Raw genomic sequence first — 57,671 nt, forward strand, 5'->3', positions numbered from 1 at the left:
AGAAGGTCAACCACAAGACCATTCAAAGCCTGATGCGTAAGCTCGGCCTCAAGTCGCTGGTACGGCCCAAAAAGTATCGGTCGTACAAAGGAGAGGTTGGGCAAGCAGCGCCGCATACCAGTGGCCGTTCTTCCAGCATTCGAAGCAGTCCAGAATATCGGCGTGCTCGAGCACGGGCGTCGGGTCGCCGAAGGAAAACGCCTCGATGCCGGCGGCGGCCGGCGCCGTGGCCATGGCCGCTGTTGATGGTGCGCCCTGGGCCTGCTGGCCGCGCGCGCGCAAGTGTCGTGCTTTGCTCAAGAATAAATCTCCATGAAAGAATGGTGGTTGTCGGTGGTGCCTTCGAATGGCTCGTGATCGAGGGCGTGCATGCAGGCCCACGCCAGATCGGCGTGCCCGGTTTCATCGCTGCGGCCGGCGACATACGTGACGTGCCGCCCGCTGGGGGTCAGGGTCTTGTGGATGGCCATGAAGGACTGCGCGATGTCCGTCCAGCCGGCGTCAAACTCCAGCCGGCCCTTGCTGATGATGTTTTTGGCTTTCAGCACCATGCGGGTTTTGACTTCGGGCGAGTAGTTCAGGGCCGTGACGGCCGGGAAGAAGCCGCGCACGATCGGCAGCACGCCGATGCCCATGCCGGTCGTGTCGATGCCGATGTACTCGACGTTGTAACGGCCGGTCATCTGGCGGATCGCGTCGGCGTGGTCTTCGAAGCTTTGCCCGCGCCACTGGTGGCGCTCCAGGATGCGGAACTTGCCGCCGGCCGTCATGGGCGGCGCCAGCACCACGCAGCCGGCGCTGTCGCCGTTCAAGGCCGGGTCGTAGCCGATCCACACGGGCCGGTTGCCGAACGGGCGCAGGCCCAGCAACGGCTTGTAGTCGTCCCACTCGACCCAGGAATCGACCATGCAGCGCTGCAGCTCGGCCAGCGGGAAGACCGAGGCCGAGTCGTCGATAAAATTGCACATCAGCAGGTTGTCGAACTGGTCGGGGCTGTATTCGAAGTTGCGCAGCTCGTCGATGTCGAACAGATTGCAGCCGCCGCGCTCGGCGTCCAGGATGGTGACGATCTGGCGCCAGATCTTGTCCTCGCCCGTAAAACCCGACGACAGGCGGCCATGGCTCACGTCGATATTGACCTGGTCGGCCTTGGCGCGGCGCTTGTTGAACAGCTCGCCCGTCCAGAACGGATAGGCCTGGTGCGTGGTCGAGGATGGCGTCGAGAAATACGTCTTGCGCCATTTCTTGTGGATGGCCATGCCCGAGGCAACCTTGTTCAACTCCTGGAAGTTCTGCGTCCAGAAGAATTCATCGAAGTAGAAATTGCCGTGGTAGCCCTGCGCCGTGCGCGCGTTGGTGCCCAGGAAGTACAGGTGCGCGCCGTTCGGCAAGACGATGGGATCGCCCGTCAGCTCGATGCCGGCCGCCTCGCGCGCGAATTGCACGATGTATTGCTTGAAGACGTGCGCCTGGCTCTTGGAAGCCGACAGGAAGATTTGATTGCGCCCCGTCGGCGTGGTGAGAATGTCGGCGACGGACTGGCGCAGATGGTCCAGGCCCGTCAGGCTGCGACCGGTGGCGGCGTGCATGCCCATCATGCTTGCGGCCCGCCCGACTGGTCGCCGCCGGCTTTGACGCCGCCGTGCGGATGCTTGAGCAAGCTGATGGCGCCGGCCAGCACGTCGTCGCTGGCTTTGACCGTCCCTTGCACGGCCATGGCCACGCCGCCAGCGGCGCCGGCCTTGGCGTTCACGCCGCCGTTTAGGGTGGTGGCGCCCTGGACGGTGGTGTTTTGCATGACGATCAGGTTTTTCATGACGGTCAGGTCGCCCGTGCAAATGGTGCTGGGCGCGTTGGACGTCACCTTGTCGGCCGTGACGGTGGCGGTGCCGCCGGGCAGCGTGGCCGTCAGGGCGTGGGCCGCATGGTCGTACTGCACCACGGCGCCGTCGGGATAATGCGTGGTGTGGACGGTGGGATTGGTTTCGGGGGCGTCAAATTCCTGGGAGTACAGCGCCGGCAGGATGATGCCGCGCGTCAGGTCGCCGCCTGGGGAAAAGACGATCACCTGTTCGCCGACCGTGGGCGCTGACCAGGTGCGGGTGCTGCCGGCGCGCCGGGTGGCCCATTTCAGCCATTCGGTGGTGAGGTTAGGGCCGAGCTGGACGCGCGCCTTGGCCCCGTTGACCTCGGCGATGGTGCCCAGGCGGATCAGGTTTTGAAGCAAGCGAAGGAGGTCGGACAGGTCGGCGTTCATGCAATGCATGTTGCCGAAGTCCGCGTGCGGATGCACGCAGGGGCGGGTTGATAAGTGGTTTAGTGCCTAAGTTACGTTTTGTAGTTGTATTTTAGGTTGATGGTCGTATTCCATTGAAAATATTGGGCAACTCAAAAAAATTTATACATGACAGGGGAGCTTGCCCAACGTTACTGTTTTCGGTTTATATTGAAATGCTAAATTTGGATTCTATTTTTTAACTAAAAAATATTTTTCTCTTTTTCTTTTTTTGTTCATTTTTCTTATGACGGCAGTGGTTGAAAGAAATATAATTGTCGATATTATTGAGAATACGGAAAATTCAAGCCAGTTCCGTATTTCGATGGGCATTCCTTGCTGTAGTAAAATTTCGTTAAGCCATTTAAAAAATATTGCCCAGTCGAATATCTTGTTGGTTAGTATGGATAATATAAATCCAGGTAGGAATATGGGGAGAAATACGATCATGTAATAAATTTCAGAATCATTTCTATTCGAGTAGTCAGCATAAGAGTTTGATGCTAAAAGTAGTGACATGAGGTCAGCCATTAACCATAGATAAATTATTCTTTTTGTGAGTGTTTTTTCACTAATTGCTGCATAAAAAATCAACATGGACCACATAAGCGGTGCAGTAAATATGCACCATAAACTTGCTGTTTTAGGAATAAAAAAAAGGCAAATTATAAATAGCATGTATAGCGTGATATTTATTTTTATTATCTTATTAAATATTTTATCCATTTTATTTTATAAAATTCATCGAATGTTGGTGGGGCTGGCTATTTTAAGTTGCAAGATTTTCTGCAGTTTTCAACAATGGAACTATTCATTGCTTTGCACTGTGATGCGCCAGAATTGGTCCAGCTATATTTTGTTGCGCCATTTTTTTCAAGGCTTGAATACATGCTGCTAACGCAGAAATCCATGCATTGGTTTACCTCTTCTGGGTCACAGTTGTTATCTTGAAATTGTGAGCTTCCCGTCGAGAAATTCTCTGCCCCTGTTAAGATAACTCCAGGAACAGTACTAATGATCGCAGAAAGTGCACTGCTACCACTGGATCGTCCAAATCCTTTGCATTCGAGATTGCCATCCAAATTCGTAAAGCAAGAGAACTCATGTCGAAGTGGCCCTATTATTTTTCCTCTAAGTGCGCTCAGCCCACTTCTACATTGTGTTAACAACCCTTTAGGATCGATTTTATTTATTGGGTTTCCATCTACGTAACTGTAAGTATTTATTCCTCCTGCCAATCCAATTGGATCACTTTGCAAATACCGTCCTAGCATTGCATCGTAGTAACGATGCCAGTTGTACCACAGCCCTGACTCTGTGTCGTAATACTGACCCGGGAAGCCGACATGCATGCCGCCGATCATATCAATGTTGACAGTACGGTCAAAAGCATTATTGTTGGCGTGCCAGGCAACGGCACCAGTCGAGCCGGTCAGCACTTCCGGTCGCCCCAGCTTGTCGTTGTGGCTGGCGTAGAACTGGCCGTTGCGCAGCACGCCAAGCATCTCTCCACCTAACCAGACATAGCTGGTATTCAACATGCCTTCTTCCATCAGCAACGCGCCATCAGGGCCATAGATGGCTATTACGCCTCCATTTAGTGTATTTTTAAAGATGCGCTGATTGAATGCATTCATTAAATAAACGGCTGTTAACGTACCGTTAACGCTAAACCCCGTAAGGCGATTAAACGCATCATATGCATAGCTTCGCGTACCGTCATGCCGCGTTTCGCTCGCCACGTTGCCGACGGCATCGTAAGCAAATTGTCGAAACTGGCCGTTGCCACTCCATGACGCCAAGCGGTTGCTATGGGGATCCGACACGAAGCTATAGCTGCTTCCTTTTCGACTTTGCCCCGTACGATTACCCGCCTGATCCCATGAGAAGCTCTGCGGGTCACTACTGCGTGAAATCCCCGTTACCCGGCCGCTCCCATCGTAACTAATTGACTGCGACAATGTGGGATAGAAATAGTCGGTCATGCTGTCCAGCAATCCCAAATTTGAGTAGGCATACGAGGTGTTCTGGGCATTTCCGGCTACTTGGATCACCAACGCATCTGAATCGAGTTGGATGATGCGCGGGGAGTTATTGCCGAAGCGCCAGGCATAGCGAGCGCCACCAGCTGGCTGATACAGAAATGAGTCAGCGATGGTTGTCCATGTCCCGCCTAGATTACTCGTGATCTTGGACACGCGACCGATACCATCATAGCTGTAGTTGAGAACCAGACCACGCGGATAGGTCATGCTGGTGAGGCGCCCTGCCGCATCGTAATTCCAATTCGTCGTGAATACTTCGCCCCATACGCTGTTGATTTGAGAAAGCAGCTCGCCGTTGGCATTATAAGAATACTTGGTTTCGCTTATTGCATCCGTAAAACTGGTCAGACGTCCCTTGCCATAGGGCCCCTCGTCATAAGAAAAGGTTTCTGTGAGACCGCCGCTGACTCGGGATCGCTTGCGCCCCAAGCTGTCCCATGAATACAGGATGATTTTGCCATCTGCTTTTTCTTCCGCACTCAGGCGGCCGGAGTTGTCATAGATAAAGTTCGTGGTCCCCGTATCCGGGCTGACGATGCTCGTGACCTGGCCGAAACCGTTATAGGAATAACGCGTTTGCAGCGGACGAGGATCGGTCACCGACTCCAGGTTGCCACGAGAATCATAATCCATGACCGTCACACCGCCATCCGGTGCAGTGGTACGTTCCAGGCGGTTGGCTGCATCGTACTCATAAGAGGTAATGCGCCCCTGGGCATCTGTACTGCTCGTTACGTTGCCGTTCTTATCATATCGAGTCTCCAGCCGCTGGCCATTATTGCCCAGGCCCGTGTAAGGACGCCCCAACGAATCAAGTACGGTAGTGCTACTAAATTCGGTAGTGGCAACAGCGACGGGTACTGTGCCATTTAATGCAGCGGAATGCCTTGGGGAACTTGTGCGCACTTTATTGCCTGGCACATCGACAGCCAAGTGAGCAAATTCATTAAGTGCATTCCCGATATATTCCAACCGGCCTGCTGCATTGTATTGGTAACGAGCAACGCTCCCTTCAGGATAGCTAATCGAGCTCACCTGACGATCATGGTTGTACGCATAGCTCGTCACTCGGTTGGCGACGCGGAAGAATTGGGATTTAGGCATGGTGGGGATCAAGCGCAGCACCATCAATAGCTGGAAAGAGCGCGACGAGTGGGACAAGGCGCAAGCCATCGAGCACGTGGAAGCGTCGGCCGAGCTGCGCCTGGTGAAACTGATCGAAAAAGAGGTCAAGAGCGGCAGCGACTACAAGGAAATCGATTTGCTGGCGCGCACCATCGTGCAGATGGTGCGCGTGCGCCGCTATGAACAACCGGGCGGCAACGAGGTCGATCTCAACCCCAAGCTGGCGAACCGCAATGCTGGCCCGAAGAAGAAACCGACGCGTAACGATTTCAGCGAAGAACAGAAAATCCAGCTGCTCGACGCCTTCCAGGATTCGCTGTTCGATTACCAGAAAGTTTGGTATCGCAATGGCGACCAGCGCACGCGCGCCATTCTCAAAAGCCGCCAGATCGGCGCCACCTGGTACTTCGCGCGCGAGGCGCTGGCCGACGCGATGGCGAAAGCTGCAGCGGAACTGGCGCTAAAAGCTGGCGACGAGGAGCTGGCCAGCCGCATCAAAGCCTTCCAGTTCCGCGATATCCGGGCGCGCTCCGCCAGCGACATTGCCGACCTGGGCGCCGCCAGCTCTCTGCTGGGGCATAGTGAAAAAGTCATCACGGAAAAGGTCTATCGGCGCATTGGCCAGGCTGTCCGCCCTACCCGCTAGCGGCGAGTTGCGGAAACCATTTCCGCAAATTAGCGCTAAGTTGAAAATGAAGTTTTACATAAGGGATTTTTCAGGCGACGGCACAAAAAAAAATAAGCCCTTGATAATCAAGGGCTTATTTTCATATTTCTGGCGGAAGCGGTGAGATTCGAACTCACGAACAGTTTAACCCGTCGCTAGTTTTCAAGACTAGTGCCTTCAACCACTCGGCCACGCTTCCAGATGGCAGCATTATACATAAAGGTCGGGGGCTTACCAATGGCGAGTGGTCGGTGCCGCACATTAAAGTCCGAAAAGCAAGCTCTGGGGGCGTACGCGCCCGGTACGCCCCCTCCGGCGATTCGCCTGCGAGTTCTGCACACGCGCTGGCATGCCAACGTTAGACGCCCCAATTCGCCCGCAAGGCCCGTTCGAACTCTCCCGCCGGCAGCGGGCGCGAGAACAGGTAGCCTTGCACTTCGTCGCAGCCCGAGCTTTTCAGGAAGGCCAGCTGTTCGGCCGTTTCCACGCCTTCGGCGATCACTTTGTGGTGCAGCTGCTGGGCGATGCTGATGATGGTGCTGGCGATGGCGCAGTCGCTGGCGTCGGTGGGGATGCCGGTGGTAAATGATCGGTCGATCTTTAATGTATCGATGGGGAAGCGTTTCAGGTAGGACAGGCTGGAATAGCCGGTGCCGAAGTCGTCGAGCGACAGGGCTACGCCCAGGGCCGTGATGCGGTCCATGATACCGATCACGCGCTCGATGTTGTGCATCAGGGTGCTTTCCGTGATTTCCAGTTCCAGCCAGTCCGCTTCCAGGCCGTAGCGGGCCAGGGTTGCCGCCACCCTGGCGGGCAAGGCCGAGGTGAATTCGCGGGCGGAAACGTTCACGGCCAGGCGGATCGGCGGCAGGCCGGCCAGTTTCCACGCTTGCGCCTGGGCACAGGCCGCTTCCAGCACCCATTCGCCCACTTGCACCACCAGACCCGTCGATTCGGCCAGGGGAATGAATTCGGCGGGCGGGATCATGCCGTGCTGCGGATGGTGCCAGCGCACCAGCGCTTCGGCGCCGATGATGCGTCCGCTTGCCAGCGCGTATTTCGGCTGGTAGTGCAGCATCAGCTGCTGCTCGGACAGGGCCTGGCGCAAGCCCGTTTCCAGGCGCATGCGCGCCTGCATGCCCAGATTCATGTCCTGGCTGTAGAAAGCCACGCTTTCCGCTTCGCCACCACTGTCCTGCTTGGCACGGTACATGGCGATGTCGGCCAGGCGCAGCAGGGTTTCCGCGTCCTGCCCGTCTTGCGGATACACACTGATGCCGATGCTGGCGCCCACGCGCAGGTCGTGGCCTTCGATCAGGAACGGTTCCACCAGGGAGGCGAGCAGTTTCTGCGAAACCATGCTCGCCTCAAAATGCTGGCCGATGTCGAACAGGCCGACGGCGAACTCGTCGCCACCCAGGCGCGCCACCAGGTCCTGGTCGCGCAGTACCTGGCGGAAACGCAAGGAGACCTGCCGCAGCAGCTCGTCGCCGATGCGCCGGCCCAGGGTGTCGTTGATCAGTTTAAAACGGTTCAGGTCGATGAACAGCACGCAGCCGAGCATCTTGCTGCGCTGCGCCACGGAGAGGGCCTGGTCCACCAGCTTGGCCAGCAGGGTGCGGTTGGGCAGGCTGGTCAGCGGGTCATAATAGGCCAGGTGGTGCAAACGCTCTTCGGCCAGCTTGCGCTCGGTAATGTCCGTCAGATAGGCGATCAGTCCGATAGGCTTGTCGTCCATGTCCTGCAGCGGCGACAGGGACAGGCTGGCCCAGAAGATCTCGCCTGACTTCTTGCGGCGGCGCACCTCCATCAAACGCCCGCCCTGCTCCAGGAAGGCATCGTGGAAACCCGTGTCCTCGTCGTCGTACAGGAACAAAATGTTGCGGCCCACGGCTTCCACCGAGGTGTAGCCGAACAGCCGTTCGGCGCCCTTGTTCCAGCTGGTGATGTAACCGGTCAAGTCCATCGTCAGCACGGATTCGTGCAGCTGGTCGAGAATTTGCGTCTGCTGCGCCAGCAAGGCTTCGACTTGCGCGTAAGCATGGGTCGAGCGCTGCGCCAGCGCATGCACTTGCAGCACGCCCGCCGTCAACGATGCCAGGCTGGCCAGGTGGCGGCGGTCGGCGTCGTTGTAGGCAATGCGGCCGGCCACGGCGTAATGGCCGTAGCAATGCCCATCGAAACTGACTTCCTGCAGCAAGGCGGGCGTGTCGTTCGGAAACGGCGTGGGCGGCGTGATGGCGTCGGCGTTGCCGGACGGCAGGAACTGGCAATACGGGCTGGCCATGACGGCGCTGGCGATGCGGCCCAGCTCGGCCATCAGCGCGGGACCGCGCAAGCGCACGACGGCGTCGCACAGGGCGGCGCTATCACTGAGGAAATCCGACACCGGCAGCACGGCCATGCTACAGATTCCGGCTGACCTGGATGGCCCACTGGTACGCCTGTAGCAGGCTGCGCCAATAGGTTTCTCCATCGATGCCGGCGTGGCGCAAGCTGTCGGGCGGCGGCGCCGCGCTTTCGACCAGCGCCAGCAGGGTGCCCAGCTCGCCGCTGCGCTCCAGCAAGGCAGCGCTGACGGCGGGCGCCAGGTTCAGGGTGGCGATGATCTCTTCCATCGGCATGCCCAGCAGGAGGTCCAGCAGGGAAAACACGCCGGCCATGAAAGCCAGGTCCTGCGCGTCGCGGTCGCCGCCGCGCAGCTGGCACAGCGCTTCCATCTGTGCCGCGCGCACGGCCGCCAGCGGCAGCAGCGCGTGGATCTTGCCGTCGTCTTGCTGGCGCGCGTACAGCAGCAGTTGCAGCCAGCGCTGCAACTGGCGGCGGCCCAGCAGGGTGATGGCCTGGCTGAAGCCGGTAATCGGCGCCGTGAAGCCAAAGGCGGCCGAGTTGACCAATTTCAAGAGGTGGTAACTGAGGGCCGGGTCTCGCTTGAGCGGCACTTCCAGCTCATGCGCGTCGGCATCGCGGGCCAGCAAGCCCAGCAGCGCCAGCAGGCGCTTGCGCGAGGTGGCGTCTTCTGGCTCGCTTTGCTGGCGCGCATGCTGCAGCGCGTAGTCGCCGGCAAACCAGCTCACGCCCAGCTCCTGCAGCGAAGCCAGACGCTGGGCGTCGCCGATGTTGTAGGCCAGGTGGGGTCCGGGCAAGGGCAGCAATTGATGCAGGCCCGGCAGTTCTCCCGCCGCGTCGATGGCCAGTGCGCGCGCCTCGACCTGCGCCGCCGCCACGGGACCGGCGCCTGGCCCGTCGAGGAGGATGCGGTAGCCGGCGTCGCGCCATTGCTGGGATTTTTTCTGGATCTGCTTGTCGCTGGCAAAATGCGCCGGCAAACGGAAGATGGTGCGTCGCGGCGCCAGTTGCGCCAGTACGGCCTCGTCCACGCCATGCGGGTCGGCCAGGGGAATGATGCAGTCGAGCGGCGCCAGGAAGGCATACGCATCGGCAGCGGCCAGCGCCGTCAGCAACGGTGCCGTCGATGGCTGTGCTACATGCAAGGTGACAGCCACCCACTCGTTATGAGCATTGGCAACTGCTTGTAATCCCACCAAAGGAAACAGGTTTGATTCAGACGCTGACATCGGTATCTCAGTGTGGGTAGGGCGCCATAGTAAATAAACTGACCAGCATTGGCAACCCTGGCCCGGCAGGGATGCCATTTCGACAGCGAAGAATCATTCTATCTGAATCTCACCCACGAAACAGTTTAATTTTGGCAATAAATGTTCAAAAAAAACATTCCCCCGTGAGACCCGCCTGCCATGCGGGTTTGCGGAAAATACCGTGTCCTGCCAGCACCGTTCAGGTGCCGCCGCCATGGGCGTGCTCGACCGCGTACTTGATCAATTCGGCCTGCCCTTCGATGCCCAGCTTGCGCTTGATGTTCAGACGGTGCGTCTCCACGGTGCGCACGCTCAGGTCCAGGTCGCGGGCGATCTGCTTGTTCGACTGGCCCGCCGCGATGTGCTGCAGCACTTGCTGCTCGCGCGTGGTGAGGAAGGAATCGTGGACCTGCGGGCGCGACAATTGCCGCGCCAGCGCCGCGCTGTAATAGATGCCGCCCGACATCACGGTGTCGATGGCAAAGACGATATCTTTGCCCGGCGCATCCTTGAGCACATAGCCTCGCGCACCGGCCGCGATGGCTTGCGAAACATATTCGAGCTTGTCGTGCATGGACAGGATCAGCACGGCGATTTGCGGAAACGCCTGCTTGAACAGCGCGGTCGCTTCGATGCCGTTGGTGCCGCGCATGTTGATGTCCATCAGCACCAGGTCCACCTGGTGGTCGCGCGCCGCGGCCAGCGCTTCATCGGCGCCGCCCGCCTCGGCCACGACGTCGAAATGCGCCACCGCTTCCAGGCGCGCGCGCAAGCCGTCGCGCACGAGGGGGTGGTCGTCCACCAGCAAAATTCTGATCATGTCGCTCATGGTTCTGTGTGCTTCTCTGTCTGTGCATTAATGTGTGGAAGGAAGGCCGAGCCGTGCCAGCACCAGGGTGCCGGCCGGCGAGGACGTGATGTGCAGGCTGCCGCCGATGGCTTCCATGCGTTCCGTCATGTTGCGCAGGCCGATACCGCGCTGCGGATGCAGGGCGATGCCGTCGAAGTCAAAGCCGCCGCCGTTGTCCTGGATGCGCAATTCCACCGCCTTGCCCGCCTCGTGCAGGCTGACCTCGACGGCGCTGGCGTGCGCATGGCGTTCGCTGTTGGTCAGCGCTTCCTGGGCGATGCGGAACAGCACGGTATTCACCATGTCGGGCAAGCCTTCGCCCGCCGTGGCCGGACTGGCCGTGAAACTGGCTTGCGCGCTGCTGCTGTCGTTAAATTCATGCACCAGATGGTCGAGCGCGGCGGCCAGGCCCAGGTCGTCGAGGATGGCCGGGCGCAGGTTGTGCGAGATGCGCCGCACTTCGCCCAGCACCTTGTTGAGCTGCTCGGCGGCGCGCTCGAAGGTGGCCGGGGCTTTCTCTTTCTGCTCGGCGTTGCCGCCCAGGCGCGCGATTCCCGCCTCGATCTGCAATTTGATCGATACCAGCCACTGGCTGATGCCGTCATGCAAATCGCGCGACAGCCGCGCCCGCTCCTCCTCCTGCGACTCCACCACGCGCTGCGCCAGCACTTTCAGCTTGGCATCGGCCACCTTCAATTCGCGCAGGTTCAGCACCAGGCCGCAGGCGGCCACCAGCAGCGAGCCGAGGATGGCGATGCCGGCGATCAATTCCATGGTCGAGCGGATGTTGCGCGACTGCTGCGCATCGACCTGCGCCAGCGCCTGGTCGACGTCGTCCATATAGATGCCGGTGCCCATCATCCAGCCCCACTCCGGCATCAGGATCACATAGCCAAGTTTCGGTGCGGATTTATTCGTCGACGGCTTGATCCAGTTGTAGCGCTCGAAGCCGCCGCCGCTCCGCGCCCGCTGCATCAGGCGCTGGATGGTCAGATTGCCCTCGGCATCACGCAATTCCCACAGGTTCTGCCCCACCAGCTCAGGCTGGCGCGGATGCATCAGCGACCGGCCCTGCAAATCGTAGATGAAGAAATAGCCATCGTCGCCATAGCTGAGCGAGGCGAGGATGCGCTTGGCTTCTTCTTGCGTGGCGGCATCCTTGCGCCCCGACTGGTACAGGGACGCGATGGAATGGCTGGCCAGGGTCACGTAATGCTTGAGTTCGGCTTCCTTGCTGGCCAGGTACGCTTGCTGGATGGTGGCGCGCTGCTGCTCGGCCAGGGTATTCGCCTGGTGCCGCACGGCAAAGGCGATGGCGCACAGGGCCAGGATCAGCGGCGTGAGGGCCAGGAAGATGACTTTCTGTCTGAGTTTCATGGCCTGGCGCTCCGGCAGCGTCGATATGGTGGAAATGCGTGATTTTACGTCGCGGCGCATTGTTTGATCTGCGTAGTAATACTGAGCGTTACTGCGTAGTGCTGCGCTTGCCACGATTATACGGTTCCTGAATACTAGCCATAAGCTGCGGACACCCCCAAGAGTGGCACCCAAACTGGCGACGACCAGGCTCCGCGGCACACATCATCGCACGGCACAGCGCCCGTCAAATCTCTGGAGGAAGCATGAACCGCATTTTCAAACAGCTCGGCTGGGCAGCGCTTGCGCTGGCTGGCGCCGGGTCCCTGGGCGTTGTCGCCCTGCAACGTGGCGAACCGATCAGCGCTATCTGGATCGTCATCGCCGCCATCTGCGTCTACCTGATCGCTTACCGCTTCTACAGCCTGTTCATTGCCGACAAGGTGCTGAGCCTGGACCCGCGCCGCATGACGCCGGCCTTCAAGCACAACGATGGCCTGGACCACGTGCCGACGAATAAATACGTGCTGTTCGGCCACCATTTCGCGGCGATTGCCGGTGCCGGCCCCCTGGTCGGCCCCGTGCTGGCTGCACAGATGGGCTATCTGCCCGGCATGCTGTGGATTTTGGCGGGCGTGGTATTTGCCGGCGCCGTGCAGGATTTTATCGTGCTGTTCATTTCCATGCGCCGCGATGGCCGCTCGCTGGGCGACCTGATCAAGGCTGAGCTGGGCGAAATTCCCGGCATGATTGCCTTGCTCGGCTGCTTCATGATCATGGTCATCATCCTGGCCGTGCTGGCATTGATCGTCGTCAAGGCGCTGACCGGCTCCCCATGGGGCAGCTTCACCGTGATGGCGACGATCCCCATCGCCCTGTTCATGGGCGTGTATTCGCGCTTCATCCGCGTCGGGCGTATCGGCGAAATTTCCATCATCGGCTTTGTCCTGCTGATGCTGGCCATCATCGGCGGCCAGTACGTGCAGGAACACGCGGTGCTCGGCCCGATGTTCACATTTACGGGCACGGAACTGACGTGGATGCTGATCGGCTACGGCTTCATCGCGTCCGTGCTGCCCGTGTGGCTGCTGCTGGCGCCGCGCGACTACCTGTCGACGTTCCTGAAAATCGGCACGATTCTCGGCCTGGCCATCGGCATCATCGTCGTCGCGCCCTACCTGAAAATGCCGGCCATGACCAAGTTCATCGATGGCACGGGCCCCGTCTGGTCGGGCAATCTGTTCCCCTTCCTGTTCATCACGATTGCTTGCGGCGCCGTCTCCGGCTTCCACGCGCTGATTTCCTCGGGCACCACGCCGAAGATGATTGAAAACGAAAGCCATGCGCGCTTCATCGGCTACGGCGCCATGCTGATGGAATCGTTCGTCGCCATCATGGCCCTGGTGGCCGCCTCGACCATCGAGCCTGGCATCTATTTCGCCATGAACAGCCCGGCCGCCCTGATCGGCACGACGGCGGAATCGGCGGCGCAAGCCATCTCGCAGTGGGGCTTCTATGTCACGCCGGAAATGCTGACGCAGACGGCCAAGGACGTTGGCGAGCACAGCATCATCTCGCGCGCCGGCGGCGCACCGACCCTGGCCGTCGGCATGGCGCAGATCCTCTCCGGCGCCATCGGCGGCAAGGCCATGATGGCCTTCTGGTACCACTTCGCCATCCTGTTCGAAGCGCTGTTCATCCTGACGGCCGTCGATGCGGGCACGCGTGCGGGCCGCTTCATGCTGCAAGACTTGCTGGGCAGCTTCGTGCCAGCGCTGAAACAGACGGAAAACGTCATCGCCAACCTGCTGGCCACGGGCCTGTGCGTGGCGGCCTGGGGCTACTTCCTGTACCAGGGCGTGGTCGATCCGCTGGGCGGCATCAATACCCTGTGGCCGCTGTTCGGCATCGCCAACCAGATGCTGGCGGCCATCGCGCTGATCCTCGGCACCTGCGTGCTGTTCAAGATGAAGCGCGGCCAGTATGCGTGGGTGACGATCCTGCCAACGATCTGGCTGCTGCTGTGCACCCTGACGGCCGGCTGGCAAAAGATTTTCGACGCCAACCCGCGCGTCGGCTTCCTGGCGCACGCCAAGAAATACTCGGCGGCACTCGATGAAGGCACCTTGCTGGCACCGGCCAAGTCCGTGGCGCAGATGCAGCAGATCATCTTCAACGATTACCTGGACGCCGGCCTGGCAGGCTTCTTCGTGATCGTCGTCGTCAGCGTGCTGTTCTTCGGCATCCGCACCATCTTGAAGGCGCGCGCCGACAGCAAGCCAAGCACCAAGGAAACGCCGTTCCAGGCCTTGCCCACGGTGCAATGATGATCGACGAAATCATCAAGGCGGGACGGTATCTGGGGCAAAGCATGCGGCTGATGTGCGGCTTGCCCGAGTACGACACCTACGTGGCGCACCGGGAATTGACCCATCCCGGCGAGCCGATGATGACGTATGAAGAGTTCTTCCGCGAACGGCAGGAAGCCCGCTATGGCGGCGCCGGCAAGCGCGGAGGTTGTTGTTAGCGGACACCTGCCCCAGCCTACTGCGCGTCGGTATAGGTGGCCTGCGATGCTCACCGTACTTTAGTACGGTTGCGCTTCTCGGCCACCTCTCCCTTCCGCTCGCTACGGCTGGATCAGGTGTTGTAGCTCAGCAATAATTTGAGGGCGGTCTTGCGAGACCGCCTTATTTGTTTCATCTCGTATAAGTTTCCCTCCCCTTTCCTCCCTTAGACCCACATCAACATCGGGGTGTGTCTTCACGTCTATATTTTTCCAATAGGAATTAAAAAACCGCCAACGGGTCACCGGGGAAGCGCCGCAGCCATGTTCAATTTCCAACGCTCCAGCATCAGCCAGAAGTTGACCATGATCTCGGTGCTGTCGTCAGGCTGCGCACTGCTGCTGGTGTTCGTGGCATTCGCGCTGACGTCCGTACTCAGCCACAAGGATGATGAAGGCAAGCAACTGCTGTCGCTGGCGGGCGTGATCGGCGCGGCGGCGGCAACGCCATTGCTCATAGGCAAACCGGCGCAGGCGCAGGCGGAACAGGTGCTGGCCGCCCTGGGCGCACACGAGGAAGTGGCCCAGGCGGCCCTGTTCGACAGGGGCGGACGTCTGTTCGCCCTGTACCGCGCGCCGCGCCACGCCGAAGGACTGGCAATGCCGGAAGACATGGACCCGGCCCTGCTGGCCGACATGGCCGTGCAGCCCGTCACGCAAGGCTCGGGCACGGCGCTGGCGCCGGCCATGCGCCTGTACCGCCCCGTCTACGGGCAGGCGGCGCAGGCGCAGGAGGTCATCGGCGCCGTGCTGATCGAGGCCGACCTGAACCACATGTGGCGCGACATCGGTCGCCACGTGAGCGCCATCGGCGGCGCCACCGTGCTGTCCTTTCTCGTCGCCGTGTTCCTGGCGCGGCGCTTCAAGAGCGTGATCGCCGAGCCGATTACCAAACTCATCGATACGGCGCAAAAAGTCTCCAGCAGCCAGACCTACAGCCACCGCATCGCGCACCAGCGCAGCGACGAGCTGGGCGTGCTGATCGACAGTTTCAACGACATGCTGGCGCAGATCGACAGCCGCGACAGCACCCTGGCCAATTACCGCGACCAGCTGGAACGCCAGGTGGGCGTGCGCACGGCGCAGCTGGAAAAGGCCAAGGATGCGGCCGAGGCGGCCAGCCAGGCGAAGAGCGCGTTTCTTGCCACCATGAGCCATGAAATCCGCACGCCCATGAATGGCGTGCTGGGCATGACGGAGCTGCTGCTGGCCAGCCAGCTGACAACCCAGCAGCGCCACTACACAAGCATGGTGCAGCGTTCAGGACAGAATCTGCTGGTGATCATCAATGACATCCTCGACTTTTCCAAGATCGAGGCGGGCAAGCTCAGCGTGGAATACATCCGCTTCAATTTCCGCGAATTGCTCGACGACATAGAACATGTGTTCGCGCCGCAGGCGGAGGCGAAGAATATCTGCCTGGAATTCGATATCGCCAACGACATTCCCATCGCCATCTGCGGCGACCCGAACCGCTTGCGCCAGATCATCGTCAACCTGCTGGGCAACGCCATCAAATTCACGGAAACGGGCAAGGTCACCGTGAAAGTGACCGTGTGCTGCGAGGACGCGCCCAGCGTGGGCTTGCGCTTCGAGGTGCACGACACGGGCATCGGCGTATCGAACGAAGCGCAGAGCCGCATCTTCGAATCGTTCTCGCAGGCGGACGGCTCGACCACGCGCAAGCATGGCGGCACGGGCCTGGGCCTGACGATTTCCAAGCAGCTGGTGGAACTAATGGGCGGCACTATCGGCGTTGATAATGCTTTAACGCAAGGCTCCATCTTCTGGTTCGAAGTAAATTTCGATAAGCGGAGAGTCGACAGCGACGACCCGTCCTTCAACCTGAAAACCACGCGAGGGTTACGCGCCTTGATCGTCGACCACACACCCGCCACGCGCGCCGTGCTGGAGCGGCAACTGGCCAGCTGGCACATCGTCAGCGACAGCGCCGGCACGGCCAGCGAATGCCTGGCCAGGCTGCACGCGGCCGCGCAGGCGGGCACGCCATACGCCGTGGCCCTGCTGGACATGGCATTGCCGCGCACCAGCGGCCTGGCCCTGGCCGCCACCATCAAGAGCGATCCGCTGCTGGCCGACCTGAAACTCCTGCTGCTGAGCACGGACGAAGGCGCGGCCGACCCGGTGCAGCGGCGCGAGGCGGGCGTGGCCTTCCAGCTGATCAAACCGGCGCGCGAATGCGACCTGTTCGACTGCATCGTCACGCCGCCGCGCGCCAGCGAGGGCCTGCGCATCCATCCGCCGCATGCGGCGCGGCAAGTGGGCCGGCGCCAGCGCCGCCGCGTACTGCTGGCCGAGGACAATCCCGTCAACGTGGAAGTGGCGCTGGCCATGCTCGACAGCCTGGGCCTGGACGTGGAATGCGCGCACAACGGCGAAGAGGCGCTGCTGGCGGCGCAGGCCGAGGATTTCGACCTGATCCTGATGGATTGCCAGATGCCCGTGATGGATGGCTTTGCGGCCACGGCGGAAATCCGCCGCCACGAACAGCAGTGCGGCCATGCGCGCGTGCTGCCCATCGTCGCCATCACGGCCAATGCGCTGCAGGGCGACCGCGAAGCGTGTCTGGCGGCCGGCATGGACGATTACCTGAGCAAGCCTTTTACGCAGCAGGACCTGGGACACACGATTGCCCGCTGGATCACCCTGCCGCGCGCGGCCACCGTGCACCACAGCGAGCCGGCGGACGTGCCCGCCGGCACTGCGCCCGCCCTGCCCGCGCCGCCACCGCAGCAGCCGCCCGCACTGCCGCCCGCACTGCCACTAAACCGGCAGGCGCTGGAAAACATCCGCGCCCTGTCCGGCACGGATGGCGATGCGCTGCTCGAACGCGTGATCCTCGCCTTTGCCAGCGAGACGCCGCGCCAGCTGGCGGCCATGCGCGAGGCCATCGCCAGGACGGACGCGGAAGCGCTGCGCAAGGTGGCGCACAGCCTCAAGTCAGGCAGCGCCAACGTGGGCGCCGATGGCCTGGCGCAACTGTGCAAGGAGATGGAAAAACTCGGCCGCGCCGGCAGCACGGAAGGCGCGGCACCGCTGCTGCAGGAAATGCAGCAGGCATTCCTGGCGGTGCGCGAATCGCTGAGCGCCATCCTCGTGAAGGAACACTGACATGACAGCGCCCCTTTCCCCTCCGCGCGGCCTGGTGCTGGTGGCCGACGACGATCCCGTGATGCGCTTGCTGATGCGGCAGATGCTCACGCAGGTAGGCCTGGACGTGATCGAAGCCGAGGATGGCGTGCAGGCGCTGGCCAGCTACAAGCACAGCGGGCCGGATCTGGTCATGCTCGACGTCGACATGCCGGCCATGGACGGCTTTGCCGTGTGCCGCGAAATCCGCCACCAGGAAGTGGGCGGCACGGTGCCCATCATCATGGTCACGGGCGGCGACGAACTGGAAGCCGTCACGCGCGCCTACGAGGTGGGCGCCACCGATTTCATTTCCAAACCCATCAACTGGCCCATCCTCGGCCACCGCGTGCTGTACGTGCTGCGCGCCAGCGATGCCATCGCCCGCCTGCGCATCGCCGACGCGCATAACCGCGCCGTGCTGGCCGCCATCCCGGACACCTTCTTTCGCCTCAACCGCGACGGTTTTTATCTCGATTACGAACAGGGGCACGACGCCAGCGCGGGCTTTTCCATCAGCAATTGCGTGGGCAGCCACATCCGCGACGTGCTGCCCACCGAGATCGCCGCGCGCCTGCTCGACCAGGCCCACGCCGTGCTGGCCAAGCAGCACATCGGCTCGGTCGACTACACGCTCACGCACGCCGATGCCACGCGCCACTTCGAGGCGCGCCTGGTGGCGACGGGCGCCGACGAGGTGCTGGGACTGGTGCGCGATATCAGCGAGCGCAAGCGCACCGAGGAACAGATCCGCCGCCTCGCCTATTGCGACAGCCTGACGGGCATCCCCAACCGCCAGGCTTTCCTGGAAACCCTGGAGCGCGAGCTGGTGCGCTCGAAGGAGCACGACAAGAAATTCGCCGTGCTGTTCATGGACCTGGACGCCTTCAAGCGCATCAACGATACCCTGGGCCACGATGTGGGCGACCATCTGCTCAAGGTGGTATCCGAACGCCTGCGCGAAACCATCCGTCCCAGCGACCTGGTGCTGCGGGCGGAATACGAACTGGGCGGCATTTCCGGCGGCAGCAACCTGGCGCGCCTGGGCGGCGATGAATTCACGATTTTAATACCCGACCTGGAACGGGTGGAAGACGCGCTCAACGTGGCGCACCGGGTCAAGGAAGCCATGCGCCGGCCCTTCATGATCGAGGCGCACGAGATTTTCGTCACGGCCAGCATCGGCATCTCGCTGTATCCGGAAGATGGCGAGGACTGCAATTCGCTGCTGAAATATGCGGACACGGCCATGTACCACGCAAAGAACTGCGGCAAGAACAACGCCAAGCTGTACAGCTCATCCCTGACGATGGAAATCATGAGCCACGTCAAGATGGAAGTGGGTTTAAGAAAAGCCTTGCAGAACAACGAGCTGTATTTGCTGTACCAGCCGCAGATCGACGTGCCCAGCACGCAGATCGTCGGCGTGGAAGCGCTGGTGCGCTGGCGCCATCCCGAGCGTGGCATCATTTCGCCCACGGAATTCATTCCGCTGGCCGAAGAGACGGGACTCATCGTGCCGATCGGCGAATGGGTGTTGCGCACGGCATGCAACCAGGCCAAGGCGTGGCAAAGCGATGGCGGGCGCGCCATCCGCATGGCCGTGAACCTGTCGGCCAAGCAGTTCAAGGATGAAAACCTGATGCAGATCGTGCTCTCGGCGCTGGCCGACACGGGCCTGGACGCGCGCCTACTGGAGCTGGAATTGACGGAAGGCACCCTGATGGACGACGCGCGCGCCACCATGGTGACCCTGGAGCAATTGCGCGGCATCGGCGTCTACCTGTCGATCGACGACTTCGGCACGGGATACTCTTCCATGAATTATCTGAAGCGCTTCGACGTGCGGGCCTTGAAGATCGACAAGAGTTTTATCGCCGGCTTGCCGCAGGATGCGGAAAACGCGGCCATCACGCGCGCCATCATTGCCATGGCGCATGGCCTGAAGATGGTGGTGGTGGCCGAGGGCGTGGAAACGGACGAGCAGTTGCTGATGCTGGAGGAATACGGCTGCGACATGGCGCAAGGCTATTTCCTGGGCCACCCGTCGCCGCACGACACGATCACGGCCATGCTGGCGCGGCAGGCGAACCAGGTGATCAACGTGGATGCGCGAGTACTTCGAAGGCGAGGATTTGCGTGACTTGCTGCGCGTTGAAATTGTCGTCGGACACCAGCACCAGGCTGCGGCTGCCATTCGCCAGGCGCGGCCCCCAGGCCATGCCTTCGATATTGTCGACCCTGGCCAGGCCCAGCTTTTCCAGGTCCAGCAGCAGGCGCTTGCGCGCCGGCACGTAGCTGGCGCCCGCCAAGGCCGGGATGGCCTGGATATCCGTGGCGCCATCCGTCTCCATCAGATAGATGCGCACGTGGTTGGCGTACACGCCGGCCGCGTTTTCCACGCCGGCCCGCTCCACCACCAGCAACTGGTGATCGTTGACGGCGAGGATTTCCGACACGCCATTGTCCGCCTCGCGCCCAGGCGCCGGCCGCGACGCGACGGCTTCGATCGGGTACGCATACTGGCCCAGCACCTTGCCGCTGCGGTCCAGGCGCGTGATGCGCACCACGGAGCCGTGGTCCGGCGTGGCCAGCGGGCCATCCTGGTACAGGGCCGCTTCCATGCCCAGCCACAAGCTCTTGCCATCGGACGCAAAGGACAGGCCCTCAAAGCTCATGTTGTTGCGCGAGCCGACCTCGTCCTTCGAGACCTTGAACATGGCCGGTGTCGGCAAGGTCGCCAGGAATTTTCCATCGCGGTCCGCATGGCGCACGAACGGGTGCAGGCCCACCTTGCGGTTGCCTTCGCTGCCGTACCACAGGCTGCCATCGCGCGGATCGACGCGGAGGGTTTCGATGTCGGCCACCTGGTCGCCCTGATCCAATTTTGCATGCGCCAGGTTCGGGTAGCGGCTGCCGTCCGGCTGCGTGAAGAAATGCACGCTGTCCAGAGTCACGCCGGAAAATTTCTCGCTGTCGTAGGCAAGCGTGGCGCGGTAGAAGCGGGCCGGATTGATTTCCGAGCGGTCATCGCTTTCCATCACCCAGTTGTTGCTGGCCGCATCGTAATCGATGCCGGACAAGCCGCCCACCGTGGTGCCCTGGAAAGCCTGTTTCAAGGCAATGCGCTGCTCGCCGATCAGGCGCAGGCCGGTAATCGGCGCGTCATGCGTAAAGCTGGCGCAGGCGGACAGGACGATGGCGGCGGGCGCCAGGACAAGCGCGGTACGGAAAAATCGATGCATGACAAATATCAGTGAGTGCGTAGGTCGGCTTAGCGCAAAGCGCGTAAGCCGACGACATTGTTGGCGTAGCCGGTGGTTGCGTCGGATTACGCGGCGTACCGCCGCTAATCCGACCTACATCCCATCAGCCTTCTTCCGCGCGATGGCGGCCGTATAAAACCCCGCTTGCGTAGGTCGGCTTAGCGCGTAGCGCGTAAGCCGACGACATTGTTGGCCTGACTGGTGGTACTGTCGGATTACGCGGCGTATCGCCGCTAATCCGACCTACATCCCATCAGCCTACTTCCACGCGATGGCGGCCGTATAAAATCCCGGTCGCGTAGGTCGGCTTAGCGCAAAGCGCGTAAGCCGACGACATTGTTGGCCTGGCTGGTGGTGCTGTCGGATTACGCGGCGTACCGCCGCTAATCCGACCTACCCAAGCTACATCTACCGACACCAGCCTATACCACCCCATCAGCCTTCAGCCGCGCGATGGCGGCCGCATCATAGCCCAGCGACGCCAGCACTTCGTCGTTGTGCTGGCCCAGGGCTGGCCCAAGCCACTGCGTCTTGCCTGGCGTGGCCGACAGTTTCGGGCTGATGGCGGGCAGTTTCACGGGCGTGCCGTCGGGGAAGTGGTGTTGTTCAAACATATTGCGGGCGAGAAATTGCGGGTCGCTCAGCATGTCGCGCACCGAATAAATTTTACCGGCAGGCACGTCGGCCGCCTTCAGCACGGCCAATGCGCTGTCGATGGTGTGCGTGGCGCACCAGGCGCCGATGGCGTCGTCGATTTCCTGCGTGCGCGCCACCCTGCCATCGTTGCGCGCCAGCTGCGGGTCGCCCGCCATGTCGATGCGGCCCATGGCCAGCATCAATCGCTTGAAGATGGCGTCGCCGTTGCCGGCAATCACGATGTTTTCGCCATCGCCCGTGGTGTAGGTGTTCGACGGCACGATGCCGGGCAGCGAGCCGCCCGTGCGCTCGCGCACCACGCCCGCCTGGTCGTACTCGGGCACCAGCGACTCCATCAGGTTGAAGACGGATTCGTACAGCGCCACGTCGACCATCTGGCCTTCGCCGGCCACCGCACCGCCCGTCACGTCGCGGTGGCGCAGCGCCATCATGGCGCCGATCACGCCGTGCAGGGCCGCCACAGAGTCGCCGATCGACACGCCCACGCGCACAGGCGGACGATCCGCAAAGCCGGACACATAGCGCAAGCCGCCCATCGATTCGCCGATGGCGCCGAAACCGGGCAGGTCCTTCATCGGCCCCGTCTGGCCAAAGCCGGACAGGCGCACCATGATCAGGGATGGCTTGTCTTTCTTGAGCTGTTCGTAGCCGAGGTCCCACTTTTCCAGCACGCCGGGGCGGTAGTTCTCGATGATGATGTCCGCTTCCAGCGCCAGCTGACGCGCGATGGCCCGGCCCTCGGGCGACTTCAGGTTCAGGGTCAGGCTTTTCTTGTTGCGCGCCTGCACCGACCACCACAGCGAGGTGCCGTCTTTCAGCACGCGCCAGGTGCGGATGGGGTCGCCGCCATCGGGCGACTCGATCTTGATCACGTCGGCGCCGAATTCGGCCAGCATGCGGGCGCAGAACGGCCCCGCGATCAGGGTGCCCAATTCCAGCACTTTAATGCCTTGCAGTGGACCAGTGGTCGCGGAAGATTCTGTCATAGAGGTCAGTTCAGGTTGCCCTGCGGTCGAGCATCGCGCGGGCGATGGTGCCCGCGTCGACGTATTCCAGTTCGCCACCCACGGGCACGCCGCGGGCCAGGCGGCTCACGCGCAAGCCACGCGCCTTCAGCATTTCGCTGATGTAGTGGGCCGTCGCTTCGCCTTCATTGGTAAAGTTGGTGGCCAGCACCACTTCGCCGACCACGCCATCGTTGGCGCGGTTCAGCAATTTTTCGAGGTGGATATCTTTCGGGCCGATGCCGTCCAGCGGCGAGAGCCGCCCCATGAGGACGAAATACAGGCCCTTGTAGGTAAGCGTCTGCTCGATCATCAGCTGGTCGGCGGGCGTTTCCACCACGCACAGCAAGCGCTTGTCGCGCTCGTCGTCGAGACAGGTCTCGCACACTTCATGTTCGGTAAAGGTATTGCACAGGCCGCAGTGATGCACGGCATCGACGGCCTGGAACAGGGCGCGCGACAGCATGGCCGCGCCTTCCCTATCGTGCTGCAACAAATGAAATGCCATCCGCTGCGCCGACTTGGGGCCGACGCCGGGCAGGCGCCGCAGCGCCTCGGTCAAAAATTCAAGCGACTTGGACATGGATCAACCTTGTCCCGTGCCATCGATCGAGCGCATGCGGCAGTGCATCAGAATGGCATTTTGAAGCCGGCTGGCAAGTTCATGCCGCCAGTCAAACCTGCCATTTTTTCGGCGGAGGTCGCTTCAGCCTTGCGCACGGCGTCGTTGAAGGCGGCGGCCACCAGGTCTTCCAGCATGTCCTTGTCGTCGGCCAGCAGCGACGGGTCGATCGACACGCGCTTGACGTCGTTCTTGCACGTCATGACGATTTTCACGAGGCCGGCACCGGACTGGCCTTCCACTTCCACCAGCGCCAGTTGCTCCTGGGCCTTTTTCATGTTGTCTTGCATTGCTTGCGCCTGCTTCATCAGGCCAGCCAGTTGATTTTTCATCATAAGAATGCTCCGTTAATTCAGTTTGTGAGTGTGTTAATCATCAATGCAGGGTCGGCGCGGCGGAGCCGGCCGGTGCAGGGGTAATCGTGCCCGGCACAACAAAAGCGTCGAATGCGCGCTTCATGTCGAGCACAAAGGGGTCGCTGGCGATGGTTTCTTCCGCGGCAAGCTGGCACGCTTCGCGGTGGGCCTGCGCTTCCGCGCTGGCCGTGTACCAGACGGCGCCCAGTTCCGTGTCGACATTGACCTTGCGGCCGAAACGCTCGCTCAGCACGGCCGCCAGTTTTTCCACGTTGGCCGGACTGCGCCAGGTGTCGATGGGCACGCGCAGGCGGAACGTGGTGCTGTGGCCATCGTGCAGGCATTCGATCAGCTCGGCCTGCACGGCCAGTTGCTGGGCTATGCCACGCAGGGGCAGCACGGCGGCGACGGCGGGCCAGTTGCCGTCCCAGTCCAGGCCCGGCACGGGCGTGATCACATACGGTCCGCTGGGCGCGGCTTGCTTGGCGGCACGCTGCGGCATGACGACGGCCGGCTGCTCGTTGCTTTGCGCGGCCGGCGCGCCGGCTGGTGCGGCGACGGCGGCCGAGGCGCTGTCATCGGAAAATTCGGTAACCCAGGGCGGCAAGTCGTCGTCTGGCTGTGCCGGTGGTGGCGGCGCGGCAGCACGTGTCTGCTCGACAGGCTCGGGCGCTGGGGTGTTCGTCACGGCGGAAGGCGGCGCATCATCCCACGGCGCCGGCGCTTTCGCGGCGGCGGGTGGCGGCGGTGGCGCTGTCTGGACGGGCGCTGCGGCTACCGCCGGCGCCACGGCTGCGGCGGCAACAGGCTCGGCTGCAGGCGCAGGGGCGGCAGTCGGCTTCGGTGCGGAGGACGGCGCCGATGGCGCGCTGCCCGGACGGCCTTTCGAGGCGGCACGGGCCGCTTCCAGCGCCGCATTGATGGCGGCGCGGGCGGAACTGATGGGTGCGCCCGATGCCGCAGGAGCAGCCGCAGCCGGAGCGGCGGCGGGCGGCGGCGCGGCCGGTGCCGGTGCGGAAACCGGTGCCGCTGCTGGTGCAGGCGCAGCCACGCGCGGCGGCGGCGCTTCGCTGCGCGCCATGCTGGCGGCAGCGGCGGCCACCACGGCGGGCCGCGTCACGGCGGGCGGCGTCACGGCTGCATGGCTGGCCACGCTGTTGGTCGCGGCGCGGGCTGCCGGTGCGGATGCCCCTGCCGCGGCGCGCGCGGCGGCCACGGCGGCGGGACGATTGCCCGGGACGGAGGCTGGTGCCGCCGGCACGCCATCGGCGCCGCCTATGCCGGGCCGAAAGGCCAGCATGCGCAGCAAGGTCATGGTGAAGCCCGCGTATTCATCGGGCGCCAGGCCCAGTTCATTGCGGCCGTGCACGGCGATCTGGTAAAACAGCTGCACTTCTTCCGCGTCAAACGCGCCAGCCAGACGCACGATGTCCGCGTATTCCGGCAAGTCCTGCGGCAAGGCGGCGGGCACGGTTTGCGCCAGCGCAATGCGGTGCAGCAAGGTACCCAGGTCTTGCAGGGCGCCGTTATACGACAGGCTGCGCGACGCCATCTCGTCGGCCACGGCCAGCAAGTCGGCGCCATCCTGCTGCGCCAGCGCGTCGAGCAGGCGCACCAGGTACGACTGGTCGAGCGCACCGAGCATGCCTTGCACGGCATCTAAAGTGACTTCGCCGGCCGCATAGGCGATGGCCTGGTCCGTCAGCGACAAGGCATCGCGCATGGAACCGTGGGCACCCTGGGCCAGCAGGCGCAAGGCCGGCTGCTCGAAGGCGATGCCCTCCTGTCCCAGGATATTGTCCAGGTGGCTGATGATGTGGCCGGGCGGCATCTGCTTGAGGTTGAACTGCAGGCAGCGCGACAGCACGGTCACGGGAATCTTTTGCGGGTCCGTGGTGGCCAGGATGAACTTCACGTGTTCAGGCGGCTCTTCCAGGGTCTTCAGCATGGAGTTGAAGGCGTGGTTGGTCAGCATGTGCACCTCATCGATCATATAGACCTTGAAGCGCGCATTGCTTGGCGCATACACGGCTTGCTCGAGCAGCTGCGCCATTTCATCGACGCCGCGGTTCGACGCCGCATCCATCTCTATATAGTCGACAAAGCGCCCCGCATCGATCGCCGTGCATGCTTCGCACTGGCCGCAAGGCTGGGCCGTGATGCCGCCCGTGCCATCGGGACCGATGCAATTGAGCGATTTGGCCAGGATGCGCGAGAGGGTCGTCTTGCCGACGCCGCGCGTGCCCGTGAACAGGTAGGCATGATGCAATCGGCCACTGTGCAGCGCATGCGTGAGCGCGCGCACGACGTGCTCCTGGCCGACGAGCGTCTCGAAGTTCTTGGGGCGGTATTTACGGGCGAGGACTTGATAGGACATGCTGAGATTTTACCATGCGATTTTGCGGGTGATCCTGCGCCGCGGGCGCAAGCCTCATGGCCGGGCCAGACTACGCTGGCAGACGCGGCAAAGCAGCAATTGTATAACATGGCCCGGCAGAAACAGGGAAAACTCGGCAAGCCCGGCAATGCTGCGGGTCGGCAGGAAAATGGGGCCGTAAAAACAAAAAAGCTGCCCATGGCAGCTTGATTGATGATCCTGATGAAACATTCCCGAAGGAGGCGAGCCTGATCTGCGGCACTCATGGTTAATAGCCGTGGCTGCTTCGTTCCCGACCTGACCAGGTTAGCCATGCCACGATGCGCAGGGGCCCGCCGGGAACAATTATAACCGACCTGCGCAAGATTGGGGAAGTCACGCGAAACCAGAGCACCCCAACGGTAAAATCCTCGGGGTTACATGCATGGCAGACGCAATGGGGTGCAGATCGGCGTAGATCCGCGTAGGTCGGCGTAGGTCGGCTTAGGCCGCAGGCCGTAAGCCGACACTGCTGAGCATGCAGCCCCGAGCAAGCAAGCGCCGCAATGTCTGCTGAGCATGCAGACCCGAGCAAGCAAGCGCCGCAATGTCGGCTTACGCGCAAGCGCCAAGCCGACCTACGTCATTACCTACAAGCCCAGCTCTTGCCAGATCCCATCCACCCTGGCCTTCACTTCCGGCGTCATGGCAATCGTCGTGCCCCATTCGCGCGTCGTTTCGCCTGGCCATTTATTGGTCGCGTCGATGCCCATCTTGCTGCCCAGGCCGCTGATCGGCGAGGCAAAGTCCAGGTAATCGATCGGCGTGTTGTCGACCAGGGTGGTGTCGCGGATGGGGTCGACTCTGGTCGTGATGGCCCAGATGACCTCTTTCCAGTCGCGGATGTTGACATCTTCATCGACCACCACGATGAACTTGGTATACATGAACTGGCGCAAGAAGCTCCACACGCCGAACATCACGCGCTTGGCGTGGCCCGCGTACTGCTTCTTGATCTGCACCACGGCCATGCGGTAGCTGCAGCCTTCGGGCGGCAGATAGAAATCGGTGATTTCGCTGAACTGCTTTTGCAGCAGCGGCACGAACACTTCATTCAGCGCCAGTCCCAGCACGGCCGGCTCGTCCGGCGGCTTGCCTGTATATGTGGAATGATAGATCGGGTCGCGGCGCATGGTAATGCGGTCGATGGTAAACACGGGGAAACTGTCCTGCTCATTATAGTAGCCCGTATGGTCGCCATATGGCCCTTCCAGCGCGTGTTCGTAGCCGCTCGGATGGTTTTCGTCCGGATAGATATGACCTTCGAGCACGATCTCGGCGGACGCAGGCACGCGCAGCTCGCTGCCGATGGCTTTGACCAGCTCCGTGCGGCTGCCGCGCAGCAAGCCGGCGAACTGGTATTCGGACAGGCTGTCCGGCACCGGCGTCACGGCGCCTAATATAGTAGCGGGGTCGGCGCCCAGCGCGACGGCGATCGGATACGGCTTGCCCTTGCTTTGAATCGCGTGCTCGCGGAAGTCCAGCGCGCCGCCACGGTGGGCCAGCCAGCGCATGATGACCTTATTGCGTCCCAGCACCTGCTGGCGGTAGATACCGAGGTTTTGCCGCTTCTTGTTCGGCCCCTTGGTGATCACCAGGCCCCACGTAATCAAAGGAGCGACATCGCCGGGCCAGCAATGCTGGATCGGCAGGCGCGCCAGGTCGACGTCATTGCCTTCCCAGACGATTTCCTGGCACTTGGCGCCGCGCAGTTCCTTTGGCGACATGTCCCACACGGATTTCACCAGCGAACCCAGGCCCAGCAAATCCTTGAAATCCTTCGGCGGCTCCGGCTCCTTCAGGCGCGCCAGCACGTGACCGATCTTGCGCAGCTCGCTGACATCCTCGGCGCCCATGCCCAGCGCGACCCGCCGCGTGGTGCCGAACAGATTGCCCAGTACCGGCATGCTGTGTCCCGTCGGATGATTGAACAGCAAGGCCGGTCCGCCCGCGCGCAAGGTGCGGTCGCACACTTCCGTCATCTCCAAATACGGTGAAACAGGCGTCGAAATGGGCTTAAGTTCACCCATTTGTTGCAGTTGAGAAATAAAATCTCGCAAATCTGAATATTTCATGTGTTTTTAATTTTTTTGACGTCGGACGCCGTTGCTGAAGGATCTATGCCAAGTAATTGATTTTATTGGCTTTTGGCACAATGCAAGTCAAAAAGTAAGACATAAAAGTAATAAAGAATCGATTTGTTAGTATTGACTTGATATAAAACGGCTTCTACAATTCGCCCAACTTGAAAGAGGACGCCGGCCCAAGGCTTGATTTTAGCGTCTCTCTCTCATTCACGGAGTCGGGGCTCCACATGACATTTTAAGGAGTGTTTTCAAAAGGCGTCTGCCTTACCCCCGGTAAAAGTTGTATTGCGACTGATCCAATACCAATGTGGACCGATCAGCTCAAGCAAGCAATGACGGCGTTTCTCGCACGCATCCATACGCGGCGGAAACGATGATATTTCTGATGCACGGCATTGGCAGCACCCACAACACCGCGAGACCGCGGAGGGACTGCCTGTTGACGCGACATTTCGGGGAACTCTATGACTCATCGTAGCACTGAAGCAGCCTTGCCTGCTTCAACCGTGGCTGGCCAGCCAGCGTTGGCGCGTTTGCGCGCCCGCGCACAGGCCATTTCGGCACGTGGCGTTTTGACCACGGCACAACACACACTGACCGTCTTCGGCATTTCCGCCCTGGCGCTGATCGCCCTGCTGATGTTCCGCCCTGACCTGGGCAAGCAACTGACGCACAGCCTGTTCCCGCTGCCGATGGCAGAAGCACAAGCTGTTGAAGCACCAGCCCTGTCGGCACTGATGGAAGCGCCGGCGTCCGTGCAAACGGCCGCCGTCAAGGACGTGCCGCTGACCAAGGAAGAAAAAGCCTTGCTGGGTACGCAAAAGCAGCAGCAATGGGTCACCGACTGGCTCTCCAAGCGCTACCGCGTGGCCAACGACGCGACCAATATGCTGGTCTCGACGGCTTACCTGACGGCGCGTGAAATCAAGCTGGACCCGCTGCTGATCCTGGCCGTGATGGCCATCGAGTCGGGCCTGAATCCGTTCGCGGAAAGCCCGGTCGGCGCACAAGGCCTGATGCAGGTCATGTCGAAGATCCACCACGAGCGCTTCCAGGAAATGGGCGGCGTGCAGGCAGCCCTGAATCCGGTGGCCAACATCCGTGTCGGCTCGCTGATTCTGAAAGACTACGTCACGCGTGGCGGTTCCGTTGAAGCCGGCCTGAAAACCTACGTGGGCGCCGCCAACTTCGCCACCGACTCGGGCTACGGCTCGCGCGTGCTGGCCGAATACCGCCGCCTGAAACAAGTGTCCGCCGGCCAGCGCGTGCCGACCACGACCCCGGTGATGGCATCGAACACGCCAGCGCCTGCCAAGGCACCGGCACCTGCAGCGGAAAGCGGCAGCATTACCATCAAGATTGCACCGCATAACGAGATCGCCGGCCTGTGACCCTTTAAAAGCCCTCACAGGGGCATTCAAAAAGCAGCACCCAATGAAAAAGCCACCGCACGCACGTGCCGGTGGCTTTTTTACTGCCTGCGGCCATGGCCGCAGGAACTACTCTGTATATTACTTGCGCTTGTTGGCGTTGACTTCTTCCTCGCGGAATTTCACTGCCAGCTTGTCCAGCACGCCGTTCACATACTTGTGGCCATCGATACCGCCAAACGACTTGGCCAGCTCGACCGCTTCGTTGATGACGACGCGGTACGGAATTTCCATGTTGTTCTTCAGCTCGAAAGCGCCGATCAGCAGGATGCCGTGTTCGATCGGCGACAGTTCGGCGATGTTACGGTCGATCAAGGGTGCCATGCTGTCGCGCAGCGCCAGCGAATCCTTGATGGCGCCGTACAGCAGCACCGTGAAATGATCGCCATCGGCCTTGTCGAAACCATGGGCCGCGCGAATATTGTTCACGACGGTGGTCGCGTCTTCATTGTTCAGCAGCCACTGGTACAAGCCCTGCAGCGCGAACTCGCGCGCGCGGTGACGCGGCGTGCGGTTTTTGCTGGGGTTGGCGAGCAAATTTTTCTCAGTCATGATTGTTACCTGTTCTTAAATACGTATTTACTGCAGATAGTGACGAATACCGCTGCGCGCTGCCAGGCAGCACACTGCGGCGCAAGCACGATTAATCCTCGTCTGTGTCTTGCAACTCTTCCAGCGCTTGCGCCAGATTGGCCATTTCCACTGCCACGCGTGCCGCTTCGGCGCCCTTGACCAGCATGCGCACTTCCGCTTGCTCGTCGTTTTCCGTCGTCAACACTGCGTTGGCGATGGGGATGCCGTAATCGAGACCGACGCGCGTGATGCCCGCGCCCGATTCGTTCGATACCAGCTCGAAGTGGTAGGTTTCACCGCGAATCACGGCACCCAGTGCGATCAGGGCGTCGAATTGCTCGGTTTCCGCCATTTTTTGCAGAATCAGTGGTATTTCCAGGGCGCCCGGCACGGTCACGTGCAGGATATCTTCATCGGCCACGCCCAGCTTGCTCAACTCTTCCAGGCATGCCGACAGCAAGCCACCGCCGACGATTTCATTGAATCGTGCCTGGACGATACCGACGCGCAAACCTTCGCCGGCAAAATTGGTTTCATAGGTTCCTACGCTCATCATAAGCCTCTTTAATCTGGTGGTTCAGAGCGGCATGCACATGCCGCCATCGTTTACTCTCACATCGACGCCTGACAAAATCGTCGCGAGCGGCAGCGAGTTGTGGTCGAGAAGCGCAACTGTACGAAGGTACAGTGAGCATCACAGACCGCACATCGCGACGCGCAGTAGATTTAGTTAGGCGTCTGGCCAGGATGGCACTGAAAACCCGTTACTTCCAGGTCGAAACCTGCCATCGACGGCATCTTGCGGGGGCTGGCCAGCAATTGCATCTTGCTCACGCCCAGGTCGCGCAGGATTTGCGCGCCGATGCCATAGCTGCGCAGGTCCATGCTGGCGGCGCGGCCTTTCGGCTTGGCTTGCGGCGTGTCCAGCGCGGCGAACTGGGCAAACAGCTCGCTCGACGTCTCGCCGCAGTTCAGCAAGACCATTACGCCCCGCTCTGCCTGCTTGATGGCGGCCATCGAGGCGGCCACCGTCCACGAGTGGGTGGTCGCTTCGCTTTCCAGCACGTCCAGCAGGGAAACGGGCTGGTGCACGCGCACCAGGGCTTCCAGGCCAGGGGCCAGGTCGCCGTGCACGAGAGCCAGGTGGGCCGATGCGCTCGGCTTGTCGCGGAAGGCGATCAAGCGAAATTCGCCGTGCGCCGTGTGCAGGGTGCGCTCGGCAACGCGCTCGACCAGCGATTCCGTCTGGCTGCGGTAATGGATCAGGTCGGCAATCGTGCCGATTTTCAAGCCATGCTGCTCGGCAAACACCAGCAAGTCCGGCAGGCGCGCCATGGTGCCGTCGTCCTTCATGATTTCGCAAATCACGGACGCGGGCGTCAGGCCGGCCATGGCCGTCAAGTCGCAACCGGCTTCCGTGTGGCCTGCGCGCATCAGCACGCCGCCTTTTTGCGCTTTCAGCGGGAAGATATGGCCAGGCTGGACGATATCGCTGGGCTGCGTGCCCTTGGCCACGGCCACCTGGATGGTCTTGGCGCGGTCGGCGGCGGAAATGCCCGTGGTCACGCCTTCGGCCGCTTCGATGGACACGGTGAAGTTGGTGCCATACGCGGTACCGTTGCGCGAGGTCATCATCGACAGGTTCAGCTCGTCGCAACGCTCTTCCGTCAGGGTCAGGCAAACCAGGCCACGCGCATGCGTGATCATGAAATTGATGGCTTCAGGCGTCACGAAATCGGCGGCAAGCACCAGGTCGCCTTCATTTTCCCGGTCTTCTTCATCGACCAGTATCACCATGCGGCCGGCGCGCAATTCAGCGACGATCTCTTCGGTGCTGGATATAGACATTATTCATCCTCGTATGACGCCTGGCCAAACCTGCTGCATGTCGGCACAGGCGGCCTGCGATGCGCACTGTCGTTTCTGACGGTTGCGCTTCTCAGCCACCTCTCCGTGCCGCTCGCGACGGTTTTGCCGGACGTTGTTAATGAAACTAAAAACTGACACTGAACCTGCAACATCAAGTGCGAATATTCCTCAGATTTGCGGGAATTTTCTTATAACCTGCTATTTTAAAGGATTTAGCGCTTGCAGACCTGAAATAAGACAGCACAGCAACGCCATGCCGCAACAAGGCGCGGCACACGCGTCTGGCGCTCCCCTGCCCCACGAAGCGCGGATTCTTTGATCCAACGCCAAGACGCCGGCAAAACGCGCGCCGCCCACCTTGCAAAGCGCATAAGATCGTCTGGTCAGCACCAGGCAACACTGCTTGCGCCGTGTGCGGATTTCTCCCTTTGCGCCGCGCGGCTCCGCCACGGCAGGCGTTTCCCCATGTTCGCATTACCCCACACAGGAGCGGCAGCATGAAAACCAACGGTTCGGCCATCTGGTCAGGCGGCATCAAGGATGGCAAGGGCGCCATCAGCACCCGCAGCGGCGCCTTGCAGGAATATCCCTACGGCTTTGCCAGCCGCTTCGAAGGCAAGCCGGGCACCAATCCCGAAGAATTGATCGGCGCCGCCCACGCGGGCTGCTTCACCATGGCCCTGTCGCTGATCCTGGGCGAAGCGGGCCTGACGGCGGAAAAGATGGAAACGATGGCCGAAGTGACCCTGGACAAGGTCGACGACGGCTTTGCCATCACGGCCGTCCATCTGATCCTGAAAGCGAAGATTCCCGGCGCCGACCAGGCCAGGTTCGAGGAATTGACGGGCAAGGCCAAGGCTGGCTGTCCCGTGTCGAAGTTACTAAAAGCCAACATTACCCTGGATGCCACCCTGCTGCCTTGAGTCACGCCGGCTTGCGTTCCCTGCCTTGCATCACGCTGGCTTGCGTCCCGCAGCCCCGGGTCCGCTGCCTGAATCCCGCGACAGGGGATCAGGCAGCGCTAAATCTTGTTTACGGGCTTGACAGGCTCCACGGGAGCGACAGGCGCCACCAACGGCAGCCGCGAGTCGGCGGCAGGCAGCGACCGGTTCATCAGGCCGGGATTCAGGGCGGCATTATTCAAATTGTAGGCAGCGATGGCAGCCGCCACGGACGGGTCCTGCGACGACGGCGGCGGCACGGCCATGCCCGCATTCTGTGCGGCCAACTCTTGCGCCTGCGCATTTTGCTGCGCCAACTGGGCTTGCGCCGTTGCCGCCAGGCCCTGATCGGCTTGCAGCTGCTCCGTGCGCGCCAGCGACTGCGCCCGTTCACTCGCCGCCCGCGCCACCATTTGCGCATCGTCCGCGGCCAACTGGGCCCGTATGGCCTCGTCCGCCGCCACTTGTGCCTGCTCCTCCAGCCGTGACTGCAGTTGCTGCGCCTGCCGCAAGCCGCCCTGACGCAGATCCTCCACGCGCGCCGCATCTTGCAATCCGGCCTGGCGATCACCTTCGATGCGCTGGGCGTCACTGCGCTGGGCATCGCTACGCACGCCATCGGCGCGCTGCGCCTGCAGCCGCTCCTGGCCGCTCTCGGCCTGCAGTGCTTGCTGCCGCTGCAGGCTGGCGTTGCTTTGCTGGGCTTGCTGGGTTTGCTGGGCTTGTTGAGCTTGTTGAGCTTGTTGAGCTTGCTCGGTTTGTTGAGCTTGCTCGGTTTGCTGAGTTTGCTGAGTTTGCTGAGCTTGTTGCGCTTGCTGAGCTTGTTGCGCTTGCTGAGCTTGCTGAGCTTGTTGCGCTTGCTGAGCTTGCTGGGTTTGCTGAGTTTGCCCCTCGCCGGCCTGCGCCAGCTGGGCGCGGGCAGCCGTGGCAGAAGGAAGGCCGGCGGGATCCTGCCCCGCCTGCCGCACCTCTTGCAAATCCTGGCTCAGCTCTTCCCCTTCCATTTGCCGCCGCACTTCCAGCTGCCGCTGCCCCAAGGCATCGAGCGGCGCCTGGTCCGGCGCCGCCCCGGTTTCCAGGCCTGGCTGGTTCACGGGCGCCTGCGCCGTGGCCTGCGTTGCCGCCTGTCCCGCGGCACGGGCGCTGGCGGCCACCGCCTCGCCATTCAGGTCGGCGTCCACGGCGGAAGCGACCGGGGCGCCCTGCCGCTGGGCCAGTACGGCGCCCACCTGCGCCAGCACGTCCGTTCCCTGCTGCAAGGCATCCAGGGTGGCGGTGCTGTTGGCCGCGTAGGCCGCCTGCAAGGTGGCAGCATCGACGTCTTCGTTGCGCAAGTCGATGCCGATGCGGCCCAGGCCCGCTTGCGTGAGCAGATTGCCGTCCTGCGCCAGCGCGGCGGCCGCATCGGTCGTGCCGTCGCCCGCCAGCAAGTCGTAGCGCTGCGCCAGGCTGCCCGGCGTATCGCCAGCCGTCGCCAGCTGGCTGGCATCGATGCCGCTCGTTTGCAGCTGGGCAAACGACTCCGTCAGCTGCCGCGCAAGCGCCAGCAAGTCGTCGTTGACATTTACTGGCGTATTGGCCGCGCTGGCTTGCTCCGTGGCGCCCTGCAAGGCCAGCAATTGCCGACGCGACAAGGCCACGCCGGACAGGAACTGGCCCAGGGGCGAGATATCGACCTGGGTCGATGCCAGGATGGGAATGGGAATTGCCGCGCCGGCAGCGGGCACGGACGCCGTGCGGGCGACGGGTGCCGTATCGCCCACACGTGGGGTTGCCGGTATGACATTAGGCAGAGTGGCGCGCGAGATCGGATCCATGACATTCCTTCACTGCGGAAAGCTTCATAGTATGCGCGCCTGCCGGAAAAGCAACACACGCGAGGATATTTGCCGCGCCACCAGGCCGTCACAGGCCTGGAATTGCCGCCCCTGCACGCTGCATGCAGGAGCACATCGCTTAGGCTTTTTTATCCAGCGACAACATGCGCTCGACATAGCGGGCGATCAGGTCGATCTCCAGGTTCACCTTGCCATCGACTGTCAGGTGCTTCAGGGTCGTCATGGCGATGGTGTGTGGGATCAGGTTGATCGAGAAACGGCAGCCATTCACGGCACCGGCCCCCAGGTCTTCCACGCGATTGACGGTGAGGGAGACGCCATTGACGACGACGGAACCCTTGAAGGCCAGGTACTTCGCCAGCTCGTGCGGCGCCTCGATGACCAGCTCCCACGATTCGCCGACGGCTTCGAACTTGCGCACGATGCCCAGGCCGTCAACATGGCCCGACACCAGGTGGCCGCCCAGGCGCTCGGCCAGGGTCAGGGCTTTTTCCAGGTTCACTTCCGTGGTCGTGTCCAGGCCCACGGTGCAATTGAGGCTTTCACGCGAAACGTCGACGGCAAAGCCCGTCTCCGACTTTTCCACCACCGTCATGCAGGCGCCATTGATGGCGATCGAATCGCCCAGGGCCACGTCGGCCAGCGGCAAGCCGCCCGCGTGGATAGTCAGGCGCACGCCTGCGTCGAGGCCGCCTTCGAGTGCTTGCACGGTTTCAATCTTGCCAATGGCGGCAACAATTCCTGTAAACATGGAGCTAACCCTATCAAATTGTAAAAGTATTAATTTCGCTGGGCGAATCTTGCAAGGATACGCACATCTTCGCCCACTTGCTGAACCTGGTGAAATTGCAAAGTGCGCTGCTGCTTGATATCCGTCAATGCGGGCAAGTCAAACATGCCTTGCGCGTCGCCCAGCAAAGTGGGCGCCAGATATACCAGCAGCTCGTCGACGCAGCCTTCGCGGATCAGCGAACCGTTCAGCTTGGCACCCGCCTCGACGTGGACTTCATTGATTTGCCGGCGGCCCAGTTCCAGCATCAGGGCGGCCAGGTCGACCTTGCCGGCCGCGTTCGGCAACACGATGACTTCCGCGCCCAGCGCCAGCAGCTGCGCTTCCTTTTCCGGGTTGGCGACGGCCGCCACGATCCACGTGCCGCCGCCTTGCAAGATACGCGCGTCAAGGCTGATGTCGAGCCGGCTGTCGATGACGATGCGGCGCGGCTGGCGCGGCGTCTCGACGGCGCGCACATTTAATTGCGGATCATCGGCCTTGACCGTGCCGATACCCGTCAGGATGGCACAGGCGCGCGCGCGCCAGGCGTGGCCATCGGCACGCGCTTGCGGCCCCGTGATCCACTGGCTCTGGCCATTGTGCAAGGCCGTCATGCCGTCGAGGCTGGCCGCCGTTTTCATGCGCACCCAGGGCTTGCCGCGCTGCATGCGCGAAAAAAAGCCGATATTCATTTCATGGGCTTCGTCCGCCAGCACGCCCGTGGTGACGGCAATGCCGGCCGCTTCCAGCTTGGCCAGCCCCTGCCCCGCCACCAGCGGATTCGGGTCCGTCATGGCGGCCACGACACGGCCCAAGCCGGCGCGCACCAGCGCGTCCGAGCACGGCGGCGTACGGCCATGGTGGTTGCATGGTTCCAGGGTCACGTAGGCCGTGGCGCCGCGCACATCGTTGCCGCGCGCCGCCGCATTGGCCAGCGCTTGCACCTCGGCATGATCCTGCCCCGCCGCCTGCGTCACGCCGGCGCCGATGACCTGGCCATCCCTGACGATAACGCAGCCGATGCGGGGATTGGGCGAGGTCGTGTATAAACCGCGCGCCGCCCATTCCAGCGCCAGGCGCATGCCATCTATATCGTTGAGTATGTCCACAGGCTTCTTTGCTCTTGGTTATTACGCATCCATTGACGAAATGCCGCTTCCGCATCGACGGAGCGGCTGCGCCACGCTGGCCACCCAGCCCTGCCCTGCCCTGCCCTGCACGGGCGTCGCACACAGCATGGGCACATGCATAGGCACATGCATGGGCACTACAGGAGGGGCACGGCATGCCGCGCGCCTGCCATTATAGGCAATATCGGGCAAATCGCGGGAGCGACGATCGCCGCCCAGCCGCCTTGACGCTTGGCGCTTGCCTTGCCTTGCCTTGCCTTGCCTTGCCTTGCCTTGCCGCTTGACGGTTGACGGTTGACGGTTGACGGTTGACGCTTGCCTTGCCTTGCCTTGCCTTGCCTTGCCTTGCCTTGCCTTGGCATGGCATGGTTTGGTTTGGTTTGGTTTGGTTTGGCTTGGCTTGGCTTGGCTTGGCTTGGCTTGGCTTGGCTTGGCTTGGCTTGGCTTGGCTTGGCTTGGCTTGGCTTGGCTTGGCTTGGCTTGGCTTGGCAGGCATCGTCTTGCCAGCGCCGGCAAAGTTGGAAGGGAACCATGGCAGACGGACTGTAGCGCCAGGTTTCAGGAACAGGGCGCGGAAGATTCCTGCCCATTTATATCCAGCAGTAGAGCTTTTCCCACATTCACACCTGCTCACAGGCTGGCGGCTGGCGGCTGGCGCCACATTTCCCTGGCCCGTGACCGATGGCTAGCCGTTGCGGGCATGGCCGGCCCTGGCAGCACAAGCCGCCCGGACCGTCTTCAGCTGTCGGCCACGCCGCTGCAATTGAGCGGCTGCTGCTGTGGATCGCAGACGCGCACCCTGCCCAGCATATTGATCTTGACATGGCGCACCTGGCTGCCCAGCCGCAGGGACAGCGTGCCCCAGCGCGCCGCCAGGCTATTGGTGGCACTGCAACCGCGTCCCGCGCCATTGTAGGCAATATAAAACGGCGTCGCGCCGGAAGAAAAGGCAAACTGGACGTTGATGCCCGCCGCCAGCGGCCCCTGGCGAAACAACAGTTCATCGCCGCCATCGAGAGCCAGGTTGGCATTGCGGTCGATGAATACCAGCCAGCCCGTGCGCCAGTCCACGCCACCGGCACCGGCCGGCATCAGCAGCACGCGCTGGCCGCGCGCCATCGCCAGCGCCCGCGTCAATTCAATCGCGGAATACAAGTCCATGGCCGCCACGCGCACTTGCTGGCGCGCCAGCAAATGCTGCAAACTGGGCAGGGTGGCGGCCGCCAGCATGGCGGCGATCGACAGCACGGCCAGCAATTCCAGCAAGGTATGCCCCGCGCGCCATGGCCGCAGGCCCTTCGGTGGCCCGCAGCAAGCGACGCGCAGGCGCCAGCCGCTGGCAAGTTTGGCATCGCGACAGCGCAGGGCGGCCATGGCTAGGGCCAGCAACGGCTGGCCGGGCCGCTGCTGCCCCGCTGGCCCGTGCTGCTCAAGGACAAGACGCCGCACTCGGCATCGTGAAAGTGCGCATCCACCTTTGGCGTCCCCGGCATGGCCCGCAACAGCACGCAGAGCCCGATGCTCATGCCGGGACAGGCGACGGCTTCGATTTCATAGGCACTGACGGAGGCGCCCGACTCGGGGCCATCACCTGACCACCAGGGAAATTGCTGGACCTGCGGCGCTGGCGATGCCGAGGAAAAGGCCAGGTAGCGATTATTTTGCGTGTAGTAACGCTCCTGCTGCTGCATCAGCCGCAACAGCGCCGCCTGCCCTTGCACCCGCTTAGCGCGCACGATATGGCCGTGATAGGCGGGCACGGCCAGCGCCAGCAGCACGCTGATGATCGCCAGCACGGCCAGCAGTTCGATCAGGCTGAACCCCGGTGCGACGGCGTGTGGCCGCCACGCCAGCCATCGCCCGGCCGGCAGGACTTGCGCCGGCCGCCTGACTCCCGCGCCGCCATCCCGCCACGCCAGTTCATCTCGCCGCAGCGCCGTCACGTGTCGCCCTTTCCATCATTTTAATCAGATCGCCGCACCACGACGTGCCAATGCGGGGCGTTGCGGCTGCCGCTGCCGCTGCGGCAGCCAAGCCAGTTGCCAAGCCAGTTGCCAAGCCAGTTGCTGTCTGGCCTGCCGCGCGCCGCGAACCTGCATGGAAGCTCTTTGCCATGAATTTCATGGCATCTTTTTCTTGGCCGCTTCGTGCAATTCACGCCAGTTCGCCACTTCGCGCCAGCTGAGGCGGCGGGCGGGCAGCGGCGCACCGAATACCTTGAGCGGCTGCAGCACCGCACCGGACAAGCCCGGTTGCAGCACGGCCAACTCCTTGCGTAGCTCGGCGCGTCCCGTCGCCGTGGCGGCGCCCACCGTACTGTTCAGTTCCAGCACCATCGGCGGTGCCCGTGCCACGCCGTCGAGCAGGCGGCCCGTCACCGCCCCCGCCTGCACCAGGCCGGCGCCGTCGGCGGCAAAACCGCTCAGCACGTCCAGCGCATACAGGCGCGTGGCAGGCCGGGCGCACGGCTCGCGTCCCGGTAAAACGGTATTGAAGATCACCTTGCCCGCCGCCAGCGCGGGGCTGTGGATGCTGCGTTCCCCCGTCTGCGCGGCCTCCATGAAATCCAGGTACCAGCCATGCATGGCGGCGCTGCCCGTGTAGCGCAGGTCGGCGCCCTCAAGGGCCAGTCCATCGGGCACCACGGCCAGCGAGCGCGGCTCCAGGTCGGCACGGCCGAGCGTCGCCGATTGCTGGCGCAAATCGTCATGGACGGCATAGAACGCTTGCGGCAGGAAGGCGCCAGGCCAGGTATCTGCCGCCTCGACCAGCTTGCCCGTGCCAAACAGCAGCAGATAGCCGCCGCCCGGCGCATACGCCACCTTGATCTGCTGCGTCACAGGCTGGCGCAGGCCTTGCGCATCGCGCGCGACAAAGACCAGCTTGCGTCCCGCCCCGTCTTTCCACGGCGGCCCGCCTGACAGGTCGAAGCGCCAGACATTGCCCTGCAAATCGCCCGCATACAGATAGGCCAGTGCACCGTTGCTGCCCGGCAGCAGTACGGGCGGCCCCAGCGCATGCGCAGTGGCGCCCCCGTCCTGGCCAGCATCGGGGCCGCCGTCGCCGCCACTGGCCACCGGCACTTTCAGCCGGTAGTAATTGCTGCCCAAGAGCCACGGCGCGCCCACGGCCTTGTCCAGTGCCAGCAGGAAGATGGCGGCAGCGTCGGCAGGCGCCGTCGTTTCCTTGCCATCGGCACTGTAATTGTTGTAGCCGCTCGCCACCACGGCAAAGTCGCGGTAGGCCGGCACGCCCTCCTTGCCACCCATATTGAGCCGGGCAAACGCCGGCGGCGCCCGCACATTGCCGATCAGTTTGTCATCGAGGTCGGTAAATTCCCACACGGCACCGTCTTGCGCAAAGCGGGCCGGATCGGTGATATCGAGCGCAAACACGCCCTGGGCGCCACCACCCATGCCCGACACCAGCAGCGTTTTCCAGTGTCCCAGCGCCAGCACTTCCGCTACAGCCGCGCTGCCGTCGAGCAAGGGTGCGGGACTGTAGTGAGTACTCGCAGCGCCCGCCGCGCCACGCAGCAGTGCCTGGGGCAAATATGCAAACAGTTCGCTGCCCGTGCGCGCATCGAAGGCATGCAGCAAGCCATCGTTTGTCCCCAGGTAAAGCATCTTGCGCCGCTGCTGCAGCAGCTTGCGGTGCAACTGGTAACCGGCGCCCGGCATGCCCGGCGCCGGCGTGCCCACGTACACGAGACTGCCGAAGGGTGCAGCGCCCAGGCCGCCGGCGCGGCGGCGCAAGAAGCCACCCGGCAACCCCACTTCATCCGTGCGTTTGCCCAGCAGATACTCAAGCCGCGCCTCGCCGCGAGCGTCGCCCTGCCCGTCGCCGCTGTCATCGCCAGCACTGAAGGCACTGCGCTGCGCCGGATTCAAGCGCTTCCAGAGCAGCGGCATCAACGCGCCCTGCGCATCGAGCGTGTAGACGGGACGCAAGGTGGCCGGTGTGTCTGCAGGCGTGGCTGGCGTCAGCTCGCCCGCGCGCCACACCGGCTTGCCGGCGCTTACGCCGCCATCGGCAGCCACCGCGAAGGCGAAGCGCGATACGCTCATGCTGCCGTCCGCCGATCGCATCTGCGTCTGGAACCAGTACGCCTCTTCCCCGCCGCTGGCAGGCGCCATCAGCATGGGGCCTGCCAGCGTGGACACCCGCGTTGCCTTGTCCGCGGCGACAAAGGCGGCACGCAAGCCGGCGATCAGGGCGACAGGATCGCTGCCGGGCAAATAGTGTCTGGGCCAGCGACCATCCAGGCTCCATTCGGCAAGGGCGCTGCCGCTGGCGCTCTTGAACGGGTTCGCATCGCCATTCGTATCGGCAAAGCCGCCATACTTGGCCGCCAGCAGCAGCGGCGTGACAGTTGGCGTGGCAGCGGGCATGGTCGCCGGCTCGCTACGGCGCAAGTCGCCCGCATGGTGCTCCAGCGTCGCCGCGTTGGCGCTATCGGCCTTGCCGCCGGGGCGCAGCGCCTGCACATGCGACCAGTACGCCAGGCCCGCCACATGGTAGCTGACCCCATCCGCCCCGCCGGCCAGCATTTCCAGCCCGGCCAGTTCGGGCCGTGGCGCCGGATTGCCCTGCGCGCCACCGCTTTCCAGCATCCCCACGGCGCTGGTCCAGGCCATGGTATCGAGCGGGGGCAGCGCAAAGGCATCCGTGGGACGCGCGCGGTCGCTGGCATGGACGGCGCCGCCTGGGACGGAAAGATTGCCTGGCACGTAGCGGTCAGCGGCCATGCCCGCATCGCCAAGGCTGACGACAATATGGCGCTGGCAGCTGGCCGTCTGCGGATCGCTCCACTGGTCTACAACCGGCAAGCCATCGTCGACGGCTGGCGGCGCCGTGGCGGGCGGCACCACGGGACTGGCCTGCCGCCCCTGCAGGTAGCGCAACGATTCGTACAGCAATTCGGCCAGCGGCGCCGCGCCCGCGTAGGCGCCCTGGCGCGCCGGGTTACTGTGGCCCAGGCCGTTGATGTAAGCGGTCACCCCGCCGTCATGGCCGCCACCGTGGCCATGCTCGAGGAACACGCCCGTCAGCGGATGCCATTCGGCATCGGGATTGTCCTGCGCCACGAAGCTGGGCGCCAGCCAGCGCTGCCGGCCTACGTGGGCCAGCGGCGCGCGCAGCACGCCGCCATACATATGGTTGACCGAAGGGCTGACTGAAGGGCTGACGACAGGGGGGACGTCGGGCGGGACGCCGTTCAGATGGCCAAAGACGCCCACGCGCACCCTGCCGCCCAGACGCTGCAGGGCGCCGACCGGCTTGTATTGCTTGCCGTACGCCAGGCACAAGTCGCCGCGCAGCGGTCCCTCGCTGGCATCGCACACGCGCACCCTTGCCAAAAACACCCCATGCGTGCCCGCTGCGCCGGGCGCGTCGCAACTGCCACTGCCACTGCCAGGCAGGCTGGCGTCGCCAAACAGCAGGCGGTTGCGGCAAGAAACGATGGCCACTTGCGCCAGCGCAAATGGCGTCGCGGCGGCCACGCCCTGGCGCAAGACCTTGCGCGGAAAATAATCGGCATGGGCGAAAAAATCCGGGCCGCTGGCGCCATCGGGCAGATAGGCCCGCTGCAGGACCGTCTTGCGCACTTCATCGATGACGCGCGCGCCGCCCGTCAATGCATAGCGGACGATGTCGAGCATGCTGGCACTGGCCCAGTTCAGGAAATTGCCACTGAAACTATCGCCGCCACAGCCATGCAGCGCATCGGCCGGCTTCAGCACGGAGAAGTAAGCGGTCGCTACGCGCAAATCCGGCAGCATGGCGCCATCCTTGCTGCGATACGGATACACATAGCACATGCGCGCGTCGAAATAGCCGGCGTACTCGCGCTGTGGCAGATACTCGCCGCCATGCGCGGCAGCGGCCGCCGCATGCGTAAGCGACAGATTGAGCAGCAGGTTCGGCGGCACTCTGGCGCCCTGCAAGCCCGCATCGGCCCGTTCCAGCGCCACCGCCGGGGTTGCCGCCTGCACGGGCTGAAAAAACAGGCACAGCAGGCAAAGCAGGCAGCATCGGCAGCACAGGCAGGCCGCCAGCCGGACCCGCGCCGCGCGCAAGCATGAAGACCAGTGCACAGCCCGACGCGGCTGTCCACGTGGATCAGCGCATCCAAGCTGCGGCGCCATCACGGCCCCGCTCCCGCCGCCGCTTTGCGGTAATAGCTTTGCAGCACCACCTGCGTGCTTTCCTGCGCGCCGAAGCCGATGGCCGTGATGCGGTACAGATAACTGGGATTGAGCAGCTTGCCCTCAGGCGTGCCCGCCTCCTCGCCCGGCGCATGGAAGGGCAACAGTTCGATCAGATAGCGGGGACGCCGGAACGGCAGATAGCCTTGTCCCGTCTGCATGGCCGCACCCGTATAGTGCCCGTGCGGCACGAAGCGGTTGCCACTGGCGCCGTCCGGCGCATCGAGCGCCATGGCCAGCCATAGCGGCGGCATGCCCTTGGCAGCCGCCAGGCACAAGCCCAGCTGGCCACTGCCCGCCTCGCCGCAGCCATCGAGGAAGCCGGCGGCGCTGTCCGGCGCAAACAGGCTGCTGCGCCCGGGCGCGCCGGGCAAGCCTTCGATATCGTTCTGCGCATCGAGCAACGCTTCCTCCGCGGCCTGGAACGCGATATGCCGGTCGCGTTCGCCGCGTGCCGCCTTTTCGCCCTGCAAGGCCATCTGCGCCGCCGACACGCCCAGCAGCAGGACCACGACCAGCAAGCACAGCACGTAGACGAGGGTGGCGCCCCGCTGGCGCAAGGGCTCGGGTCCGGCTCGGCAACTGGCAATGGCCATGGCGATGACAGTCATGGCTAACTCCCGCCGTTGCGCAGCATGATGCTCATCTGCACCATCTGCCGTGGCCGGCCCTGCGCCGCGGCGGGCAGCGCCGCCCGCACAATGCGCACGCCCGGATCGCCTGCGCCGTGCGCCTCGGCATACGCTTGGCCGAACAGGTCGAACTGCGCCGGCCCCATGTCATCGGCTTTGCCTACGGCGCCAGAGTCGCCATGCAGCAGCAACGCCACGCGCACGCCGACAATGCGCTTCCAGTGCGTGCGGCGGAACAAGTCGCGCTGGCGCTCCGCGGCGCTGGCCCCGACCAGCACCAGCGCGGCGTCGTAGGCATCCAGCGCGCTGGCATGGACATAGCGGTTGGCCACGCCATCGGCAGGCGTATCTGTATCGACGCCGTACAGAACTTGAAAACCGTCGACGCCGCGAATGATGGCATCGGCGCCCCAGCCATTGGCGCCACGGTATTTGCAGCGCAATTCGGCCTCGCCATCGGCACCCTCGGCAACATAGAAAATGCTCCAGCCCCGCTGGGCTTCCGTTTGCGCGGCACCCACGCCGAAGCCGGCGCAATTGAGCACGGAGCCATCGCCGCCGGCGTCGTCGCCCGCGCCGTAATAGCGCAAGGCCAGCACATCGCTGCCATGCACGGCGTCGGGCAGCGACTGGCTGATGCCGTCGCTGTTCTTGCCCAGGCTGCGCGCGTCAAGTCCGGCGATATTGGCGCTGTCATGCGTGGCGTGGGCGACGGGCGCGGCGCTGCTGTCCCAGTTGACATAGGCTGTCTGCCGCACGGCGCGGGCGATGGTGTCGAGCGCATAGCGGCCGTTATCGTCGAGACGCGCGCTGGCGGACTGGCCAGCGTAGCTGCCGCCAGCCGCCAGCAGCACGGCACTGGCGGCAAGCATCAGCAAGGCACCCAGCGCCATGCCCACCAGCATTTCTACCAAGCTCAGGCCGCCATGCCGGCGCCAGTGTCCACGGTGGCCGCGCCTGCTGCCGCCGGCTTGGCTGGCCGCCTCGCCGTTCATGCCCCGCCCCCACCCACTTGCAAGGCCAGCTTGGGCAGTGCGACGCCATCGCCATTCTGGACCGGCTGGCCATTGGCATGCCGGCCACGCCAGCCCAGCTTGATGACGACGGGCGCGCCCTTGCCGCCGCTGCACGTCCAGTGCAAACCTTGCGCGGACGCATCCCACGCTTGAACGTCGCGGCAGATATGCAGGCGCGCGCCCGGCAGGCTTGCGTGCAGTTGCTGGCGCCATTCGGCGATATCGAACTGCGCCAGCTGCACGGCGCTGCAGGCGGCGGCGCCAAAACAGGCGGGGCCACCGGCCGGGGCAGGCGCGGCGCCGTCAGGCGGCTCTTCATAGGAGACGCCGAGATAGGCATTGCCGGCATCGGGGCCATGCATCAGCACGCTATTCGCACGCATGCGCTCGGCCATGCCGGCGGCCAGCTGCACCGCGCTCGACAGCAATGCCGATTCATGGCGCGCGCGCAGGGAAGTCAGATGCAGGATGCTGGCGCCAAGCAGGCCCAGCGCCAGCAAGAGCAGCGACACCAGCACCTCGACCAGGGTGCTGCCGCCCATCATCACCATGCCGCGGCCGCCGTTGCGCATCGAGTACTCCTTTTTCGCAGAAAGAGTCGCAGGAACAGGCGGCCCAGCTACACGATAGGCGTGCGCGCACATCTGGACATGAGCTAGCGCAAACGGCGGTGGAATGGCGATAAAAAGACAGCAAAAACGGGACTTGTATTGATCAGCCGGCTTGCCAGCAGAAAAAATAGCTGGATGGAACGACCATGGCACGCGCCGATGATGCTGGCAGAAATGCATGGTGGAGACGTGCCGCGACGGGTACCTGCCGCGGCCGCTGGCGCCTCAGGAGAGGCGGCAATCGCGCAGCGACACAGAGGGCCGGTGTCCGGCACGCGCAAGACACAAGCAAAGCCCGGACACGGCGCCGCGCCGCGATGACTGCAAACGCCGGGCGCCCGGCGCGGCGGGCATGGCGCATCCATTTGATACACCGCAAGGTTCAATCAGATAGGGTCAAGCGTGCTGCAGGCACGTGAAGAAAACGCAGAAGCGGCAGCCGCAGCAGAAGCAGACGCAGCAGCAGAAGCAGACGCAGCAGCAGCAGCAGCAGCGCGGGGCATCCAGGAGACTGCCAGCAGGAACCGGCGGCTTCCGCGAAACCGGCGAAAAAAACCCGCAAAACCCGCAAAACCGGCACGGAACCGGCAAGCACCCTGCACGAGACCGGCACAAGACCGATAAGAAACCGGGGCAAGAGCACGGGGCAAGAGCATCCCGGCGCAAAACGCGCCGCCTACGGCTTGCGCGCCTGCCCCACTTCGGCAATCGCATCCTGGAACTCGGCCAGGTCTTCGAAGTTCTTGTACACGGAAGCGAAGCGGATATACGCAATCTTGTCGAGGCGCTTCAATTCCTGCATGACGAGTTCGCCGATATAACCGGAATCGACTTCACGCAAGCCGCTGGTCAGCAGTTTTTCCTGGATGGAGGCGATGGCCGTATCCACGGAGGCGGCCGCGACGGGGCGCTTGCGCAAGGCCAGCATCAAACTGCCGCGCAACTTATCCGCAGCGAACTCCGTCCGGCTGCCATTCTTTTTGACGACGGCCGGCATGATAAGTTCAATGCGCTCGTAGGTGGTAAAACGCTTGTCGCACTTGCTGCAGCGGCGGCGGCGCCGGATGGCATCCCCTTCCTCCGATACGCGCGTATCGAGAACCTGGGTATCGCCGTGCTGGCAAAATGGACATTTCATGGGCTGGCTACAACTTTATAGTAATAATTACGGGAAATCGCCGCCCTTAAATCAACGGGCGCCCGAATCACTCCGGGCGCCCGTGGGCACGACTGGAATGTGTCATACACAATCTTACTCTGTATGACACATTCTGGACAAACAATTAGAGACTATTCCGGTAAGGAGCGTCTGCAGCAGATTGCTCATCGGTCGCGCGGACAAGGCGCGAGGAGGACGCATGGCGAGCCATGCTACGACGGGCAACGCAGTACCCGCTTCCGCGGGGTGTCTGCTGCGGATGTATTCTTTACCGGAACAGGCTCTTAAGCTGCGTATACCGGATGGGCATCGGCCAGCACTTTCACGGCCGCTTTCACGCGTTCGATGGTGGCGGCGTCATGCGGATTGTCCAGCACGTCGGCGATCAGGTTGCCCACTTCTTCCGCTTGCGCTTCCTTGAAACCGCGCGTCGTCATCGCCGGGCTGCCCAGGCGGATACCCGAGGTGACGAAGGGTTTTTGCGGGTCGTTCGGAATACCGTTCTTGTTGCAGGTGATGTGCGCGGAACCGAGGATGGCTTCGGCTTCCTTGCCCGTCAGGTTCTTGGCGCGCAGGTCGACCAGCATGACGTGCGATTCGGTGCCGCCGGAAACGATACGCAGGCCGCGCTTGATCAGGGTCTTCGCCAGCACGTCGGCGTTCTTGACCACTTGCTTCTGGTATTCGACGAACTCGGGGCTCAGCGCTTCCTTGAAGGCAACAGCCTTGCCGGCGATCACGTGCATCAGCGGGCCGCCCTGGATGCCAGGGAAGATGGCCGAGTTGATGGCTTTTTCGTGTTCGGCCTTCATCAGGATGATGCCGCCGCGCGGGCCGCGCAGCGATTTGTGCGTGGTCGAGGTGACGAAGTCGGCGAACGGCACCGGGTTCGGGTACAGGCCGGCGGCGATCAGGCCCGCGTAGTGGGCCATGTCCACCATGAAGTAGGCGCCAACTTCCTTGGCGATCTTGCCGAAGCGCTCGAAGTCGATCTTTTTCGAGAAGGCGGACGCACCGGCGATGATCAGCTTTGGCTTGCGTTCGCGGGCCAGGCGTTCCATGGCTTCGTAGTCGATGTCTTCTTCGGCCGTCAAGCCATAGGACACAACATCGAACCACTTGCCGGACATGTTCAGCGGCATGCCGTGGGTCAGGTGGCCGCCTTCGGCCAGCGACATACCCATGATCAGGTCGCCTGGTTTCAACATGGCGAAGAACACGCCCTGGTTCGCCTGCGAGCCCGAGTTCGGCTGCACGTTCGCGCATTCGGCGCCGAACAGCTGCTTCACACGGTCGATGGCCAGTTGCTCGGCGACATCGACGTACTCGCAGCCGCCGTAGTAGCGCTTGCCCGGGTAGCCTTCGGCGTACTTGTTTGTCAATTGCGAACCTTGCGCTTCCATCACGGCTGGCGAGGTGTAGTTCTCCGACGCGATCAGTTCGATGTGATCGTGCTGGCGCGTGTTTTCTTTTTGAATGACGGCGAACAATTCAGGATCGACGTTGGCGAGGGTATGATCTTTTGCAAACATGTAAAAACTCCAAGTATGAGGGTGCTTGTACTGGCAGGTTGGATCGAATGAGGGGAGCCGGCGTTAAGTGAATAACAACATTGGACGGGCAGCCTCTTCGTGCTTTTCCATAGTGGCTACCCAGGCGAACGGCTGATGAAAAATCTCACGTTTCCCGGTGGGTGCCCACCTTTCGCCGGTTTGCCGACCGCCGATGAGGAAGATCGCCCGACTTTTCGCCAGTCACGTGAGACGTAATGGAATGCAAATTGTAAGTTAAGTGCCCAAATTGAGCAAGGAATGCAACGGTGCGGCTATAATCGCCGCGCGCCACCGCAGCCCGGGCGCGCCGCGGGCCACGCCCGGGGACTAGGCGCCGGTTCTTAAGCTGAACTTAAACCTGGCCAGGGCATGTAAGCGTATGTTACGAGGCTTGCCATTGCGCCCCCCGGATTTACAATGCTGCGGTGCAACTTGCATGCCGCTTTTGCATGGCATTCCGGCAAACGCTTTCAGTCACTACAAGAAAAATCGCGTAAAATGTTGCTCAATCTCACTACTGGCGCAATAAACATGCCTTCAGTCTTTACCTGGAACGTACGTGTCTACTATGAAGACACCGACGCCGGCGGCATCGTCTATTACGCAAACTACCTGAAATTCTTTGAGCGCGCGCGCACCGAATGGCTGCGCGCCATCGACGTGGGCCAGCAGGAATTGCTGCAACAGCACGACGCGATGTTCGTTGTCAAAAGCGTCAACGCCGACTATCATGCGCCAGCCAGGCTCGATGACACGTTAAGATTAACGTTAAGCATAGAAAAAATGGGGCGCGCCTCCATCGTTTTCCTGCAACAAGCCTGGTGCGGCGACAGCCTGCTCAACACGGCCCGCGTCAAGATCGGCTGCGTCGATTCGGCATTGCGCCCGCGCGCCGTGCCCGATGCAGTGGCGGCCCGCATGCGCGCCGCCTGAGCCCTACCCGCCCCCCCCGGACAATTCACCCAACAGACTGCCAGCCAATGAACGTTACACAAGATCTTTCTTTCCTCGCGCTCATCTCCAATGCCCACCTGATCGTGCAACTGATCATGGCCCTGCTGCTGCTGATTTCCCTGACCAGCTGGACCTATATTTTCCGCAAGATGTTCGCCGTGCGCCAGGCGCGCAAGCAAACCATCGAGTTTGAACGCAGCTTCTGGGCCGGCGGCAACCTGCACGCGCTGCACCAGAACGCCAGCGGCAACCGCGACCAGAGCGGCGCGCTGGCCCGCATCTTCGACGCCGGCATGGGCGAATTCATCAAGGGCAAGGCCTCGTACACGACGCGCGAAGCGCTGGACGTCGGCGCCGTGCTCGACGGCGCCCGCCGCGCCATGCGCGCCGCCTTCCAGCGCGAGATGGATGCACTCGAATCGCACCTGGCCTTCCTCGCCTCCGTCGGTTCCGTCTCGCCCTACATCGGCTTGCTGGGCACCGTGTGGGGCATCATGAACGCCTTCCGCGGCCTGGCCAACGTGCAGCAAGCCACGCTGGCCGCCGTCGCGCCCGGCATTGCCGAAGCGCTGATCGCCACCGCCATCGGCCTGTTCGCCGCGATTCCCGCCGTCGTCGCCTACAACCGCTTTTCGCATGACATCGACCGCCTGGCGATCCGCTTCGAGAGCTTCGTCGAGGAATTCTCGAACATCTTGCAGCGCCAGTCGCGCTAAGAGGGAGCAGCAGCCATGGGTTCCTCATTCAATAGCGGCGGCATGCGCGGCGGCCGTGGCCGCAAGTTCAAGTCGGAAATCAACGTCGTGCCGTATATCGACGTGATGCTGGTGCTGCTGATCATCTTCATGGTGATGCCGTCGTCGAACAATCCCAGCGTGGTGAACTTGCCCAACGCGGAAAAATCGGCGAAACCGCCTGATGACTATATTCAGATCGTGCTCAAGCCAAATGGTTCGCTGTCGATAGGCGTCATCGGCAAGGAGCAGTTGTCGCCGGAAACGGAACCGAACCGCGACGCCCTGCTGCGCAAGCTGCGCGGCTTGCACGAAACCAATCCCGAGTATCCGGTGATGATCGCGGGCGACAAGGAAAGCAAGTACGACGACGTGATCCAGCTCATTTCGGAAGCGAAGAAGATGGGCATCACCCGCGTTGGCCTGGCCACCAAGTAAGCGCAGCACCCTGTTTCCAGACTTGACCGTTTTTAGATAGACTAGACTTTGCAGACCAAACAAATCGACCATGTACTCGGCAAGCCCTACAGCGTGCCGCGCGAACGCAGCCGCTGGCCCTCGCTGGGCCTGGCGCTGGCGATGCACCTTGGGCTGCTGTTTTTCCTGTGGGTAGGCGTACACTGGCAAAATACGGAGCCGGTCGCCGTGGAAGCGGAAGTATGGGACATGCAGGTGCAGACGGCCGCGCCGCCACCCGACGTGGCGACGGAACCGGAGCCAACGCCTGCGCCGCCGCCGGAACCGGAAGTGGAGCAGCCAGCGCCACCGCCGCCGGTGGCCGCGCCCGAGCCGAAGGTCGACCTGCGCGAGGCGGAAATCGCCCTCGAACGCAAGAAGGCCAAGCTGAAGGAAGAGAAAGAAAAAGCGGCGGCCGAAGAGCGCCGCAAGCAGGAATTGAAGGAACGCGAGGAAGAGAAGCGCGAACTGGAAAAACAGAAGCAGAAAGAAAAAGACAAGGCTGAAAAGCTGGAAAAAGAAAAGGCCGACAAGCTGGAGAAAGCCAAGCAGGCCAAAGAGAAAGAAAAGGCGGCGGAAGAAAAAGCCGAGAAAGAACTGGCCGACAAAAAAGCGGCGGCGGAAAAAGCCGCCAAGGCGAAGAAAGCGGCCGACGAGAAAAAAGCCGCCGACAAGGCACGCGCCGCCGAGATGAGCCGCATCACGGGCGCGGTCGGTACGGGAACAACAGGCACGGCCGCGAAAGCGACTGCGCCACGCAAGGACAGCGGCTATGTCGCTGCCCTGACGAGCAAGATCAAGAGCAATATCGCGTACAGCGGTAGCACGGACGTGCCGGGCAACCCGCGCGCCGTGTTCAAGATCGAGCAATTGCCAACTGGGGAAATTATTTCGGTCCGAAAGATTAAAAGTAGCGGCCTGCCGGCGTATGACAGCTCGGTGGAAAACGCCATTAATAAATCGTCGCCACTGCCGAAGAAAAAAGACGGCACCGTGGAACGCGAGATTGAACTCATATTCGAGATGAAGGATTTGCCTAAATGATGACCATGAAAAAAATGAGCTATGTCGTGCTCTGCGCCGGCCTGATGCTGGGAGCATCGGGTGCCCAGGCGCAGCTGCGCGTGGAGATTACCGGGATCGGCAGCAACCAGATCCCCGTGGCTGTCGCCAGCTTTGTCAATGAATCGGCGGCGCCGCAATCGCTGTCGGGCATCATCAAGGCCGACCTGGCGCGCAGCGGCGTGTTCAAGCTGATCGACGCCGATGCGCCCGTGTCGGAAACGGCGCCCGTCAGCTACGAGCAATGGAAGTCGCGCGGCGCCGATGCGCTGGCGGCCGGCACCGTGCAAACCATGGCCGATGGCCGCCTGGATGTGCGCTACAAGCTGTTCGATACCATCAAGGGCGCGCAGCTGTCGAGCATGAACAATGCGGCCGCGCCGCAGTTCAACCGCTTGCTGGCGCACAAGATCGCCGATGACATCTATGAAAAACTGACGGGCGTGAAAGGCGCGTTCGCCACGCGCATCGCCTACGTCACGCAATCGGGCCGCGAATACCGCCTGGAAGTGGCTGACGCCGACGGCGAAGGCATCCAGGTCGCCCTGCGCTCGAACGAGCCGATCATTTCGCCTGCCTGGTCGCCGGACGGCACCAAGGTCGCGTATGTGTCGTTTGAAAAGAAAAAGCCCATCGTCTACGTGCAAAACCTGGTAACGCGCCAGCGCACCATCGTCTCGAACGAAAAAGGCAGCAATTCGGCACCGAGCTGGAGCCCAGACGGTTCGCGCCTGGCCGTGGCCCTGTCGCGCGACGGCCATACCCAGGTCTACACCGTCAACGCCGATGGCAGCGGCTTGCGCCGCCTGACCACCAGCAGCGGCATCGATACGGAACCTCAATTCTCGGCCGATGGCCAAAGCATTTACTTCACCAGCGATCGCAGCGGCGGACCACAAATCTACCGCATGTCGACCAGCGGCGGCGAAGCCAAGCGCGTGACGTTTGGCGGCTCCTACAACATCAGCCCGCGGATCTCGTCCGACGGGAAGACTCTCGCTTATATTTCCCGTCGCGACGGCAATTTCCAGCTCTACGCGCTCGACCTGGCTAGTGGCCAGGAACTGCGCCTGTCGGACACCGCCAACGACGAATCACCGAGCTTTTCGCCCAACGGGAAATATATCATGTACGCGACCGAATCCGGACGACGCAAGTCGCTGGCAGTGGTATCGGTGGATGGCCGCGTCAAACAGCGTTTGACTACGCAAGCTGGCAATATCAAGGAGCCCACCTGGGGTCCTTTTATGAAGTAATGCAGTACGTTTTACCTTAACCACGACCCGGAGAATAAAAATGAGTAACTTTAAAAGTTTGGCTTTCATCGCCGCTACCGCCGCCCTGCTGTCCGCATGCAGCACCCCAGTCAAAGTAGCTGAAACCCCAGTGGTTGAGCGCGCTCCTGAAAAAGTCGCTGAACCAGTTGACACCCGTCAAGTTCAGCCAGTAACGACCGCATCGGTCGATCCACTGGACGATCCAAAAGGCGTGCTGGCCAACCGCAGCATCTACTTCGATTTCGACAAATACGTCGTGCGTGAATCGGAAACGCCAGTGGTACAAAACCACGCTGCTTACCTGGTCAAAACGCCAGCACGCAAGATCCTGATCCAAGGTAACACCGATGAACGCGGCGGCGCCGAGTACAACCTGGCCCTGGGCCAGAAACGTGCTGAAGCAGTGCGCAAGTCGATGGCCGCCCTGGGCGTGCCAGAAGGCCAAATGGAAGCCGTGTCGCTGGGCAAAGAAAAGCCTAAAGCTCAAGGCAGCAACGAAGCAGCATGGGCAGAAAACCGCCGCGCTGACATCGTTTATTGATGTTCAGCGGTAGGCGCAGCAAGATTCGCGCTTACCTAACTGGCCAGTCATAGGCATAATAATGGGGCGCTGCGCGGAGTATTACCGCCTGGCGCCCCGTTTGCATGTATGCGTAACTTTTGAAAGCCCGACCCATGATGACATTCTCGAAAGCCGGCGTCGCCGCCGCCCTGCTGGCCGCCTTTGCCGCCCTGCCCCTGCACGCCAACGCAGCCCTGTTCGACGACGACGAAGCACGCAAGGCCATCCTGGAGCTGCGCTCGAAAGTCGACGCACTGGCACGCGACATCAACAGCCGCATCGATACCAAGGCGGACAAGACCAGCACCCTCGCCATGCTCAACCAGCACGACCAGACCATGCAAGAGATCGCCCGCCTGCGGGGACAGATCGAAGTGCTGGGCAATGACCTGGCGACCGCGCAAAAGCGCCAGAAAGATTTCTACGCCGACCTCGACGCGCGCCTGCGCAAGCTCGAACCGCGCCAGGTCACCATCGACGGCCAGGAAGCGGCCGTCGGCGTCTCCGAGCAAAGCTCCTACGAAGCGGCGCTGGCGCAGTTCAAGTCGGGTGACTACAAGGGTGCCGCCACGGCGCTGGACGCCTTTGTGAAGCGCTACCCGGAGTCGGCCTACGCGGCCAACGCGCAATACTGGCTGGGCAACGCGTATTACGCCCAGCGCGACTGCAAGAACGCCATCAGCGCCCAGCAAGCCGTCGTGAAGAACTACCCGGACAGCCCGAAGGCGGCCGATGCCATGCTCAACATCGCCAGCTGCTACACGGAACTGAAAGACAAGGCCAACACCACCAAGACCCTGAACGCGCTGATCGCGCGCTATCCGGACTCCAGCGCCGCGCAAACGGCCAAGGAACGGGCCGGCAAAAAGTAAAACAGGGGAAAAAGTTGCCCGTTAGGTTTGACAGAATCCCGGGCACCCCCTATAATCTTTCTTCTTCGGGTCGTTAGCTCAGCTGGTAGAGCAGCGGACTTTTAATCCGTTGGTCGCAGGTTCGAATCCCGCACGGCCTACCACGAATACGCAGTACTGATCTGCTTGCGAGTTGTTATAGCAAGCATTTTTTTACGGCACAGTGTTACCGAAGTTGTTGTAAAAAGTTTTTGGGTCGTTAGCTCAGCTGGTAGAGCAGCGGACTTTTAATCCGTTGGTCGCAGGTTCGAATCCCGCACGGCCTACCAAATACTACAGAGAAGCCAACCGTTCGCGGTTGGCTTTTTTGTTTTGCGCCGCCGTTTCTGCCTGACCTAGAAACAGCTGTGCTCCATGCCACGGGCGCATGTACACCACCTTATGGTCCGCTTTTGCGTATTCAAAATCGATAAAGCGGCGCTGCGGACACATCAACTCCAACCCGGCCTTGTTGCAACTCACTTTCTCCACGACGCTGGGCTCCCACTATCCTTTACGTGGCCGGTGATGATAAGCACCTTTCCTTTGGCGTAATACAGGTCCTCCGTGCAAATAAATCCCGCATCGCTGATCCACCTGATGGCCTCCCCTTGTCGATCCCCATGATATCGAACTACCCACCTGCTTCAGGTGCACCTCTTTTGTCAAACGAGCTCAGGAACAGGCGCCCAGGCCAAAGACGGCTAGCAGCACAACTGCCGTCAGCTTCATGAAAGTGATGGTGTAACACATGCGCCTGCTTGTTATCGTTATATTTCAAATAAGCAAGACTAACAGATATGAAAATTTCCACATGGAAACGAGTACCATCCCCGCCATCAGGCAGGATTCCCCTTCTACTCAGCCCTTACATGCCAGATCAATCGAGATTCTTCGTCATCTGATAGGTAATGCCAAGGTTATTGGCCTTTACAATCTTGAACCGCGCACCTTTAAAGCCTATTTCATTTCCTTCACTCAAATCGAATTGAAACTCTTTGGAAAAAGCTGGCCTTGCCATATTGCCGATAAACTCGCGATATGATACCGAAACAACGCCTTTCACCACACCCGAGTACACCAGCTCCCTTTGGAATGATTCAGGACCGGTAATCGTACATTGAGTAGTCTTCAAGATTTCCGCATTCCCAATAGGAAATATTTCCTGCCCCAATCCAATCTTGACCTTGACCGTGACCTCTTGCGATGGAAGAATCATCGTCAAATACACGTCCGGCTTGCCGAGGCCAGTCCGGGGCTCCTTGTCATTGGCGTACTGAAAATTATAATCAGCTGCACGATATGCGGCACCTGGCATCATTGCAACCTTCAAGGGAAACAAGGTCAGCGTAAAGTCCTGTCCATAGGAACGCCCGGACAACTGAACGGATTGATCGAGCGAAAACGCATAGCTCTCGGTGCCCGCCATCACATCGGTTTTATAGGTCGCAATCATCGTCTGGCCTATCTCGGCGACAGTTTCCACTCCGATTCGGGGCATTGTGAATACCCTGGATTCCAGCTTCTTTCCGTATGTGCTACCGCAGGCTGGAAAAATTTGAGCGTCGGCAATGGCATCGGCCCAAGCAACATTAACGCAGCCGGCCGCAAGGATAGTCAGCGTTATGGCGGAACTATTTTTCACTGTCATTTCTTCCTCTGGTTGTCATTATTTTTCGGATGCATTCAGGCGTGCGGACCGAGGGGCCAATCCGATGACACCAGATCGGCCCAGAGAGTTTGCCGTTAAGGCGCCCCCCCCCAGGGGGGGGGCAATATCGGCATTGTGGAACTCATGCCCATCATGCACGCATTGCGAAGTCGAACGCCAGCGTGAGAACCCGGAAATAGCACAGCGCCAGCAGCGGTAAAATAGAAAGCACCAGGCCAGCAATGCGCAAGCGACGGCAGTATGAAGCGCGACTTCTTATAATCATTTTTATAAAGTACAGGCGAAATTAAACGGGGCTCGACCATTATCAAGCCCTACAGCATAGCATCTTGATCACTAATAATGTGCCGTTCAGCAATTCGCTGACCGCCGTCGACGGGACCTCAGCCCAACACGGGCCGCGCGCGCAAATGCGCCACGACCAGCGGCACGATCCGTCCCAGCGGCACTTCCACCCAGCGGTGAAACGCGGCACCGGCCGCCAGGCTGGCGCTCCAGGCCGTCAGCATGCCCAGCGCCTGCCATGCCGGCTCGAGCGGCACGTAGGCGGTAAACAGTGCGTTGACCAGCAGGCTGACGGGAAAGTGCACAAGGAAGACGGCGTAGGAAATACGCCCCAGCGCGTTGACGATGTTCCAGGCCCGGCCATGGGAAAGCGTGCGGGCGCGGCCGAACAGGATCAGCGCGCAGGCGACGATCAGGGCCAGCGCGATGCGGCTGCGGTAGTCGATGGCCAGCCCCAGCAGGACAGGCAGCGCCATCATGCCCATGAGCGCCGTCATGGCGCCGGGCTTGCGGACCGGGTCGCTGGCCCACCAGGCCAGCATGCCCAGGCCGTAGCTGCCGAAGAAGTATGGCGCCCAGTCATCCCAATCCGCGTCGAGATTGAAATACAGCAGGGACAAGGTGATGCCCGCAGTGACGGCCAGCGGCATCAGCCAGGGCAGCGCCCGCCGGCCCGCCAGGCGGCCAGCCAGCCACAGCAGTAGCACGGTCAGCAGGTACAGCTGGAAATCGATGGCCACGTACCAGGCGCCGGCCGACAGCGACTCGTAGCCCAGCACGCCGTGCAGCAGCAAGGCGTGGGCGCTCAACTGGCCCAGGGTGACGGCGGCCGACATGGAATCGTGCAGCATCCAGATGCCGGCCACAGGCGTCAGCACGGCGGCGAGCAGTGTGGCGGCGAGAAACGGCGGCGCCAGCTTGGCATAGCGGCGCCAGACGGCTTGCAGGGGGGCCGCCATGCCCGCGCGTCCGGCGGGCGACAGCGACTTGGCGGCCAGGAAGCCGCCAATGACGAGAAACACTTGCACGGCGATGCGGGCGCTGCCGCCCAGCCAGTCCAGCAAGGCGGGCCACAGCGGCTGCACGTAATCGGACATGGGGCCATAGAACGCCAGGTGGTGCAGCACGATCAATTGCGCCGCGCCCGCCTTCAAACCATTGATCCAGCCAAACTGCGGACGATTTGCCAGGTCCGCCTGTGATACCACTGCTGCTGCCGTCATTCCCTATCCTTGCCGTGCCAGGTCGTGTCGCCAGCCTGGCGCGCTACAGGCGCGCGGCTGAGGATTTACCGAAAGGCCGACATCATAGCCGAGCCTGGCAAATGGCGGGGCACGGAAGCTCAGGCGGCGGCCTGCCCGCCAGCCTCGCCGGCCATCGCGGCCTGCGGCTGCTGCGCCAGGATGGCATCGAGCAAGCCAGGAAAACGGCTCTCGATATCGGCGCGGCGCAGGGTGTTCATGTGCGTGGTGCCAACGTTCTCCGTGCACACCAGGCCCGCTTCGCGCAAGACCTTGAAATGGTGGGAGACGGTCGATTTCGGCCGTCCGCCATCGAGGTCGCCGCACGCGGCCGCCTCCACGCGGGCCAGGTGGCGCACGATGTCGAGGCGGATGGAATCGCTCAAGGCGTAGAGGACGCGCTCGAGGACGAATTCGCTGGCGGGAGGATGTTTGTGTGGACGCATGAGCAGAATCATACCGCATCGGCTATACTTATTCCATTCTTCGAATATTTACGAACTACCGAACCAGCTCCATCCTATTTTTATGTCAACCAACACAAAGGCCACCATGTCCGCCCTCTTCCAGCCCTACACCCTCAAAGACATCACCGTGCGCAACCGCATCGCCGTGCCGCCCATGTGCCAGTACATGGCCGTCGATGGCGTGGCCAATGACTGGCATTTGTCGCATTACGCGGGCATGGCCCGTGGCGGCGCCGGCTTGGTGATCGTCGAAGCAACGGCCGTGGCGCCGGAAGGCCGCATCACGCCCGGCTGCAC

General features: G+C 62.2%; 47 protein-coding genes, 3 tRNA genes, 1 other RNA gene, 1 pseudogene and 1 riboswitch (1 of these 53 running past the window's edge). Of the genes and pseudogenes, 17 read left to right on the forward strand and 35 right to left on the reverse strand.

The window, feature by feature from the left end; all coding sequences use genetic code 11:
* Nucleotides 1-48: 48 nt before the first annotated feature.
* The 4 genes and pseudogenes from ACQ4WR_RS25230 to ACQ4WR_RS25245 all read right to left on the reverse strand — a co-directional run bounded on the left by ACQ4WR_RS25230 (nt 49) and on the right by ACQ4WR_RS25245 (nt 5,424).
* Complete coding sequence (locus tag ACQ4WR_RS25230; RefSeq protein ID WP_436490651.1) at nt 49-300, reverse strand: hypothetical protein; 252 nt, start codon at nt 298-300, stop codon at nt 49-51.
* Nucleotides 297-1,544 (reverse strand): annotated as a pseudogene (locus tag ACQ4WR_RS25235) (terminase large subunit domain-containing protein); the annotation flags it as partial. The pseudogene ACQ4WR_RS25235 and the gene ACQ4WR_RS25230, both read right to left, overlap by 4 nt.
* 50 nt (nt 1,545-1,594) lie before the next feature.
* Nucleotides 1,595-2,257, reverse strand: coding sequence for a phage baseplate assembly protein V (locus ACQ4WR_RS25240; RefSeq protein ID WP_436490653.1), 663 nt, complete (start codon nt 2,255-2,257; stop codon nt 1,595-1,597).
* 782 nt (nt 2,258-3,039) lie between these two features.
* Nucleotides 3,040-5,424 carry an RHS repeat-associated core domain-containing protein gene (locus ACQ4WR_RS25245; RefSeq protein ID WP_436490655.1) on the reverse strand — a complete coding sequence of 795 codons (2,385 nt, stop codon included), beginning with the start codon at nt 5,422-5,424 and terminating at the stop codon, nt 3,040-3,042.
* Between ACQ4WR_RS25245 and ACQ4WR_RS25250 the strand changes: the two genes are divergently transcribed.
* A complete protein-coding gene (locus ACQ4WR_RS25250; protein ID WP_436490657.1) occupies nt 5,423-6,091 on the forward strand; it encodes a terminase gpP N-terminus-related DNA-binding protein in 669 nt (222 codons plus the stop codon). The genes ACQ4WR_RS25245 and ACQ4WR_RS25250 overlap by 2 nt on opposite strands.
* 130 nt (nt 6,092-6,221) lie before the next feature.
* Here the strand turns inward: ACQ4WR_RS25250 and ACQ4WR_RS25255 are convergent.
* The 5 genes from ACQ4WR_RS25255 to ACQ4WR_RS25275 all read right to left on the reverse strand — a co-directional run bounded on the left by ACQ4WR_RS25255 (nt 6,222) and on the right by ACQ4WR_RS25275 (nt 11,938).
* Nucleotides 6,222-6,311: transfer RNA gene (locus ACQ4WR_RS25255), tRNA-Ser, on the reverse strand.
* A 159-nt stretch (nt 6,312-6,470) separates the two neighbouring features.
* On the reverse strand, nt 6,471-8,516 hold the full coding sequence (locus ACQ4WR_RS25260) for a putative bifunctional diguanylate cyclase/phosphodiesterase (RefSeq protein WP_436490659.1): 2,046 nt from the start codon (nt 8,514-8,516) through the stop codon (nt 6,471-6,473).
* A 1-nt stretch (nt 8,517) separates the two neighbouring features.
* Entirely contained in the window at nt 8,518-9,606 is a 1,089-nt protein-coding gene (locus tag ACQ4WR_RS25265; protein WP_436490661.1) for an EAL and HDOD domain-containing protein, read from the reverse strand.
* A gap of 304 nt (nt 9,607-9,910) precedes the next feature.
* On the reverse strand, nt 9,911-10,540 hold the full coding sequence (locus tag ACQ4WR_RS25270; protein WP_102292457.1) for a response regulator: 630 nt from the start codon (nt 10,538-10,540) through the stop codon (nt 9,911-9,913).
* A 27-nt stretch (nt 10,541-10,567) separates the two neighbouring features.
* The gene (locus ACQ4WR_RS25275) at nt 10,568-11,938 is read right to left on the reverse strand and encodes a cache domain-containing protein (protein WP_436490663.1); all 1,371 of its coding nucleotides are present in this window, start codon (nt 11,936-11,938) and stop codon (nt 10,568-10,570) included.
* A 245-nt stretch (nt 11,939-12,183) separates the two neighbouring features.
* Between ACQ4WR_RS25275 and ACQ4WR_RS25280 the strand changes: the two genes are divergently transcribed.
* The 4 genes from ACQ4WR_RS25280 to ACQ4WR_RS25295 all read left to right on the forward strand — a co-directional run bounded on the left by ACQ4WR_RS25280 (nt 12,184) and on the right by ACQ4WR_RS25295 (nt 19,776).
* Nucleotides 12,184-14,244: a carbon starvation CstA family protein gene (locus ACQ4WR_RS25280; protein WP_102292458.1), complete on the forward strand. Its 2,061-nt coding sequence runs from the start codon at nt 12,184-12,186 to the stop codon at nt 14,242-14,244.
* Nucleotides 14,244-14,444: a YbdD/YjiX family protein gene (locus ACQ4WR_RS25285; RefSeq protein WP_314632126.1), complete on the forward strand. Its 201-nt coding sequence runs from the start codon at nt 14,244-14,246 to the stop codon at nt 14,442-14,444. Before ACQ4WR_RS25280 ends, ACQ4WR_RS25285 begins: the two co-directional genes overlap by 1 nt.
* A 303-nt stretch (nt 14,445-14,747) precedes the next feature.
* Entirely contained in the window at nt 14,748-17,615 is a 2,868-nt protein-coding gene (locus tag ACQ4WR_RS25290) for a hybrid sensor histidine kinase/response regulator (RefSeq protein WP_436490665.1), read from the forward strand.
* Nucleotide 17,616: 1 nt separating this feature from the next.
* Nucleotides 17,617-19,776, forward strand: a complete 2,160-nt coding sequence (locus ACQ4WR_RS25295) for a putative bifunctional diguanylate cyclase/phosphodiesterase (protein WP_102298226.1) — start codon at nt 17,617-17,619, stop codon at nt 19,774-19,776.
* Here the strand turns inward: ACQ4WR_RS25295 and ACQ4WR_RS25300 are convergent.
* The 7 genes from ACQ4WR_RS25300 to ubiD form a co-directional block, all read right to left on the reverse strand.
* The gene (locus ACQ4WR_RS25300; protein WP_436490667.1) at nt 19,733-20,878 is read right to left on the reverse strand and encodes an esterase-like activity of phytase family protein; all 1,146 of its coding nucleotides are present in this window, start codon (nt 20,876-20,878) and stop codon (nt 19,733-19,735) included. The two genes, ACQ4WR_RS25295 and ACQ4WR_RS25300, sit on opposite strands and share 44 nt — an antisense overlap.
* Before the next feature lie 443 nt (nt 20,879-21,321).
* Nucleotides 21,322-22,542 (reverse strand): CaiB/BaiF CoA transferase family protein, encoded by a 1,221-nt coding sequence (locus ACQ4WR_RS25305; RefSeq protein ID WP_102298222.1) that lies wholly within the window; start codon nt 22,540-22,542, stop codon nt 21,322-21,324.
* Between the two features lie 10 nt (nt 22,543-22,552).
* A complete protein-coding gene (recR, locus tag ACQ4WR_RS25310; protein WP_092800624.1) occupies nt 22,553-23,143 on the reverse strand; it encodes a recombination mediator RecR in 591 nt (196 codons plus the stop codon).
* A gap of 47 nt (nt 23,144-23,190) precedes the next feature.
* Nucleotides 23,191-23,517, reverse strand: coding sequence for a YbaB/EbfC family nucleoid-associated protein (locus tag ACQ4WR_RS25315; RefSeq protein WP_034759121.1), 327 nt, complete (start codon nt 23,515-23,517; stop codon nt 23,191-23,193).
* Nucleotides 23,518-23,557: 40 nt separating this feature from the next.
* Complete coding sequence (gene dnaX, locus ACQ4WR_RS25320; RefSeq protein ID WP_436490670.1) at nt 23,558-25,915, reverse strand: DNA polymerase III subunit gamma/tau; 2,358 nt, start codon at nt 25,913-25,915, stop codon at nt 23,558-23,560.
* A gap of 238 nt (nt 25,916-26,153) precedes the next feature.
* An RNA gene (gene ffs / locus ACQ4WR_RS25325) (signal recognition particle sRNA small type) lies at nt 26,154-26,252 on the reverse strand.
* A gap of 292 nt (nt 26,253-26,544) precedes the next feature.
* Nucleotides 26,545-28,029, reverse strand: a complete 1,485-nt coding sequence (gene ubiD / locus ACQ4WR_RS25330; protein WP_436490672.1) for a 4-hydroxy-3-polyprenylbenzoate decarboxylase — start codon at nt 28,027-28,029, stop codon at nt 26,545-26,547.
* 476 nt (nt 28,030-28,505) lie between these two features.
* Between ubiD and ACQ4WR_RS25335 the strand changes: the two genes are divergently transcribed.
* The gene (locus tag ACQ4WR_RS25335; protein ID WP_180979611.1) at nt 28,506-29,432 is read left to right on the forward strand and encodes a lytic transglycosylase domain-containing protein; all 927 of its coding nucleotides are present in this window, start codon (nt 28,506-28,508) and stop codon (nt 29,430-29,432) included.
* Between the two features lie 120 nt (nt 29,433-29,552).
* Here ACQ4WR_RS25335 and nusB read toward each other — a convergent pair whose 3' ends face one another.
* From nusB to ribBA, 3 genes are all read right to left on the reverse strand, one after another.
* Nucleotides 29,553-30,023, reverse strand: a complete 471-nt coding sequence (gene nusB / locus ACQ4WR_RS25340) for a transcription antitermination factor NusB (RefSeq protein WP_070219581.1) — start codon at nt 30,021-30,023, stop codon at nt 29,553-29,555.
* 91 nt (nt 30,024-30,114) lie between these two features.
* Complete coding sequence (gene ribH, locus ACQ4WR_RS25345; RefSeq protein WP_034786791.1) at nt 30,115-30,597, reverse strand: 6,7-dimethyl-8-ribityllumazine synthase; 483 nt, start codon at nt 30,595-30,597, stop codon at nt 30,115-30,117.
* 173 nt (nt 30,598-30,770) lie between these two features.
* Nucleotides 30,771-31,892 (reverse strand): bifunctional 3,4-dihydroxy-2-butanone-4-phosphate synthase/GTP cyclohydrolase II, encoded by a 1,122-nt coding sequence (ribBA, locus tag ACQ4WR_RS25350; protein WP_436490674.1) that lies wholly within the window; start codon nt 31,890-31,892, stop codon nt 30,771-30,773.
* A 518-nt stretch (nt 31,893-32,410) separates the two neighbouring features.
* Between ribBA and ACQ4WR_RS25355 the strand changes: the two genes are divergently transcribed.
* Nucleotides 32,411-32,836, forward strand: a complete 426-nt coding sequence (locus ACQ4WR_RS25355; RefSeq protein WP_436490676.1) for an OsmC family protein — start codon at nt 32,411-32,413, stop codon at nt 32,834-32,836.
* A gap of 98 nt (nt 32,837-32,934) precedes the next feature.
* Here the strand turns inward: ACQ4WR_RS25355 and ACQ4WR_RS25360 are convergent, their stop codons facing one another.
* The 12 genes from ACQ4WR_RS25360 to glyA form a co-directional block, all read right to left on the reverse strand.
* Nucleotides 32,935-34,671, reverse strand: coding sequence for a coiled-coil domain-containing protein (locus ACQ4WR_RS25360; protein WP_436490678.1), 1,737 nt, complete (start codon nt 34,669-34,671; stop codon nt 32,935-32,937).
* Between the two features lie 139 nt (nt 34,672-34,810).
* A complete protein-coding gene (locus tag ACQ4WR_RS25365; RefSeq protein WP_102296489.1) occupies nt 34,811-35,443 on the reverse strand; it encodes a riboflavin synthase in 633 nt (210 codons plus the stop codon).
* 29 nt (nt 35,444-35,472) lie between these two features.
* The gene (gene ribD / locus ACQ4WR_RS25370) at nt 35,473-36,546 is read right to left on the reverse strand and encodes a bifunctional diaminohydroxyphosphoribosylaminopyrimidine deaminase/5-amino-6-(5-phosphoribosylamino)uracil reductase RibD (protein ID WP_180979489.1); all 1,074 of its coding nucleotides are present in this window, start codon (nt 36,544-36,546) and stop codon (nt 35,473-35,475) included.
* Nucleotides 36,547-36,731: 185 nt separating this feature from the next.
* A complete protein-coding gene (locus ACQ4WR_RS25375) occupies nt 36,732-37,184 on the reverse strand; it encodes a hypothetical protein (RefSeq protein WP_436490680.1) in 453 nt (150 codons plus the stop codon).
* A gap of 148 nt (nt 37,185-37,332) precedes the next feature.
* Entirely contained in the window at nt 37,333-37,968 is a 636-nt protein-coding gene (locus tag ACQ4WR_RS25380) for a GspH/FimT family pseudopilin (protein ID WP_436490682.1), read from the reverse strand.
* Nucleotides 37,969-37,970: 2 nt separating this feature from the next.
* Entirely contained in the window at nt 37,971-38,537 is a 567-nt protein-coding gene (locus ACQ4WR_RS25385; RefSeq protein ID WP_436490684.1) for a type IV pilin protein, read from the reverse strand.
* Nucleotides 38,538-38,714: 177 nt separating this feature from the next.
* On the reverse strand, nt 38,715-42,590 hold the full coding sequence (locus tag ACQ4WR_RS25390) for a pilus assembly protein (RefSeq protein ID WP_436490686.1): 3,876 nt from the start codon (nt 42,588-42,590) through the stop codon (nt 38,715-38,717).
* 152 nt (nt 42,591-42,742) lie between these two features.
* Nucleotides 42,743-43,414, reverse strand: a complete 672-nt coding sequence (locus ACQ4WR_RS25395; protein ID WP_102295057.1) for a pilus assembly PilX family protein — start codon at nt 43,412-43,414, stop codon at nt 42,743-42,745.
* Nucleotides 43,415-43,416: 2 nt separating this feature from the next.
* Nucleotides 43,417-44,430, reverse strand: a complete 1,014-nt coding sequence (locus ACQ4WR_RS25400) for a PilW family protein (protein ID WP_436490688.1) — start codon at nt 44,428-44,430, stop codon at nt 43,417-43,419.
* Entirely contained in the window at nt 44,427-45,023 is a 597-nt protein-coding gene (pilV, locus tag ACQ4WR_RS25405) for a type IV pilus modification protein PilV (RefSeq protein WP_436490690.1), read from the reverse strand. Before pilV ends, ACQ4WR_RS25400 begins: the two co-directional genes overlap by 4 nt.
* Before the next feature lie 715 nt (nt 45,024-45,738).
* Entirely contained in the window at nt 45,739-46,200 is a 462-nt protein-coding gene (gene nrdR / locus ACQ4WR_RS25410) for a transcriptional regulator NrdR (RefSeq protein WP_071324704.1), read from the reverse strand.
* Between the two features lie 305 nt (nt 46,201-46,505).
* A complete protein-coding gene (gene glyA, locus ACQ4WR_RS25415; protein WP_102295052.1) occupies nt 46,506-47,753 on the reverse strand; it encodes a serine hydroxymethyltransferase in 1,248 nt (415 codons plus the stop codon).
* A gap of 111 nt (nt 47,754-47,864) precedes the next feature.
* Nucleotides 47,865-47,989: riboswitch (ZMP/ZTP riboswitch) on the reverse strand.
* A 316-nt stretch (nt 47,990-48,305) separates the two neighbouring features.
* Here glyA and ybgC point away from each other — a divergent pair.
* From ybgC to ACQ4WR_RS25460, 9 genes are all read left to right on the forward strand, one after another.
* Nucleotides 48,306-48,707 carry a tol-pal system-associated acyl-CoA thioesterase gene (gene ybgC, locus ACQ4WR_RS25420; protein ID WP_102295051.1) on the forward strand — a complete coding sequence of 134 codons (402 nt, stop codon included), beginning with the start codon at nt 48,306-48,308 and terminating at the stop codon, nt 48,705-48,707.
* A 47-nt stretch (nt 48,708-48,754) separates the two neighbouring features.
* Nucleotides 48,755-49,444 (forward strand): protein TolQ, encoded by a 690-nt coding sequence (gene tolQ, locus ACQ4WR_RS25425; RefSeq protein ID WP_102295049.1) that lies wholly within the window; start codon nt 48,755-48,757, stop codon nt 49,442-49,444.
* 15 nt (nt 49,445-49,459) lie between these two features.
* On the forward strand, nt 49,460-49,900 hold the full coding sequence (locus ACQ4WR_RS25430; RefSeq protein WP_258003006.1) for an ExbD/TolR family protein: 441 nt from the start codon (nt 49,460-49,462) through the stop codon (nt 49,898-49,900).
* A gap of 48 nt (nt 49,901-49,948) precedes the next feature.
* The gene (gene tolA, locus ACQ4WR_RS25435) at nt 49,949-50,962 is read left to right on the forward strand and encodes a cell envelope integrity protein TolA (protein WP_436490693.1); all 1,014 of its coding nucleotides are present in this window, start codon (nt 49,949-49,951) and stop codon (nt 50,960-50,962) included.
* Between the two features lie 5 nt (nt 50,963-50,967).
* Entirely contained in the window at nt 50,968-52,236 is a 1,269-nt protein-coding gene (gene tolB / locus ACQ4WR_RS25440; RefSeq protein WP_374755248.1) for a Tol-Pal system beta propeller repeat protein TolB, read from the forward strand.
* A 40-nt stretch (nt 52,237-52,276) separates the two neighbouring features.
* Nucleotides 52,277-52,798 carry a peptidoglycan-associated lipoprotein Pal gene (gene pal / locus ACQ4WR_RS25445; protein WP_102295043.1) on the forward strand — a complete coding sequence of 174 codons (522 nt, stop codon included), beginning with the start codon at nt 52,277-52,279 and terminating at the stop codon, nt 52,796-52,798.
* 134 nt (nt 52,799-52,932) lie between these two features.
* Nucleotides 52,933-53,691 carry a tol-pal system protein YbgF gene (gene ybgF / locus ACQ4WR_RS25450; RefSeq protein WP_102295041.1) on the forward strand — a complete coding sequence of 253 codons (759 nt, stop codon included), beginning with the start codon at nt 52,933-52,935 and terminating at the stop codon, nt 53,689-53,691.
* 67 nt (nt 53,692-53,758) lie between these two features.
* A tRNA-Lys gene (locus ACQ4WR_RS25455) sits at nt 53,759-53,834 on the forward strand.
* Nucleotides 53,835-53,923: 89 nt separating this feature from the next.
* Nucleotides 53,924-53,999: transfer RNA gene (locus ACQ4WR_RS25460), tRNA-Lys, on the forward strand.
* Nucleotides 54,000-54,003: 4 nt separating this feature from the next.
* Here ACQ4WR_RS25460 and ACQ4WR_RS25465 read toward each other — a convergent pair.
* The 4 genes from ACQ4WR_RS25465 to ACQ4WR_RS25480 all read right to left on the reverse strand — a co-directional run bounded on the left by ACQ4WR_RS25465 (nt 54,004) and on the right by ACQ4WR_RS25480 (nt 57,353).
* Nucleotides 54,004-54,201, reverse strand: a complete 198-nt coding sequence (locus tag ACQ4WR_RS25465) for a hypothetical protein (RefSeq protein ID WP_436490695.1) — start codon at nt 54,199-54,201, stop codon at nt 54,004-54,006.
* A 388-nt stretch (nt 54,202-54,589) separates the two neighbouring features.
* Entirely contained in the window at nt 54,590-55,354 is a 765-nt protein-coding gene (locus tag ACQ4WR_RS25470; protein ID WP_436490697.1) for a hypothetical protein, read from the reverse strand.
* Nucleotides 55,355-55,764: 410 nt separating this feature from the next.
* The gene (locus tag ACQ4WR_RS25475; protein WP_436490699.1) at nt 55,765-56,889 is read right to left on the reverse strand and encodes an acyltransferase family protein; all 1,125 of its coding nucleotides are present in this window, start codon (nt 56,887-56,889) and stop codon (nt 55,765-55,767) included.
* 119 nt (nt 56,890-57,008) lie between these two features.
* Entirely contained in the window at nt 57,009-57,353 is a 345-nt protein-coding gene (locus tag ACQ4WR_RS25480; RefSeq protein ID WP_102295072.1) for an ArsR/SmtB family transcription factor, read from the reverse strand.
* 106 nt (nt 57,354-57,459) lie between these two features.
* Between ACQ4WR_RS25480 and ACQ4WR_RS25485 the strand changes: the two genes are divergently transcribed.
* Nucleotides 57,460-57,671, forward strand: the beginning of a protein-coding gene (locus ACQ4WR_RS25485; protein ID WP_436490769.1) for an NADH:flavin oxidoreductase/NADH oxidase. The gene runs 877 nt beyond the window's last position; the window shows 212 of its 1,089 coding nt (coding positions 1-212); it begins with the start codon at nt 57,460-57,462; the stop codon falls past the right edge of the window.

The organism is Janthinobacterium amylolyticum (assembly GCF_051380655.1).
In the GTDB taxonomy this organism is placed as follows: Bacteria; Pseudomonadota; Gammaproteobacteria; order Burkholderiales; family Burkholderiaceae_D; genus Janthinobacterium.

Bases quoted from the DNA above. Each gene is read 5' to 3' on its own strand.
- ACQ4WR_RS25360 (WP_436490678.1), bottom strand. From the start codon at position 34,671: ATGGATCCGATCTCGCGCGCCACTCTGCCTAATGTCATACCGGCAACC.
- ubiD (WP_436490672.1), bottom strand. From the start codon at position 28,029: ATGAAATATTCAGATTTGCGAGATTTTATTTCTCAACTGCAACAAATG.
- ACQ4WR_RS25380 (WP_436490682.1), bottom strand. From the start codon at position 37,968: ATGGCCGCCCTGCGCTGTCGCGATGCCAAACTTGCCAGCGGCTGGCGC.
- tolB (WP_374755248.1), top strand. From the start codon at position 50,968: ATGAAAAAAATGAGCTATGTCGTGCTCTGCGCCGGCCTGATGCTGGGA.
- ACQ4WR_RS25480 (WP_102295072.1), bottom strand. From the start codon at position 57,353: ATGCGTCCACACAAACATCCTCCCGCCAGCGAATTCGTCCTCGAGCGC.
- ACQ4WR_RS25290 (WP_436490665.1), top strand. From the start codon at position 14,748: ATGTTCAATTTCCAACGCTCCAGCATCAGCCAGAAGTTGACCATGATC.
- ACQ4WR_RS25315 (WP_034759121.1), bottom strand. From the start codon at position 23,517: ATGATGAAAAATCAACTGGCTGGCCTGATGAAGCAGGCGCAAGCAATG.
- dnaX (WP_436490670.1), bottom strand. From the start codon at position 25,915: ATGTCCTATCAAGTCCTCGCCCGTAAATACCGCCCCAAGAACTTCGAG.
- ACQ4WR_RS25305 (WP_102298222.1), bottom strand. From the start codon at position 22,542: ATGACAGAATCTTCCGCGACCACTGGTCCACTGCAAGGCATTAAAGTG.
- ACQ4WR_RS25430 (WP_258003006.1), top strand. From the start codon at position 49,460: ATGGGTTCCTCATTCAATAGCGGCGGCATGCGCGGCGGCCGTGGCCGC.
- pilV (WP_436490690.1), bottom strand. From the start codon at position 45,023: ATGCGCAACGGCGGCCGCGGCATGGTGATGATGGGCGGCAGCACCCTG.
- ACQ4WR_RS25300 (WP_436490667.1), bottom strand. From the start codon at position 20,878: ATGCATCGATTTTTCCGTACCGCGCTTGTCCTGGCGCCCGCCGCCATC.
- nrdR (WP_071324704.1), bottom strand. From the start codon at position 46,200: ATGAAATGTCCATTTTGCCAGCACGGCGATACCCAGGTTCTCGATACG.
- ribBA (WP_436490674.1), bottom strand. From the start codon at position 31,892: ATGTCTATATCCAGCACCGAAGAGATCGTCGCTGAATTGCGCGCCGGC.
- ACQ4WR_RS25355 (WP_436490676.1), top strand. From the start codon at position 32,411: ATGAAAACCAACGGTTCGGCCATCTGGTCAGGCGGCATCAAGGATGGC.
- ribD (WP_180979489.1), bottom strand. From the start codon at position 36,546: ATGCGCCTGGCGCTGGAATGGGCGGCGCGCGGTTTATACACGACCTCG.
- nusB (WP_070219581.1), bottom strand. From the start codon at position 30,023: ATGACTGAGAAAAATTTGCTCGCCAACCCCAGCAAAAACCGCACGCCG.
- ACQ4WR_RS25240 (WP_436490653.1), bottom strand. From the start codon at position 2,257: ATGAACGCCGACCTGTCCGACCTCCTTCGCTTGCTTCAAAACCTGATC.
- ybgF (WP_102295041.1), top strand. From the start codon at position 52,933: ATGATGACATTCTCGAAAGCCGGCGTCGCCGCCGCCCTGCTGGCCGCC.
- ACQ4WR_RS25275 (WP_436490663.1), bottom strand. From the start codon at position 11,938: ATGAAACTCAGACAGAAAGTCATCTTCCTGGCCCTCACGCCGCTGATC.
- glyA (WP_102295052.1), bottom strand. From the start codon at position 47,753: ATGTTTGCAAAAGATCATACCCTCGCCAACGTCGATCCTGAATTGTTC.
- pal (WP_102295043.1), top strand. From the start codon at position 52,277: ATGAGTAACTTTAAAAGTTTGGCTTTCATCGCCGCTACCGCCGCCCTG.
- ribH (WP_034786791.1), bottom strand. From the start codon at position 30,597: ATGAGCGTAGGAACCTATGAAACCAATTTTGCCGGCGAAGGTTTGCGC.
- ACQ4WR_RS25475 (WP_436490699.1), bottom strand. From the start codon at position 56,889: ATGACGGCAGCAGCAGTGGTATCACAGGCGGACCTGGCAAATCGTCCG.
- ACQ4WR_RS25250 (WP_436490657.1), top strand. From the start codon at position 5,423: ATGGTGGGGATCAAGCGCAGCACCATCAATAGCTGGAAAGAGCGCGAC.
- ACQ4WR_RS25295 (WP_102298226.1), top strand. From the start codon at position 17,617: ATGACAGCGCCCCTTTCCCCTCCGCGCGGCCTGGTGCTGGTGGCCGAC.
- ACQ4WR_RS25260 (WP_436490659.1), bottom strand. From the start codon at position 8,516: ATGGCCGTGCTGCCGGTGTCGGATTTCCTCAGTGATAGCGCCGCCCTG.
- ACQ4WR_RS25365 (WP_102296489.1), bottom strand. From the start codon at position 35,443: ATGTTTACAGGAATTGTTGCCGCCATTGGCAAGATTGAAACCGTGCAA.
- ACQ4WR_RS25335 (WP_180979611.1), top strand. From the start codon at position 28,506: ATGACTCATCGTAGCACTGAAGCAGCCTTGCCTGCTTCAACCGTGGCT.
- ACQ4WR_RS25395 (WP_102295057.1), bottom strand. From the start codon at position 43,414: ATGACTGTCATCGCCATGGCCATTGCCAGTTGCCGAGCCGGACCCGAG.
- recR (WP_092800624.1), bottom strand. From the start codon at position 23,143: ATGTCCAAGTCGCTTGAATTTTTGACCGAGGCGCTGCGGCGCCTGCCC.
- ACQ4WR_RS25245 (WP_436490655.1), bottom strand. From the start codon at position 5,424: ATGCCTAAATCCCAATTCTTCCGCGTCGCCAACCGAGTGACGAGCTAT.
- ybgC (WP_102295051.1), top strand. From the start codon at position 48,306: ATGCCTTCAGTCTTTACCTGGAACGTACGTGTCTACTATGAAGACACC.
- ACQ4WR_RS25270 (WP_102292457.1), bottom strand. From the start codon at position 10,540: ATGAGCGACATGATCAGAATTTTGCTGGTGGACGACCACCCCCTCGTG.
- ACQ4WR_RS25400 (WP_436490688.1), bottom strand. From the start codon at position 44,430: ATGAACGGCGAGGCGGCCAGCCAAGCCGGCGGCAGCAGGCGCGGCCAC.
- ACQ4WR_RS25280 (WP_102292458.1), top strand. From the start codon at position 12,184: ATGAACCGCATTTTCAAACAGCTCGGCTGGGCAGCGCTTGCGCTGGCT.
- ACQ4WR_RS25375 (WP_436490680.1), bottom strand. From the start codon at position 37,184: ATGGGCAGGAATCTTCCGCGCCCTGTTCCTGAAACCTGGCGCTACAGT.
- ACQ4WR_RS25285 (WP_314632126.1), top strand. From the start codon at position 14,244: ATGATCGACGAAATCATCAAGGCGGGACGGTATCTGGGGCAAAGCATG.
- tolQ (WP_102295049.1), top strand. From the start codon at position 48,755: ATGAACGTTACACAAGATCTTTCTTTCCTCGCGCTCATCTCCAATGCC.